The 52,641-nt window shown below is 50.9% G+C and carries 43 protein-coding genes, 2 other RNA genes and 2 pseudogenes; 23 read left to right on the top strand and 24 right to left on the bottom strand.

Annotated features, from left to right (window positions below; translation table 11 throughout):
- Positions 1 to 79: 79 nt before the first annotated feature.
- Positions 80 to 1,612 (bottom strand): SpoVR family protein, encoded by a 1,533-nt coding sequence (locus FQ015_RS07000; protein ID WP_000190855.1) that lies wholly within the window; start codon positions 1,610 to 1,612, stop codon positions 80 to 82.
- Between the two features lie 329 nt (positions 1,613 to 1,941).
- Here FQ015_RS07000 and dadA point away from each other — a divergent pair, with 329 nt between their 5' ends.
- Both dadA and dadX read left to right on the top strand, forming a co-directional pair.
- On the top strand, positions 1,942 to 3,240 hold the full coding sequence (dadA, locus tag FQ015_RS06995; protein WP_160523885.1) for a D-amino acid dehydrogenase: 1,299 nt from the start codon (positions 1,942 to 1,944) through the stop codon (positions 3,238 to 3,240).
- 9 nt (positions 3,241 to 3,249) lie between these two features.
- On the top strand, positions 3,250 to 4,320 hold the full coding sequence (gene dadX / locus FQ015_RS06990) for a catabolic alanine racemase DadX (RefSeq protein WP_160523884.1): 1,071 nt from the start codon (positions 3,250 to 3,252) through the stop codon (positions 4,318 to 4,320).
- 167 nt (positions 4,321 to 4,487) lie between these two features.
- On the opposite strand, the gene FQ015_RS06985 is transcribed toward dadX, so the two are convergent.
- On the bottom strand, positions 4,488 to 5,897 hold the full coding sequence (locus tag FQ015_RS06985) for a hypothetical protein (RefSeq protein ID WP_105271266.1): 1,410 nt from the start codon (positions 5,895 to 5,897) through the stop codon (positions 4,488 to 4,490).
- Between the two features lie 402 nt (positions 5,898 to 6,299).
- On the opposite strand from FQ015_RS06985, the gene FQ015_RS23955 reads away from it, so the two are divergent.
- Both FQ015_RS23955 and FQ015_RS24700 read left to right on the top strand, forming a co-directional pair.
- Complete coding sequence (locus FQ015_RS23955; protein ID WP_105278678.1) at positions 6,300 to 6,452, top strand: hypothetical protein; 153 nt, start codon at positions 6,300 to 6,302, stop codon at positions 6,450 to 6,452.
- A gap of 42 nt (positions 6,453 to 6,494) precedes the next feature.
- Entirely contained in the window at positions 6,495 to 6,683 is a 189-nt protein-coding gene (locus tag FQ015_RS24700; RefSeq protein WP_420106936.1) for a hypothetical protein, read from the top strand.
- On the opposite strand, the pseudogene FQ015_RS06980 reads toward FQ015_RS24700, so the two are convergent.
- Both FQ015_RS06980 and ldcA read right to left on the bottom strand, forming a co-directional pair.
- Positions 6,621 to 8,291 (bottom strand): annotated as a pseudogene (locus tag FQ015_RS06980) (potassium/proton antiporter); the annotation flags it as partial. The gene FQ015_RS24700 and the pseudogene FQ015_RS06980 overlap by 63 nt on opposite strands.
- A 94-nt stretch (positions 8,292 to 8,385) precedes the next feature.
- Positions 8,386 to 9,300: a muramoyltetrapeptide carboxypeptidase gene (gene ldcA / locus FQ015_RS06975; RefSeq protein WP_103253920.1), complete on the bottom strand. Its 915-nt coding sequence runs from the start codon at positions 9,298 to 9,300 to the stop codon at positions 8,386 to 8,388.
- Between the two features lie 99 nt (positions 9,301 to 9,399).
- Between ldcA and emtA the strand changes: the two genes are divergently transcribed.
- Positions 9,400 to 10,011, top strand: coding sequence for a membrane-bound lytic murein transglycosylase EmtA (emtA, locus tag FQ015_RS06970; protein WP_001295616.1), 612 nt, complete (start codon positions 9,400 to 9,402; stop codon positions 10,009 to 10,011).
- 1 nt (position 10,012) lies between these two features.
- Here emtA and ycgR read toward each other — a convergent pair whose 3' ends face one another.
- A complete protein-coding gene (gene ycgR / locus FQ015_RS06965; RefSeq protein ID WP_160523883.1) occupies positions 10,013 to 10,747 on the bottom strand; it encodes a flagellar brake protein YcgR in 735 nt (244 codons plus the stop codon).
- 200 nt (positions 10,748 to 10,947) lie between these two features.
- Here ycgR and FQ015_RS06960 point away from each other — a divergent pair, with 200 nt between their 5' ends.
- Both FQ015_RS06960 and ycgY read left to right on the top strand, forming a co-directional pair.
- Positions 10,948 to 11,202, top strand: a complete 255-nt coding sequence (locus FQ015_RS06960; protein WP_001353273.1) for a GlsB/YeaQ/YmgE family stress response membrane protein — start codon at positions 10,948 to 10,950, stop codon at positions 11,200 to 11,202.
- A gap of 176 nt (positions 11,203 to 11,378) precedes the next feature.
- Positions 11,379 to 11,820 (top strand): annotated as a pseudogene (ycgY, locus tag FQ015_RS06955) (protein YcgY).
- 78 nt (positions 11,821 to 11,898) lie between these two features.
- Here ycgY and treA read toward each other — a convergent pair.
- From treA to dhaK, 4 genes are all read right to left on the bottom strand, one after another.
- Positions 11,899 to 13,596, bottom strand: coding sequence for an alpha,alpha-trehalase (gene treA, locus FQ015_RS06950; RefSeq protein ID WP_160523882.1), 1,698 nt, complete (start codon positions 13,594 to 13,596; stop codon positions 11,899 to 11,901).
- A 320-nt stretch (positions 13,597 to 13,916) separates the two neighbouring features.
- The gene (gene dhaM, locus FQ015_RS06945; RefSeq protein WP_160523881.1) at positions 13,917 to 15,335 is read right to left on the bottom strand and encodes a dihydroxyacetone kinase phosphoryl donor subunit DhaM; all 1,419 of its coding nucleotides are present in this window, start codon (positions 15,333 to 15,335) and stop codon (positions 13,917 to 13,919) included.
- Positions 15,336 to 15,345: 10 nt separating this feature from the next.
- A complete protein-coding gene (dhaL, locus tag FQ015_RS06940; protein WP_039021481.1) occupies positions 15,346 to 15,978 on the bottom strand; it encodes a dihydroxyacetone kinase subunit DhaL in 633 nt (210 codons plus the stop codon).
- Positions 15,979 to 15,988: 10 nt separating this feature from the next.
- Positions 15,989 to 17,059, bottom strand: coding sequence for a dihydroxyacetone kinase subunit DhaK (dhaK, locus tag FQ015_RS06935; RefSeq protein WP_039021480.1), 1,071 nt, complete (start codon positions 17,057 to 17,059; stop codon positions 15,989 to 15,991).
- A gap of 227 nt (positions 17,060 to 17,286) precedes the next feature.
- Between dhaK and dhaR the strand changes: the two genes are divergently transcribed.
- Complete coding sequence (gene dhaR / locus FQ015_RS06930; protein WP_039021479.1) at positions 17,287 to 19,206, top strand: dihydroxyacetone kinase operon transcriptional regulator DhaR; 1,920 nt, start codon at positions 17,287 to 17,289, stop codon at positions 19,204 to 19,206.
- A gap of 99 nt (positions 19,207 to 19,305) precedes the next feature.
- Here dhaR and FQ015_RS06925 read toward each other — a convergent pair whose 3' ends face one another.
- The 3 genes from FQ015_RS06925 to pth form a co-directional block, all read right to left on the bottom strand.
- On the bottom strand, positions 19,306 to 22,173 hold the full coding sequence (locus tag FQ015_RS06925; protein ID WP_160523880.1) for an autotransporter outer membrane beta-barrel domain-containing protein: 2,868 nt from the start codon (positions 22,171 to 22,173) through the stop codon (positions 19,306 to 19,308).
- A gap of 844 nt (positions 22,174 to 23,017) precedes the next feature.
- Positions 23,018 to 24,109, bottom strand: a complete 1,092-nt coding sequence (gene ychF / locus FQ015_RS06920) for a redox-regulated ATPase YchF (protein ID WP_000505866.1) — start codon at positions 24,107 to 24,109, stop codon at positions 23,018 to 23,020.
- Between the two features lie 116 nt (positions 24,110 to 24,225).
- Positions 24,226 to 24,810 carry an aminoacyl-tRNA hydrolase gene (pth, locus tag FQ015_RS06915; protein ID WP_000152937.1) on the bottom strand — a complete coding sequence of 195 codons (585 nt, stop codon included), beginning with the start codon at positions 24,808 to 24,810 and terminating at the stop codon, positions 24,226 to 24,228.
- A 277-nt stretch (positions 24,811 to 25,087) separates the two neighbouring features.
- Between pth and ychH the strand changes: the two genes are divergently transcribed.
- Positions 25,088 to 25,366: a stress-induced protein YchH gene (gene ychH, locus FQ015_RS06910; protein ID WP_000823885.1), complete on the top strand. Its 279-nt coding sequence runs from the start codon at positions 25,088 to 25,090 to the stop codon at positions 25,364 to 25,366.
- A 54-nt stretch (positions 25,367 to 25,420) separates the two neighbouring features.
- On the opposite strand, the gene dauA is transcribed toward ychH, so the two are convergent.
- The 4 genes from dauA to lolB form a co-directional block, all read right to left on the bottom strand.
- Positions 25,421 to 27,100, bottom strand: a complete 1,680-nt coding sequence (gene dauA, locus FQ015_RS06905) for a C4-dicarboxylic acid transporter DauA (protein ID WP_024190050.1) — start codon at positions 27,098 to 27,100, stop codon at positions 25,421 to 25,423.
- 124 nt (positions 27,101 to 27,224) lie between these two features.
- The gene (gene prs / locus FQ015_RS06900; protein ID WP_001298109.1) at positions 27,225 to 28,172 is read right to left on the bottom strand and encodes a ribose-phosphate diphosphokinase; all 948 of its coding nucleotides are present in this window, start codon (positions 28,170 to 28,172) and stop codon (positions 27,225 to 27,227) included.
- A gap of 150 nt (positions 28,173 to 28,322) precedes the next feature.
- Positions 28,323 to 29,174: a 4-(cytidine 5'-diphospho)-2-C-methyl-D-erythritol kinase gene (ispE, locus tag FQ015_RS06895; protein WP_105278671.1), complete on the bottom strand. Its 852-nt coding sequence runs from the start codon at positions 29,172 to 29,174 to the stop codon at positions 28,323 to 28,325.
- On the bottom strand, positions 29,174 to 29,797 hold the full coding sequence (gene lolB / locus FQ015_RS06890) for a lipoprotein insertase outer membrane protein LolB (RefSeq protein WP_001130692.1): 624 nt from the start codon (positions 29,795 to 29,797) through the stop codon (positions 29,174 to 29,176). Before lolB ends, ispE begins: the two co-directional genes overlap by 1 nt.
- A gap of 213 nt (positions 29,798 to 30,010) precedes the next feature.
- Between lolB and hemA the strand changes: the two genes are divergently transcribed.
- Genes hemA through kdsA form a run of 6 tightly spaced genes read left to right on the top strand, consistent with a single transcriptional unit; the run spans position 30,011 to position 35,316 of the window.
- On the top strand, positions 30,011 to 31,267 hold the full coding sequence (gene hemA / locus FQ015_RS06885) for a glutamyl-tRNA reductase (protein ID WP_001353262.1): 1,257 nt from the start codon (positions 30,011 to 30,013) through the stop codon (positions 31,265 to 31,267).
- 41 nt (positions 31,268 to 31,308) lie between these two features.
- Positions 31,309 to 32,391 (top strand): peptide chain release factor 1, encoded by a 1,083-nt coding sequence (gene prfA / locus FQ015_RS06880; RefSeq protein ID WP_000804726.1) that lies wholly within the window; start codon positions 31,309 to 31,311, stop codon positions 32,389 to 32,391.
- Entirely contained in the window at positions 32,391 to 33,224 is an 834-nt protein-coding gene (gene prmC / locus FQ015_RS06875; protein WP_160523879.1) for a peptide chain release factor N(5)-glutamine methyltransferase, read from the top strand. The genes prfA and prmC overlap by 1 nt, the downstream gene beginning before the upstream one ends.
- On the top strand, positions 33,221 to 33,613 hold the full coding sequence (gene sirB2, locus FQ015_RS06870; RefSeq protein ID WP_000200378.1) for an invasion regulator SirB2: 393 nt from the start codon (positions 33,221 to 33,223) through the stop codon (positions 33,611 to 33,613). Before prmC ends, sirB2 begins: the two co-directional genes overlap by 4 nt.
- A 3-nt stretch (positions 33,614 to 33,616) precedes the next feature.
- The gene (gene sirB1 / locus FQ015_RS06865) at positions 33,617 to 34,426 is read left to right on the top strand and encodes an invasion regulator SirB1 (protein WP_001257044.1); all 810 of its coding nucleotides are present in this window, start codon (positions 33,617 to 33,619) and stop codon (positions 34,424 to 34,426) included.
- A 35-nt stretch (positions 34,427 to 34,461) separates the two neighbouring features.
- Positions 34,462 to 35,316: a 3-deoxy-8-phosphooctulonate synthase gene (gene kdsA, locus FQ015_RS06860; protein ID WP_000811058.1), complete on the top strand. Its 855-nt coding sequence runs from the start codon at positions 34,462 to 34,464 to the stop codon at positions 35,314 to 35,316.
- A 163-nt stretch (positions 35,317 to 35,479) separates the two neighbouring features.
- Here kdsA and FQ015_RS23950 read toward each other — a convergent pair whose 3' ends face one another.
- From FQ015_RS23950 to chaA, 3 genes are all read right to left on the bottom strand, one after another.
- Entirely contained in the window at positions 35,480 to 35,587 is a 108-nt protein-coding gene (locus tag FQ015_RS23950; RefSeq protein ID WP_000170965.1) for a type I toxin-antitoxin system toxin Ldr family protein, read from the bottom strand.
- Positions 35,588 to 36,014: 427 nt separating this feature from the next.
- Positions 36,015 to 36,122, bottom strand: coding sequence for a type I toxin-antitoxin system toxin Ldr family protein (locus FQ015_RS06850; RefSeq protein WP_000170965.1), 108 nt, complete (start codon positions 36,120 to 36,122; stop codon positions 36,015 to 36,017).
- A gap of 405 nt (positions 36,123 to 36,527) precedes the next feature.
- Positions 36,528 to 37,628 carry a sodium-potassium/proton antiporter ChaA gene (chaA, locus tag FQ015_RS06845; protein WP_160523878.1) on the bottom strand — a complete coding sequence of 367 codons (1,101 nt, stop codon included), beginning with the start codon at positions 37,626 to 37,628 and terminating at the stop codon, positions 36,528 to 36,530.
- Positions 37,629 to 37,897: 269 nt separating this feature from the next.
- On the opposite strand from chaA, the gene chaB reads away from it, so the two are divergent.
- Positions 37,898 to 38,128 (top strand): putative cation transport regulator ChaB, encoded by a 231-nt coding sequence (gene chaB, locus FQ015_RS06840; protein ID WP_001146444.1) that lies wholly within the window; start codon positions 37,898 to 37,900, stop codon positions 38,126 to 38,128.
- 157 nt (positions 38,129 to 38,285) lie between these two features.
- Entirely contained in the window at positions 38,286 to 38,981 is a 696-nt protein-coding gene (gene chaC, locus FQ015_RS06835) for a glutathione-specific gamma-glutamylcyclotransferase (protein ID WP_001295621.1), read from the top strand.
- Positions 38,982 to 39,023: 42 nt separating this feature from the next.
- Here the strand turns inward: chaC and ychN are convergent, their stop codons facing one another.
- Positions 39,024 to 39,377 (bottom strand): DsrE/F sulfur relay family protein YchN, encoded by a 354-nt coding sequence (gene ychN / locus FQ015_RS06830; protein ID WP_001169659.1) that lies wholly within the window; start codon positions 39,375 to 39,377, stop codon positions 39,024 to 39,026.
- A 185-nt stretch (positions 39,378 to 39,562) separates the two neighbouring features.
- Here ychN and ychO point away from each other — a divergent pair, with 185 nt between their 5' ends.
- Complete coding sequence (gene ychO, locus FQ015_RS06825) at positions 39,563 to 40,957, top strand: inverse autotransporter invasin YchO (RefSeq protein ID WP_160523886.1); 1,395 nt, start codon at positions 39,563 to 39,565, stop codon at positions 40,955 to 40,957.
- Here ychO and narL read toward each other — a convergent pair whose 3' ends face one another.
- Both narL and narX read right to left on the bottom strand, forming a co-directional pair.
- Positions 40,958 to 41,608 carry a two-component system response regulator NarL gene (gene narL, locus FQ015_RS06820; protein WP_000070491.1) on the bottom strand — a complete coding sequence of 217 codons (651 nt, stop codon included), beginning with the start codon at positions 41,606 to 41,608 and terminating at the stop codon, positions 40,958 to 40,960.
- Positions 41,601 to 43,397, bottom strand: a complete 1,797-nt coding sequence (gene narX / locus FQ015_RS06815) for a nitrate/nitrite two-component system sensor histidine kinase NarX (RefSeq protein WP_160523877.1) — start codon at positions 43,395 to 43,397, stop codon at positions 41,601 to 41,603. Before narX ends, narL begins: the two co-directional genes overlap by 8 nt.
- Positions 43,398 to 43,735: 338 nt before the next feature.
- On the opposite strand from narX, the gene narK reads away from it, so the two are divergent.
- The 5 genes from narK to narI all read left to right on the top strand — a co-directional run bounded on the left by narK (position 43,736) and on the right by narI (position 52,182).
- The gene (gene narK, locus FQ015_RS06810; RefSeq protein WP_000019836.1) at positions 43,736 to 45,127 is read left to right on the top strand and encodes a nitrate transporter NarK; all 1,392 of its coding nucleotides are present in this window, start codon (positions 43,736 to 43,738) and stop codon (positions 45,125 to 45,127) included.
- Positions 45,128 to 45,519: 392 nt separating this feature from the next.
- A complete protein-coding gene (locus tag FQ015_RS06805; protein WP_000032974.1) occupies positions 45,520 to 49,263 on the top strand; it encodes a nitrate reductase subunit alpha in 3,744 nt (1,247 codons plus the stop codon).
- Positions 49,260 to 50,798, top strand: a complete 1,539-nt coding sequence (narH, locus tag FQ015_RS06800; protein ID WP_000702650.1) for a nitrate reductase subunit beta — start codon at positions 49,260 to 49,262, stop codon at positions 50,796 to 50,798. The genes FQ015_RS06805 and narH overlap by 4 nt, the downstream gene beginning before the upstream one ends.
- Positions 50,795 to 51,505, top strand: a complete 711-nt coding sequence (gene narJ, locus FQ015_RS06795) for a nitrate reductase molybdenum cofactor assembly chaperone (protein WP_000571676.1) — start codon at positions 50,795 to 50,797, stop codon at positions 51,503 to 51,505. Before narH ends, narJ begins: the two co-directional genes overlap by 4 nt.
- Positions 51,505 to 52,182: a respiratory nitrate reductase subunit gamma gene (gene narI, locus FQ015_RS06790; protein ID WP_160523876.1), complete on the top strand. Its 678-nt coding sequence runs from the start codon at positions 51,505 to 51,507 to the stop codon at positions 52,180 to 52,182. The genes narJ and narI overlap by 1 nt, the downstream gene beginning before the upstream one ends.
- A gap of 168 nt (positions 52,183 to 52,350) precedes the next feature.
- Here narI and FQ015_RS06785 read toward each other — a convergent pair.
- Both FQ015_RS06785 and FQ015_RS06780 read right to left on the bottom strand, forming a co-directional pair.
- Positions 52,351 to 52,482: non-coding RNA, RtT sRNA (locus FQ015_RS06785), on the bottom strand.
- A gap of 46 nt (positions 52,483 to 52,528) precedes the next feature.
- Positions 52,529 to 52,641, bottom strand: a non-coding RNA gene (locus FQ015_RS06780) — RtT sRNA; the annotation flags it as partial.

Raw genomic sequence — 52,641 nt, 5'->3', positions numbered from 1 at the left:
TGTTAGGGCGCGGCTGGTAACAGAGCCTTACAGGCGCATTTGAAAAACCTCCGGCTATGCCGGAGGATATTTATTGTTTTTACAGATTTCCCATTCTCGGCGGGCAGCGTTCCAGCAACTCGACGCTGCCGTCTTCGTTTTGCTGTTCCAGCATCACATCAAATCCCCACAGGCGATGCACATGCTTCAGCACTTCTTTGCGCCCCCGATCCAGCGGTGCGCGATTATGTGGAATGTAACGCAGCGTCAGCGAACGGTCGCCGCGCAAATCCACGTTCCAGATCTGAATATTCGGCTCCAGATTACTTAAATTATATTGCGACGATAACCGGTTACGGATCTCCCGATAACCTTCTTCATTATGAATAGCGGAAATCTCCAGATAATTATGCCGATCGTCATCCAGCACGGTGAAGAAGCGGAAATCACGCATCACTTTCGGTGACAGGAACTGGCTGATAAAACTCTCATCTTTGAAATCACGCATCGCAAAATGCAATGTTTCCAGCCAGTCAGAACCGGCGATATCCGGGAACCAGTATTTGTCTTCTTCCGTCGGCGACTGACAAATCCGTTTAATATCCTGGAACATGGCGAAACCAAGCGCATACGGGTTTATTCCGCTGTACCACGGGCTGTTATAGGGCGGCTGGAAAACCACATTGGTGTGGCTGTGCAAAAACTCCAGCATAAAACGTTCCGTCACTTTCCCTTCATCATACAGATGATTAAGGATGGTGTAGTGCCAGAAGGTCGCCCAGCCTTCGTTCATTACCTGAGTCTGTTTTTGCGGATAAAAATACTGGCTCACCTTACGCACAATACGCAGAATTTCACGCTGCCATGATTCCAGCAGGGGTGCATTTTTCTCCATAAAATAGAGCAGGTTTTCTTGTGGCTCGGACGGATAGCGGCGCGCTTCAGCAACCGTTTTCTCTTCCTCGCGCTTCGGCAGGGTACGCCAGAGCATATTAACCTGACTTTGCAGATATTCTTCGCGACTTTTCTGCCGGGCTTTCTCTTCTTGCAACGAGATTTTTTGCGGGCGTTTGTAGCGGTCCACGCCGTAGTTCATTAGCGCATGACAGGAGTCAAGAAGCCGTTCTACTTCATCAACGCCATAACGTTCTTCGCACTCGGTAATATATTTACGGGCAAAAATCAGATAATCGACAATCGAACTGGCGTCGGTCCAGCTACGGAATAAGTAATTGTTTTTGAAGAAAGAGTTATGCCCATAGCAGGCGTGGGCCATCACAAGTGCCTGCATGGTGATAGTGTTCTCTTCCATCAGGTAAGCGATACACGGGTTAGAGTTAATGACGATTTCATAGGCCAGTCCTTGCTGACCGTGCTTATACAGCCGTTCAGTCTCGATAAACTTTTTACCGAATGACCAGTGTGGATAGTTAATTGGCATGCCGACGCTGGAGTAGGCATCCATCATCTGTTCTGAGGTGATCACTTCAATCTGGTGCGGGTAGGTATCCAGCCGATAGAGTTTCGCTACCCGGTCTATCTCTGCCAGATAAACATCCAGCAGGTCAAACGTCCAGTCGGGTCCATCGCTCAAACGTGTGGTGTCCTTATTCATAGAATCGATCGTCGCCATACGCGCACCTCATTGTTGTCGGTGCTCTCTGTGTGGAACACCTCATTTCAAGCATAGAACACCTGTTAAAAACCGCGTCGCCGAAGAATTTTTTTCTTTGCGATTTCTTATTATCAGAGTGCCAGTAATTCGCTTATGAGCGGAATTTTATGCTGGTTAAAAAGGGTGTTCAGCAGGAGATACTAAAGATGCCATATTGCTGCAGAGTCAGGGAGATGTGAGCCAGCTCACCATAAAAAAGCCGTATGTTGAATAATATTTTCAACTGAGTTATCAAGATGTAATTAGATTATTATTCTTTTACTGTATCTACCGTTATCGGAGTGGCTATGCGAGTTGTCATACTGGGAAGTGGTGTGGTAGGCGTTGCCAGCGCCTGGTACTTAAATCAGGCAGGACATGAGGTCACCGTCATTGATCGGGAGCCAGGGGCCGCCCTGGAAACCAGTGCAGCGAATGCCGGGCAAATTTCTCCCGGCTATGCTGCGCCGTGGGCAGCGCCAGGTGTACCTTTAAAAGCGATTAAATGGATGTTCCAGCGCCATGCGCCGCTGGCGGTTCGTCTCGACGGTACGCAGTTCCAGTTGAAATGGATGTGGCAAATGTTACGTAACTGTGACACCAGCCACTACATGGAAAACAAAGGGCGGATGGTGCGTCTGGCGGAATACAGCCGTGATTGCCTGAAAGCATTGCGCGCCGAAACTCATATTCAGTATGAAGGGCGGCAGGGCGGGACGCTGCAACTGTTCCGTACAGAACAACAATATGAAAACGCCACTCGCGATATCGCCGTGCTGGAGGATGCAGGCGTACCGTATCAACTGCTGGAATCCAGCCGCCTGGCGGAAGTGGAACCTGCGTTGGCGGAAGTGGCGCACAAACTGACGGGCGGCCTGCAGTTACCCAATGACGAAACCGGAGACTGCCAGCTGTTTACCCAGAATCTGGCGCGGATGGCAGAGCAGGCGGGGGTTAAATTCCGCTTTAATACGCCTGTTGACCAACTGCTTTGCGACGGCGAGCAGATCTATGGCGTGAAGTGTGGTGATGAAGTGATTAAGGCCGATGCGTATGTGATGGCGTTTGGTTCTTACTCGACGGCGATGCTTAAAGGCATTGTTGATATTCCGGTCTATCCGCTGAAAGGCTACTCGCTGACCATTCCGATTGCGCAAGAAGATGGCGCGCCGGTGTCCACCATTCTTGATGAAACCTATAAAATCGCCATTACTCGTTTCGATAACCGCATTCGCGTTGGTGGAATGGCGGAAATTGTTGGCTTTAACACCGAGCTGTTGCAGCCACGTCGTGAAACGCTGGAAATGGTGGTTCGCGATCTCTATCCACGCGGCGGTCATGTCGAGCAGGCCACATTCTGGACGGGTCTGCGCCCGATGACGCCAGACGGCACGCCGGTTGTGGGGCGTACACGCTTTAAAAATCTGTGGCTGAATACCGGTCACGGTACGCTCGGCTGGACGATGGCTTGCGGTTCCGGTCAGTTGTTAAGCGATCTGCTCTCTGGCCGTACGCCAGCGATCCCGTATGAGGATTTAAGCGTAGCACGCTACAGCCGTGGATTTACGCCATCACGCCCGGGCCATTTACATGGCGCGCACAGCTAAGGAAACGAGATGACCCGTCCGATACAGGCCAGCCTCGATCTGCAGGCATTAAAACAGAATCTTTCCATTGTCCGGCAGGCCGCGCCGCACGCGCGTGTCTGGTCGGTGGTAAAAGCGAATGCTTACGGGCACGGTATTGAGCGTATCTGGAGCGCGCTAGGGGCCACCGATGGCTTTGCATTACTTAATCTGGAAGAGGCAATAACGTTACGTGAGCGCGGCTGGAAAGGACCGATCCTGATGCTGGAGGGTTTTTTCCATGCACAGGATCTGGAGATTTATGACCAGTACCGCCTGACCACCTGCGTCCACAGCAACTGGCAGCTCAAAGCACTGCAAAATGCGCGGCTAAAAGCGCCGTTGGATATTTATCTTAAAGTGAACAGTGGGATGAATCGGTTGGGCTTCCAGCCCGATCGTGTGCTTACCGTCTGGCAGCAGCTGCGGGCGATGGCGAATGTTGGCGAAATGACTCTGATGTCGCATTTTGCCGAGGCGGAGCATCCTGATGGGATTGCCGGCGCAATGGCGCGTATTGAGCAGGCGGCGGAAGGGCTGGAATGTCGGCGTTCATTGTCCAATTCGGCGGCGACTCTGTGGCATCCGGAAGCGCATTTTGACTGGGTTCGGCCTGGCATTATTTTGTATGGTGCTTCGCCGTCGGGTCAGTGGTGCGATATCGCCAATACCGGATTACGTCCGGTAATGACGCTAAGCAGTGAGATTATTGGTGTCCAGACGCTAAAAGCGGGTGAGCGTGTGGGCTATGGCGGTCGCTATACTGCGCGCGATGAGCAACGAATCGGCATTGTTGCCGCAGGATACGCCGACGGTTATCCGCGCCACGCGCCTACCGGTACACCTGTTTTAGTCGACGGCGTGCGTACCATGACGGTGGGGACAGTCTCGATGGATATGCTGGCGGTCGATTTAACGCCTTGCCCGCAGGCGGGTATTGGTACACCGGTTGAGCTGTGGGGCAAGGAGATCAAAATTGATGATGTTGCCGCCGCTGCCGGAACCGTGGGTTATGAGTTGATGTGCGCGCTGGCGTTACGGGTCCCGGTTGTGACGGTGTAACTTGTTGTAAGCCGGATCGGAGGCAGTGTCTTCTGGTTGCAAAAAAATCATCCATCCGGCTGGTCAGCAACTTTCGCTGTTAATGTGACAGAGCCATTTTCCATGATAGTGCCCATTAAAATGATGGACACTATTTCCCCGGAACCTGAGCTCACCGCACAGGCGTTCTACATAAAACGCTTACGCTTCATTGTTGACTCGAACTCGACTTCAGATAAATCACGCTTTACCCTTAATGCAGATTCGGGTTCATGTTCAGAATGTTGATTAACAGGCTGCGAGTCCTGTTGTCTTTCCAGACTCAACAGGCCCAACTGCTGATCCAGGAGCTCCAGGTCCTCCTGTACCTTCACGCGCTCCAGGAGTACCGGATCCTCCAGGTGCTCCAGAGCCATCAGGTCCTCCAGGTCCTCCAGCTCCTCGAGTCCCTCCAGGTCAAACTGGCCTTCCTTGCGCAAAAAGTCTAAAAGGTCCACCAGGCCCTCCTGGTTTTTCAGGCCCTCGACGGCTTTGAGCAGCGTCGGTAAATTGTCTTTGTCCCAAGGGTTACTGTTACAGTCAAACAACTTCAGGCTATGGGGCTGCGGCACCGATATCGTTTTAAACTGGTTGTGACCACAGTAGTATATTATTAGCTTGGGCGGCAGCCGTGGTGCAGAGATCAAATCGTTACTAGAACAGTCAAATACTTTCAGGCGAGTCAAGTTCTCCAGCATCTCATCAGGTATTGAGTTAATATTGTTGCCGGCACAGGATAGTTTATACAGGTACTGGGGCATCGACGGCGGTAAAAATTGCAAGAAGTTTTCAGAACAGTTAATCACTCTCAGGTTAGTCGACAGCTCAGGTAGCCAGATAATATAGTTTTCACAGCACTTCAGTATCATCAGTTTCGGGGGCTGCACCTTTGGTAACAAGATCAAAACGTTATCCATACACTCAAGCACCCTCAGTTCCTTCGGCAACATCTTCGGTAACGCGGACAACACGTTATTATTGCAGTAAAATTTCATCAGAAGTGGAGGCAAATTTTCAGGGAGTGAGGTCAATCCAAGATCGCTAAGATTGAGCATAATTTGTCTATTTATGAGACATTCCTTCATTCTGCGCAATGCCTCTGCCCGGTTTTCAGTTCGGATTGCTGGCAGGTTTTCTTCCAGGATATTTTTCAGGATTTCTTTCACGTCTTCTTGTGATATTTCTGGCACTTTTTTTTGCAGGATTTCTTGCTGGGTTTCTTTCAGAGTTTCTTGCAGGTTTTCTTGCAGACCATCTTGCTGTATAGCCCATGTGCACCATTCGGCGACCAACCTGAACTCGTTATATTGCGGATCCGGAGGGGCCTCCAACGTGATGGTAATATTGTTTTCCATCTGTATTTTCACTTTGTCCGCGTTACTGAGGTCAATGATCCTCTGGGGGGCATCACCCCAGCGAAATTTTTGCGGGCCGAGATACTGCATGTTCCGCAAAAGATGATTCTTGAATTCCACCGTCAGTAAGCGCCGCCCTGACGGGTGTACGCCTGTGTTATAGGAAGATGGGGCGAATAGGCGTATGTCTTTAATGCTGGCCATAATGCTACGTATCCTTGAAATAAATATCCTCTGGCAGCGCCGGAGACGTGAATGTGGTCACCGCAAAGGTGCCACAGGACGTCATTTGCGCTGATATAACGACTCATCGTTGACTTTTTCCCTGGTCAGAAATGCCGTGTCGGGTCTGGTACATGCGTAACAGACCTGAATCAGTTTTATTACGGCCCAGGCAGCTCTGACGTATTAGTGAAAATACGAAAGCGAACGACCCGGAAATAATCGTTATTAAGCAAAGTAATAACTATAAGAAATCGCTCATGCATCCGGTGCTACAGGCGGATGAAACGCCACTGCAGATACAGGGCAGCCTGAAACGCGTATTCTGTGGGCTGCAGGTTGCGTGGGGGAATATGTTCGGGCGATGTCAGGCAGGGGCCCCTGATGGTTGACGGGTATACCGGTAATGCGGGGCTGGTTATTCTTCACCTGTTGCAGTCAGAAGAAGCCCTTACGCTGACTTTCTTGAGCCGGTGTTTTGAATTTATTAGCCAGAGCCTGCAATGGTTTGTCATCCATAATTTAACCTTCTTCTGATGTTGGTATGAGCATATCAAAATCAGGAAATGACAAGTTTATATGCAGGCTCAGGCTGCGTTGTGCAAAGCATCGCATCCGGGGATAGATGCTGCATTAAATTTAAGATTCAGCTTCCTCTTCAGCCACCCGTACGCCAATCTTCAACACTTCATTATCTTCTTTCTCGGCCACCGTCCAGATCATCCCGGCAAACTCTACCTGGTCACCGACAACCGGTGCCGCGCCTAACAACTGCTGGACAATTTCACCCAGCGTTTGCTGCTTATCGCGATATTCTCGCCCATCTTCCAGGCCATATATCAGCGCCACATCAGCATATTTGGCACTGGCTTCGAGAATGAAGTCACCAAAGAAGCGTTGATCCAACGCGACCGGCGGCGACTGGCTAAACAGTTTACCGAGTGCCGGGAGATCGCGTTCCCGACCAATTACACACAACACATCACCTTCGCGTAGTCGGGTGCTGCCGGTGGGATGAAGCAATTGATTATCACGAAACAGTGCCGCAATACGTGTCTCTTTTGGCATATGTAGATCGCGCAGTGCCGCACCTACACACCATTTATCGGCACTCAACTGATAAACAAACTGCTCCCACGGATTTTCCGGGTGAATATCCAGGCCAACGCGCGACACCGGACGTCCGACGGGCGGAACCACCACTTTGGCCTTTTTCGCCGCCCACGAGAGTGATGTTCCCTGCAATAGCAGTGAAACCAGAACCACAAAGAAGGCGACATTAAAGAACAGTCGCGCATTCTCCAGCCCTGCCATCATCGGGAAAACGGCCAGGATGATTGGCACCGCGCCGCGTAATCCCACCCAACTGATAAACACGCGCTCACGTAGATTAAAACCGCGGAACGGTAGCAATCCGGCAAATACCGAAAGAGGACGAGCGAAGAAAATCATCCATGCGGACAAAATGAGCGCCGGAATGGCAATAGGCAGTAGATCGCTTGGGTTAACCAACAGCCCCAGCACCAGGAACATGGCAATTTGTGCCAGCCAGGCGAGGCCGTCGAAATTTTGCAGAATGCCGTAGCGGTTGCGAATTGGCCGATTACCCAGCAGAAAACCGCACAGATAAACAGCCAGAATACCGCTGCCTTCCAGCGCCGTGGTTAAAGCAAAAATTAAAATACCGCCGCTTAATGCCAGCAGTGGATATAAACCTGCGGGCAGGGCGATGCGATTAATCATTTGCAGCAGTAAATAACCACCGCCAAGACCGATGACAATCCCGAGGCCAAATTGCTGCAGAATATCGACCACGAACATCCAGCTGACACTGCTTTCATGCTGCTGGATCATCGCAATCAGGGTAATCGTCAGAAAGACCGCCATTGGGTCATTACTGCCGGACTCTATCTCCAGCGTCGAGCCAACACGTTCATTAAGCCCCTTACCACCCAGTAAAGAAAAGACCGCCGCAGCATCGGTGGAGCCGACGATAGCGCCGATTAATAAACCTTCGATCAAATCAAGATTAAACAGCCACGCCGCCATCATGCCGGTTAAACCAGAGGTGATAAGCACGCCCAGCGTCGCCAGTGACAGCGCCGGTCCTAGCGCGACGCGAAAGGAGCTGGCCTGAGTGCGCATCCCGCCGTCGAGCAAAATAATCGCCAGCGCCAGGTTACTTACCATGTAGGCGAAGGGGTAATTATCAAACGGGATACCGCCGACGCCATCGACTCCCGCCAGCATGCCGATCGCTAGGAAAATAACCAGAATAGGAATGCCAAGACGGGAAGAAAATGAACTAAGTAAAATACTGCTGGTGACAAGGATGGATCCTAAGATGAAAAGGCTAATTATTGTTGTGGCATCCAACGGTCGGTTACTCCTGATTACGCTGTCTCTTATATAAACCCTACCATATTAGCGGCAGAGACAGCGTTTTACTTAGCCCTGAAGCGTGATTTTTTTACATTTTAAGAACAGGATGACCGCTAATCGTCAACTGAGTGCCTTCCTGGGTGTTATTAAGAATGGCATGTGCGCCCAACGGCAGCGTAACCGTACGTTGTTCATGACCAAAATCGAGGCCGGTAATGAGTGGAATCGACAGGCGGGAACGCAAAAACGCGTACACTGACTCCAGGTTGTAACCTGCGTCATAATCATTGGGCGTGCTCCCGCTAAAGCTACCGAGAATAATCGCCTTCTGACGTGGCAAAATTCCAGCATGATAGAGCTGCAACAGCATACGTTCGACGCGGAAAGGATGCTCGTTAATATCTTCCAGCACCAGAATACCGTTTTCGATTTGCGGCATCCACGGTGTACCAATCAGTGAAATCAGCATCGCGAGATTGCCTCCCCATAACGTGCCTTCGGTCTGACATGTCGGGCCTTCCCCTTGCCATTCAATGGTGAAGGTTTCATTGCGTAACGCCAGCCAGAAATGGTGCTCGGTAAAGGCGTTTAGTTCATCCGCGCCAAAGTTTGCTACCAGCATGGGGCCGCTAAAAGTGATGACATTGCCTTGCGCCAGAAGACCGCACTGAATGGCGGTAAAATCGCTATGTCCGCAAATGAGCAACGGGTCATGTTGTTGGCGAGCCACCAGTGCCTGCCAGTCAATATCCGCCAGTAAACGACTGGCACCGTAACCACCGCGTACAGCCAGCACGATAGTGTTGGGGGTAGTCAGTCTGGCAAGGGAATTGAGATCTTCCAGACGCTCCGTTTCCGTACCCGCAAAACGCTCACAACGACGGGCAATAACCTCGACGTTATTGACCTGATGCCCCGCGTCGGTAAGGCGCTGGATACCACGCAGCGCATCGTGTTGTTTTATGCAGTAACCCGATGGGGCAATTAAGTGAAACAGAGACATGGCAATTCCTTGCTGACAACAGAAACGAAATGTATATCATGCCGCTTAGGTGTGCCGTTGTCACCTCAACGGCGATTCCAGGCTATAAGGATAGAAGAAGTGAAATTAAGATGGTTTGCCTTTTTGATTGTGTTATTAGCGGGTTGTTCATCAAAGCATGACTACACGAACCCGCCGTGGAACGCGAAAGTTCCGGTGCAACGTGCGATGCAGTGGATGCCAATAAGCCAGAAAGCCGGTGCAGCCTGGGGCGTCGATCCACAATTGATCACGGCGATTATCGCTATCGAATCGGGTGGTAATCCGAACGCGGTGAGTAAATCGAATGCCATTGGTTTGATGCAGTTAAAAGCTTCAACCTCCGGACGTGATGTTTATCGCCGTATGGGCTGGAGCGGTGAGCCGACGACCAGCGAGCTGAAAAATCCAGAACGTAATATTTCAATGGGCGCGGCTTACCTGAATATTCTGGAAACCGGCCCGCTGGCAGGCATTGAAGATCCGAAGGTACTGCAATATGCGCTGGTGGTGTCATACGCTAACGGGGCAGGTGCGCTGCTACGGACTTTCTCGTCAGATCGGAAAAAGGCGATCAGCAAAATCAACGATCTGGATGCTGACGAGTTCCTCGATCACGTAGCGCGAAATCATCCTGCGCCGCAGGCTCCGCGCTATATCTACAAACTTGAGCAGGCACTGGACGCGATGTAAATCAGTCGCGCACTTTGGCCGCTTTCTCCCGGGCTTCCCGCTCGAGAGAGAAAATAATCCGCTGTAATTGCCGCTCCACCGTCGGGCTGACGTTAAGAAAACGGAAGCTCAGACGGGGAGTGGTGATGGTTTCATTCTTGCCATCAATCACTTTGCGCTTGCTGATTGAGATTAACTGGGCGTCAAAGTGAAAAACACCCCATTGCCCCATGTTGACTTCAATCTGAGCGAAGCGCATGCCTTCGTGCAATCCGGCAGGCTTTGCCGTTTCCAGTAATGCGCCCATGCCGCCTAACGACAAATCATACAGGCGGAAACGTAACGTACTGTTATCCGCCAGTTTGGTCTGGCAAAAATAAGGCGGATGGAGTGGGGCGGAGATGCGGAAATATCGGCGTCGTTGTACAAACCACAAGGTGGGAGGCGGTACGGTAATAAATGCCGGAAGCTGCAAGTATTCACTCTGCTGTAGTTGTTCAACAGTAAATTCGACTTTCGCGCCCTGGGTTTCGGCGGTAATGGTAATGTGCTGCGCCTTTAACACAGCGTTGTTATCTTCGGCTTGACTGCCGAAATCCAGCACCAGTTTATCCGGGGTTATTGCCAGTATTTTGCTGATCAGCTGCCCGCCATTCCAACTGATACGCAAAGGAATTGCGGCTTTGTGCAAATCGCGTAACACGCCCAGGACGGCTAACGGATTTTGTTTCAGGAACTGCTCATGGTAATGACTCACGCGGAAAAACTCCTGACTGACAAACTGTCTTTGGTTTATCGGTCACAGTTAACAAAACTTAATACAAATGCGTGAATATTTTTTACATGTTGTTCTTAAATCAGCCGACAAACGCCCAGCATCGATCCCGCCCTTGCCTATACTTAGAGCGTTGACGTAAGCATTTCTTGCGTCCGATTCATCGAAACGAGGGCCTGAACATGGGAATTATTGCCTGGATTATTTTTGGCCTGATAGCCGGCATTATCGCCAAGCTAATCATGCCGGGGCGTGATGGTGGTGGATTTTTCCTGACCTGTATTCTCGGGATAATCGGTGCGGTGGTCGGCGGCTGGCTGGCGACCATGTTTGGCATTGGCGGCTCCATCAGTGGTTTTAATCTGCACAGCTTCCTGGTGGCGGTAGTGGGCGCTATCCTGGTGCTGGGCGTATTCCGCCTCCTGCGAAGAGAATAAGATTTTCATAAGGCGGATAGCGATACAGATGCCGCTATCCGCTTTCACATCAGAACGTATATTCGACACCTGCTTTACGGGTGAAAAAAATCAATATAGCACTTAGATGTCCGATAAAGTCGGTTCCCGGTAACAACAACAGAATATTTTTTTATTATTGTTTCGTTGTTTTTGGTGTGATTCAGAAAATAAATATTTTAGACAGTAGCCAGTCAGGCGTTAAAAAGGGGGGCGGATAGTGAGGCGGCTCTGGCTGCACTTATTGAACATTTAGAATTGATCAATCCTTCAGGCAGATTAAGCCCAAATACCCGTTTGGCAATGCTTCAGTTAAGCGAGGAGGAATGGTCTGAATTCTTTTTTTGGTTGCTAAATTCTCTGGAGTGCCTGGATTATGTGATCATTAATTTAACTCCAGAAAGCAAAAAAACGTTGATGAGCGAACACCGTAACAATATTCAGGTAGCAATTGATGCTTTATATAGCCAACGTCGGCGTAAATCGCCGGGTGATGATAGTGAAATGCTTACCCGTAGAAATGACGCTATCTTCGGCAACCACGTATGGCAAACATTTGCGCAATACTTCCCGCCAGGACTTGAAAAACCGTCTGTGTAGCAAAATCCATAGATATGGTGTTATCTGCCGACAACGCCATCCGGAGAAGTCGAATGACGTTGTCGGAGTAAGCGCTGGTTAAGGTGTGGGTTGTGCCTCTTTGGTTGAGGGTTGCGCCGTTGTTGACTTAACGGTCGGACGCGTCGCCGGAACATTGTCACACGGTTGCTCTTTCGGGCAGATCAAATCCAGCATTTTCAGCGTCACGCCATTGGTCCAGCCAAAGCCATCCTGTAATGGATATTCGCCACCGCCGCCCCCCGTTCCGGTGGTGCTGACATCATATTTTTCCACCAGCTTTTTCTCCCGGTCATAGGTGTGCTGAACATTGGTCAGGAAGTGCCAGCTAATGTCCATCGCTACCTCTTTTTGCCCGTAGTTTTGTAATCCCTCTGTCGCGACCCACTGCAACGGTGCCCAGCCATTTGGCGCATCCCATTGTTGCCCACTTTTCACCGACGTGGTGTTCAGGCCGCCGGGTTGCAGCAGATGTGTTTTCGTCGCCGTCGCCATTTTGCTGGCGCGATCTTTCGCTGCCGCATTGACGTACAGCGGGAACAGGGCGGCCGCGGTTAACTGATTGCGCACTTTATGACTTTTCAGGTCGTAATCGGCATACCAGCCTTGTTGATCGTTCCACAGATATTTTTCGATCCCTTTTTGACGGGCATTCGCCAGCGTTTCGTACTGGTTTGCCATCGCGTTATCTCCGGCAGCTTTGCTGGCGCGGGCGAGGATTTTTTCCATTTTAAACATCAGGCTGTTCAGATCGACCGGTACGATGCTGGTGGTGCGTAAGGTATTTAACTGCTGCGGATTGTCCATCCAGCGCGAGCTGAAATCCCAGCCAGACGCAGCGGCAGAGCGCAGGTCGCGGTAAATTTCAGTGGCAGGTCGATTCGGATTGCTTTTGGCGGTGGCAATATCTTCCACCCATGACTCTGGTCGTGGCGTATCGCGATCGTCCCAGTAGCGGTTGAGAAGGGTACCATCCTGAAGTTTTACAACGCGTTTTTCCTGTTGTCCGGCTTGCAGGTTTTCAACACCGTCCATCCAGTAAGCATATTCTTTTTGCATTTGCGGCAGGTATTGCTTCAACGCGGCATCGCCTTCATGCTGCGCCAGTAACTCTACCATCAGGGCAAAGAAGGGCGGTTGCGAGCGGCTTAAATAGTAACTGCGGTTGCCGTTGGGAATATGACCGTAAGTGTCTATTTCATGAGCAAAATTGGCCACCATATCCGCAACTTTATCCCAGTGACCGCTTTCGGCAAGTCCTAACATGGTGAAGTAGCTGTCCCAGTAATATACCTCGCGAAAACGTCCGCCCGGCACGACATAAGGTTCCGGCAGCGGTAACAGAGAATCCCATTTTTCGGTGTTTTCGGTAGAACGCGTTAATACCGGCCAAAGTCCGTCAATATGTTCGCGCAGCGACTGCCCTTCTGGCGGAACATATTTCTCTCCCTCTTTCGGCAGAGTGAAATTGACGTTAACGAAATGGCGCAGATCAAAGCCGCTCTGGTTTTGCTGCATTCGATAATCTGCAAGGATCATTAGCGGATCGCTGTTCGGCACGGCATCAGCAAAGGTCTTTTGGTCCGGAAAAAGTTTGGCGTTTTGCACATCGTTAAACAGCGGCCCTAACAAAATATCAGGCGGCTGTGGCGTTACTGGCGTTTCTTCTGCCTGCACCGCTAGCGCAGCGAAACACAACAAAACGCAGGCGGGAATTAACGCTATTTTTTGCGGGCGAGGAGGGGCGGTGGCTTTCATCAATCATTCTCCTTGGGCGAAACCGAACAAAACGGTATTCAAGTATCAGAAAACCTTAGTTCAGGATCGCACTAACTGCATGATCGAAATCTCATTCTGCGAACTGTCAGGCATTTTGGAAAAGGAGATTAAAGGGATAAATAAGGGTGAAATAGAGTAATTAAATAAAGTCTGTTTATTAGCCAGCCAGCGACGTTTGGTTTGCGATTAGCGCAGAAAAAATCATCATGATTTGGTAAAAAATATAACAGGTAGTTAAAAAATATCAGAGCAGAGTAAATTGCCGGATGGCATCAGAACGATGCCATCCGAACGGTGGTTTATCCCTGATGGCTGAAACGTTGCGTTTTAACGTCCAGCGTTAACGTTTCTTCAGGTTGTATCGCATACAGTTTCTCACCCTGCTGGCAAATCCAGCCAATCCCCAGTTCGTGGGCGATTAGGGCGCTGTGGGATACCGGACTTCCGGCGCTAAGGCAGATCCCTTTTACAACCGCCGGATCCAGTTGCAGAACCGTGGACGGATAAATGTTCTCCGCCAGTAAAATGGTTGGCGAGTTAAATTGCGGGAGTTCTTCTTTCGTTTGCGTCAGGTGGATTAGGGTGCGATGTAGAAGATCGTCCACATCGATATAGCGAGCCTGTAAATATTCATCATCCAGTTGTTGGTATTGCTGGCTTAGTTCTTTAAGAACGTGCTGCCAGGCATATTCTGCTGTGCAATGCTCATGCTGAAGAAATTCGTTTGCCGCCGCCAGCAGTTCTGGATCATCTAACAGTGTATGGTGACCAGAAAAGATTGCGGCAATATCGTCAAGCCCGCTCGCTTCTGCTTTCGCTGTTAACGTCATCAGATCTAATAACGTGAAGTCAATTGCCTGGCGTAATCGTTCTTGTTCTTCTTCCACGGTCAGAGTTGATTTTGCCTGTACCGTACATAAAACTGGTTGATAATAAAAGGCTTTACCCGAAACAGGCGGAATGGGCCGCTGAGTAGGCGGAGCAACTTCGTCCGTTTCACCAAAGTTATCTTCAGCCAGCTGACGGAAAGCAACCAGCGCCTCTTCAGCTTCTGGCCCTTTCGCAATCAGGCGCAGCGTATCGTTATAGCGGACTTGTAGTAGCGCGATCTGGTTAATACTCTCCGGTGTGACGCATTTGCCGTTTTTCTCCAGCAACATATCGGCATTAAATGTCGATAAGGTATAAACCAGCCGGGAGGCCGGACGTACATGAAGGCCGTTACGGTTTTTAATGACCACGGCCAGAGAACGGGCTTCTTCATCGTACGGAGGACATGTGTCAGAGATTTCAGCGTCGGAGGACGGTAAACCCAGTTGTTCACGTTTGGCTTCCAGCGCATGCATGGCGTCAAAGATCACTTTGTCGATATCCGCCCCCGAGGCCGCGCTGACCGTTGCTGCCAGTGTACCTTCGACTAACGGTGCCGCACACAAACGTACTTTTGCGGCGATCTCGGGAGCTAGCAATTCCAGCGCAGTTTCAGCACTCAATAATGCGCTACCCATATCCATCATCACCAGCACATGGTCGGCATCGGCAACGGACTCGATGGCCTCCATCACTTTGACGGCATCGGTACCAATGGGATTTTGGGGATCGTCAATTCCCGCGGCAATGGCGATTTTACAGCTATCACTCATTAACATCTGACGGGCTAATTCACCGACACCTTCTCCCAGTCGGGCGCTATGTGAAACTATGACCAGGTTTACCATCACCATTTCCTTACTCTTTTGCGGCTAACGCCAGCATTTGCATCATAAACATCACGGAGGTCGCGCCGGGATCCTGGTGACCAATACTGCGTTCACCGAGATAACTGGCGCGGCCTTTGCGGGCTTGCATCGTAATCGTACTTTGTGCAGAGGATTCAGCGACGCTACTGGCGGCTTCGAGCGCCACCGGAACAGAGAGATTTTGCTCGCTGGACTGACGTAACGATTCCACCACCGGCACCCAGACATCACACATAGTTTTATCGCCAGGTTCGGCTTTCCCGCGACTGATTACGCCGTCTACACCATCGCGGAACATCTGATACAGTTCTTCCAGCGTCAGGCTTTGCCGTGCCTGTGTCGCCTGTGCGGCGCGGATAAAGAAAGTACCGAACAGCGGACCACTGGCACCACCGACGCTGGAAAGCAGCGTCATGCCGGTATTCTTGAGAATGAAACCGATATCTTTATCTGCGATAGCAGGGAGTTTTTCTACCACCTTGCTAAAGCCACGGTTCATATTTAGCCCGTGGTCAGCGTCGCCAATTTCGCGATCCAGTCCGGTAAGATACTCGCTCTCTTTGCTGAAAATTTCTCCACAGCGAGTGAGCCAGTTAACAATTTGAGTTCTGCTCAGTGACATGGTTATCTCCTTATTTACCCCAGTTAAGCGCCGGGGTGTGGACCGGGGCGTCCCATAACGCCAGCGTTTCGTCATCAACTTTCAGTAAGGTGATGGAAAAACCGGTCATGTCCAGTGAGGTACAATACGCGCCGATTAAATTGCGCTCGATAGTCAAGCCCGCTTGCTGGCAACGCGTGGCCAGGCGGTTATAGACGCCATACAGTTCAGAAAGCGGAGTTGCACCAAGATTGTTGACGAGTGCAATTACTCGATCGCCAGACTGAAGCGGTTGTTTAGTTTGCGTCTCTTCCTGCCAGCTACCTTGTCGATAATCCCAGAAGCGGAGCGTGCGGTGGTATGTGCCATTTTCCAGCAGGGTGTCGAACATTTGATCAACTGTTTGGTCAAGGGAGGAGAAGGGGCGGCGGTCAATACCCGGCTCACCATGAATGCCGACGCCAAACTCCATCTCATTATCTGCCAGGGTAAAAGAAGGTTTTCCCGCGGCAGGAACGGTACAGGCATTGAGGGCGATACCAATAGAATGGCCCTGATTGTTCAACTTACGCCCCAGTTGTGCACAAGCCTCCAGCGAGTCGCCACGTTCTGCCGCTGCGCCTACGAGTTTTTCGATTAATACGGTGTTGGCAACGCCGCGCCGCCCAGCGGTATAAAGACTGTCTTTTACTGCAACGTCGTCATCAATGACCACGGTGGTCACTTTTACGCCGCTATCGTGCAGTAATTCTGTTGCTGTTTCAAAGTTAAGAATATCGCCGGTGTAATTTTTGATAATCAGCAGTACACCTTCGCCGCCATCAACTTGCATGGCGCATTCAAAAATTTTATCGGGCGTCGGTGAGGTGAATATTTCGCCCGGACAGGCCCCCGAAAGCATCCCCTGACCGATATAACCGCAGTGCATCGGTTCGTGTCCGCTGCCGCCGCCCGACAGCAGGGCGACTTTTCCTGCAACGGGGGCATCAGCTCGGGTGACATACACCGGATCCTGATGCAGTGTCAGCGATGAATGTGCTTTCGCCAGACCCGCCAGTTGTTCGTCCAGAACGTCTTGCACATCATTGATCAATTTTTTCATTATCTTGCTCCAGCAATTACGGTAGGGCATGGATGATGTTCAACGACACGGCGACCACTGACTGCCGATAAATCCATTGTGCATCAGGTAAGGGAAAAGAAAATTAGCCCAAATTATGTTTCATGGTGAAACATATGTTTTAATGAATGTTCCATATTGAAACTTTTACGCGTTTTAATACTAAAAATTGCGAGCCGGAACACCTTTTGTCACAAAGGATGCGGGATATGAGTGGCGCTTTTAACAACGATGAACGGGGCATATCTCCCTTAATTGCAGCCTCCTGGGAGCGATGCAATAAACTGATGAAACGGGAGACATGGCGCGTACCGCACCAGGCCCAGGGCGTGACATTTGCTTCTATCTATCGGCGTAAGAAAGCGATGCTGACGCTCGGGCAGGCTGCGCTGGAAGATGCCTGGGAATATATGGAATCGCGGGCGTGCGGACTGTTCATCCTTGATGAAACCGCCTGCATCCTTAGTCGTTTTGGTGATCCACAAACGCTGCACCAGCTTAGTGTCCTGGGATTCAATGACGGCACGTATTGCGCAGAGGGAATTATTGGTACCTGTGCGCTATCGTTAGCGGCTATTTCTGGTCAGGCAGTGAAAACGATGGCCGATCAACATTTCAAACAGGCACTCTGGAACTGGGCCTTTTGTGCAACACCGTTGTTTGACAGCAAGGGCCGATTGACGGGAACAATAGCGCTGGCGTGTCCGGTTGAGCAAACTACCGCAGCTGATTTGCCGTTGACGTTGGCAATCGCACGCGAGGTCGGAAATTTACTGCTGACGGACAGTTTGCTCGCTGAAACTAACCGTCATTTAAATCAACTTAATGCCCTGTTAGAAAGTATGGATGATGGCGTGATTAGCTGGGACGAGCAGGGTAATTTGCAATTTATCAATGCCCAGGCGGCGCGAGTCTTGCGCCTTGACGCGACGGCAAGTCAGGGAAGGGCGATCACTGAACTCTTAACGTTACCCGCTGTATTGCAACAAGCAATAAAACAGGCACATCCGCTCAAACACGTAGAAGCAACCTTTGAAAGTCAGCACCAGTTTATTGATGCGGTGATAACCCTTAAACCGATAATAGAAACGCAGGGAACCAGCTTTATTTTGTTGCTCCATCCCGTGGAACAGATGCGGCAGTTGATGACCAGTCAATTGGGAAAAGTCAGCCATACCTTCGCTCATATGCCACAGGACGATCCGCAAACTCGCCGCTTGATTCATTTTGGCCGCCAGGCGGCGCGTAGTAGCTTTCCTGTTTTGCTTTGTGGCGAAGAGGGCGTAGGCAAGGCACTGCTAAGTCAGGCAATTCATAATGAAAGTGAGCGTGCAGCGGGGCCTTATATCGCCGTCAATTGTGAGTTATATGGTGATGCGGCGCTGGCGGAAGAATTTATTGGCGGCGATCGCACGGACAATGAAAATGGTCGTCTGAGTCGACTGGAACTGGCGCACGGCGGCACGCTGTTTCTTGAAAAGATTGAATATCTGGCGGTGGAGTTACAGTCTGCTTTGCTTCAGGTTATCAAGCAGGGTGTTATCACGCGACTGGATGCGCGGCGTTTAATACCAATTGATGTCAAAGTGATTGCCACAACGACCGCGGACCTGGCAATGCTGGTGGAACAAAATCGCTTTAGTCGCCAGCTGTATTACGCGCTGCATGCATTTGAAATTACCATCCCGCCTCTGCGTATGCGGCGTGGCAGCATTCCGGCGCTGGTGAATAACAAATTACGCAGTCTTGAAAAACGCTTCTCTACGCGTCTGAAAATTGATGACGATGCCCTCGCTCGCCTGGTTTCTTGTGCATGGCCAGGCAACGATTTTGAACTTTACAGCGTCATCGAGAATCTTGCTCTGAGTAGTGATAACGGGCGCATTCGCGTCAGTGATTTGCCTGAACATCTGTTTACCGAGCAGGCGACAGATGATGTCAGCGCCACTCGCCTTTCCACCAGTCTGTCATTTGCGGAAGTTGAAAAAGAGGCAATTATTAACGCAGCCCAGGTCACAGGCGGTCGCATTCAGGAAATGTCGGCTTTACTTGGAATCGGCCGCACTACGCTGTGGCGGAAAATGAAGCAACATGGCATTGATGCAGGGCAGTTTAAGCGCCGGGTATGAAAGACAGAGACGATTTCTGATACATCTGAGTGATCTGTATTTCATTCCGGCGCACGCTAACAATTTTCAGCATCGTTTAAGGGCTTGTCTATCCCGCACTTAAAAGCTGAAGCGATATCCTCCGTTGACTTGCTTCTGATCAAAGAGGTTACCCTGCGTGTAATCCGCTTCGAGATAGAATGTGTGCTGTTTGTTATACTGTGCACTGACTCCCACGCCGTTATTCCAGCCATTACCTTTGAAACTGTACTTCTCCCGGGAGTTGTTCAACAGATATTCGGTATCCCCTGAAAACTCGCGGATAGCGCCAGTCTTCACATAGACATTCAGCTGGCTGTTGCCTGCGGTGATGTCATATCCCAGTATCATGCTGGCACGCCCCAGCAGCGATTCGTAGTGATTCAGATGTATATTGAGACCATTACTCGCCTTCATAGCCATCCCATTCTGGTGGCTGTATGTGAGCTGGGTTTGCGGCTCTATATAGAACCCATAACCAGTAGGGGTCAGGTTGAACCTCTGCCCGGCTTCCAGGGAGATGCTCAATCCATTCGCAGTGCCGTTGGCGTTAACGCCGTTGTTCTGACTGTCCAGTACGTGGAAACTATTTTTCTGGTGCGATGCTTTTACAACGAGATCGCTGTAAAAACCGTTGTGTGCCATGTAACTGGCGTACATTCCCATGTAGTCTGAACGTGCGGTACCGTCGCCTCCGCTATAGTCCGGCGATGCATGTGTTGAGCCAATATACAGACCGACATACAACGGCATTTCATCAGAGAGACGTTTATCCCCACCAAACTGGATACCGCTGTAACCCATGTCAAAGCCGCTCAGTTTGCCACTGGCAAAGGAGTCCAGGCTTCCCCCATAACTGCGCAACCAGATATTACCGTCTTTACCCTGATTTCGCAGGTCACCCATCCGTTGCATCAGCGTACGGTTTTCAACATAGTTCAATAAGTAACCGACATTGAGATAATTGCCGCCAGCATCTGCGGTCGTGGTGGGTTTAGGCGTGGGAGCGGGGGCAGGCGTAGGATCTGGGTTGACTATGGGGGGCTGAGCGGGAGCTGGTGTGGGCTCTGGATTAGGAGTCGGCTCCGGAATTGTCCCGGAAGCATAAAGCTCCCAGTTAGTGCCATTTTTACGCACATCATACAGATATCCCCCCAACTCAACCTGAGAAGACGCGCTGAACGAGGCCGCGCCGTCAGTGGTTTTTACCACTGTCAGAACTTCATTTCCCGTTGTGGCCTCGCTGCCCTGGTTACGGATAGCCAATACGTGATTACCAGCACTACTCCCGCAGATATTCAATAAATCTCCTTTATTATTAACGCCATTACCCTCGCCAACAACATCAGCACGCATAATAAAGGTACTGTTACCGCTAAGGTTCTCTACGTTTAATGTGGTAAATGTGCCGGCAGTTGACGCGTGGCTGGCAAAATCGACAGTTGAATGGCTCAGCGCCAGCGTGTCGAGATTAGAATTACTTGTTACGTTCCAGACGCTGTTATTCATTGCAACGTCCAGTTTCCCGCCATTGACATTATCGCTGAGGGAAGAACCTGTCCAAACCGACCCAGGGTGCATATCCAGATTGATTAGCCCACCTTTAGAAAGAACGCTACCGTTGATAAGCATACGACCCGAAGCGTTGATGCGGCTGGCGGCATAACCATCGTCATGTTGCGTTGCGATGGCCATCTGGTCGGGTGTACTCATATCAATGACCAGATCGCTCGTGAGATCGATCTGGCTGTTGGTCATGGCATAAATCCCCCTGGCTCCTGCCGCGCCGGTGATAGCCAAACTGTCTCCGGTTATTCTACCGCCGCTGAGCGCCCACAAACCCAGCGCCAGACTGCCATTACGATCAACCGTAATATCGGTATTTTGCATGTTGATAACAGCCGTTGCCGTCTGGGCTGAGGCACCATAAGAACCGCTGGAAAAGATGCTGTTTCGTTGCGCTGCCGTGCCAGAAAAATTGATTGTCGCGTCTGAACCACTGGTTACGAGGCCACCGCCCTGCGCGGAAGAAATATGGCTATCAGCACCGATAGTGGTTGTACCACCACGAACTTCGACGCCATTGGCAGCGGCTCCAGTTACATCAACAGTGAGTGCATTCGCGCTCACCTGGCCAAAGCTCCAGAGGCCGTGTGCATTATCGCCATTGGTTTTAATGGTACTGTTTGTTCCGAGATCGACAACAGAGTTTTTCTGTACGTTTATTCCCATGGCGCTGTAGCCCTGAACATCGATTGTCAGGTCTGTCGCCGTAAAACGCGCAGCACCGTTGGCGTTATTGCCGTTGAGACCACCGATATAAACACCTATACTTCCATCGGTCTTGATTTTACTACCGCTTCCAAGATCGACACTGGTGCCATAGTCATTGATGGTTAGGCCTATACCGTTCGAGTTTTCAATGGTGAATTGAGAGGCTGTTAGTGTTGAGCTATGCCCAATAATGATGCCGTCATCGTTACTCTTAATGGTGCTGCCTGTGCCTAAGTCAGCATGTGTATAGTCACCAATTAAATTAATGCCGATGGCAGAGGTTTGACCAACAACATCTACTGTAAGTCGGTTAGCTGTCAGAGAGCTGTTCTTGCCCTGAATAATGATTCCCTTTGCATATCCAGAGGCGTCGTTGACATTGACGGTGACATCATCACCCAGGTTGATATTGCCAGGCGTGTTTCCTGCTGGGGTCATTACACCATAGAGGTTTCCTGATGGATCGGCGGTATCTCCTGTAATTCTGTCACCATCATTAATAGTAATATTGGTGCCATTTTGACTTCCTAAATCAGCAGCTATCAGCAGGGGGGAAAAGATAATTGCATTCAAACCAATAGCGCCATATTTTATCAGTTGAATGGAGGGCGAACGGATTTTTAATTCAGCGAGACGATCGGCTTTGGTATTCCCATTGTGTTGTTTGATGCCCATACCACTCCTATATAGTACCCAAGCTATGGGTCTATGGATTTTGTCATTTTGTTTAAGTCAATGAATAATATCCTCTTATCATCATGATATTTGTATGGTGCAATCATGATGAGCTGCTCTGAGAATAATTCTCTATTACCGGGCAAAATCAGGAACACAGGAATTAATATATATTTAACATCCCCCTTACAAAGGTGAGTTTAGATCGAGTTATTCCCTAAGTTGTCGTTACTTATTCCAATTCGTTACTATGAATATGACAAAAACATTACAACAAACAGCGGTTAAATAATTTGGTGAATATTTTTTGTAATAATCCTAATTAGTTATGGGATTTTCGCTTGATGTATCTGCATAACAAAAACAATATGAGCCATTTTTGCATTACTAATAAGAAAAAGCAAAAAACATCGATATTCATTTTTGATCAATGGATTTTCTGGCATATCGTTATTATCGTGATACTGGTTATCATTTTCATCTTGCCAGGATCGCACGTAATCACGTTATTCGGGGGCTTTATCTGCTGGATATTGCCCTTCAGGCAAGTCCTTTTCTCGCCAGCATATTGGAGCGTGATCAATATTGATCAGCTGTAAAAGGTGTCTGATGTGCAGTGGAACACAAACTTACGTGATCTCATTGCTAATGAGATATCCCTCATCTGAACACTTATGTCTTTAATTATTCTCGTGGTTCACTATAGGCAATAAGCACAAAAGTGTAGGATGTTATAAGAATGGTTAGGACTCGGTGAAATGAAAAATCCACGCAATTGCGTGGATTTTATATACTTTTGCGCTCTTCATGAGATTTAGCGAAACCTCATGAGACAACAAATTAATTAGACATTGAACAGGAAGTTCATTACATCGCCATCTTTAACGATGTAATCTTTACCTTCTGCACGCATTTTGCCCGCTTCTTTCGCGCCTTGTTCACCTTTGTAAGTGATGAAATCTTCGAACGAAATAGTTTGTGCGCGGATAAAGCCTTTTTCAAAATCAGTATGGATTTTGCCAGCGGCCTGCGGCGCGGTTGCACCAACCGGAATGGTCCATGCACGCACTTCTTTCACCCCAGCGGTGAAGTAAGTTTGCAGGTTCAGCAGCTTATAACCGGCACGGATCACGCGGTTCAGGCCCGGCTCTTCCAGCCCAAGCTCCTGCATAAACTCGTCACGTTCTTCGTCGTCCAGTTCGGCAATGTCTGCTTCAACAGCAGCACAAACCGGAACCACAACAGAACCTTCTTTCGCCGCGATTTCACGCACCTGGTCAAGATACGGGTTGTTTTCAAAACCGTCTTCGTTGACGTTGGCGATGTACATTGTTGGTTTCAGCGTCAGGAAGCTCAGGTAACGAATAGCCGCTTTCTCTTCAGCGCTTAAATCCAGCGCGCGCAGCATACCTGCGTTTTCCAGCTGTGGCAGGCATTTTTCCAGTACCGCCAGCTCGGCTTTCGCGTCTTTATCGCCGCCTTTGGCTTTCTTCTGTACGCGATGAATCGCACGTTCGCAGGTGTCGAGGTCTGCCAGCGCCAGTTCTGTGTTGATAACTTCAATATCATCCGCCGGGTTAACTTTGCCGGAAACGTGAATGATGTTGTCGTTTTCAAAGCAGCGAACAACGTGACCGATCGCTTCGGTTTCACGGATGTTGGTCAGGAACTGGTTACCCAGACCTTCGCCTTTCGATGCGCCTTTTACCAGACCGGCGATATCGACAAATTCCATGGTCGTGGGAAGCGTACGCTGCGGTTTTACGATTTCAGCCAGTTGATCCAGGCGAGGGTCAGGCATTGGTACGACGCCTGTGTTCGGCTCGATGGTGCAGAATGGAAAGTTGGCCGCTTCAATACCGGCTTTGGTCAGCGCGTTGAACAGGGTAGATTTCCCGACGTTGGGCAAACCGACGATACCGCATTTGAATCCCATGATTTAAATCACCTTAATATCTTAATAATCAACCTGTTATTGCTAACAGATTGCAGAAATGGAAATAACTTTGCCTATTATACACGGCACTCGGCAAAAATGCCGCAGACAACGACTTATTGCGCTTTAAAGGCGTGCAATCGGTTCGTTGCTTTGGTCAAGCCCTCTGTAAACCACATTTCAGTACAACGTGCCGCTTCGTCGATGGCTTCATCAATTAACTTCTGTTCACTAACAGGCGGTTTGCCTAACACAAAACCGACAACTTTATTTTTATCGCCCGGATGACCGATTCCGATGCGTAAACGGTGAAAGTTAGGGTTATTACCCAATTTACTGATGATGTCTTTCAGTCCATTGTGACCACCATGGCCACCGCCCAACTTAAATTTGGCGACGCCAGGTGGCAGATCCAGTTCGTCGTGGGCAACCAGAATTTCGTCCGGATTAATGCGGAAAAAACTGGCCATCGCCGCAACGGCTTTGCCGCTGAGATTCATAAATGTAGTCGGGACTAACAGGCGGACATCTTCGCCTCCAAGGGTGACTCGCGAAGTATAACCAAAGAATTTAGCCTCTTCGCGCAGCGGAGCGCGCAAACGCTCAGCCAGTAAGTCAACGAACCAGGCGCCAGCATTATGTCGCGTTGCGGCGTATTCAGCGCCGGGGTTCGCCAGACCGACAATCAATTTAATCGTCACGTTTTTTTGTCCTGAGTGTGTACATAACTGGCGCGTAGTTTACTGGTTGCGGCCCCGCTTGACAAAAAACTGCGTATCAAATGCAGATAACGCAATAATTGCCTAAGTGGACTATTAGAAAGTCAAGGTGTTCAGGCATTTATTTGTAAAGTTTTGTTGAAATAAGGGTTGTAATTGTGATCACGCCCGCACATAACCCACAGGGTGTTGTCTATACTTTACACATAAGGAAGAGGGGTATTCCCTGTTACAACCCAGAAAGTTCCGGAGGTGACATATGAAACGCAAAAACGCTTCGTTACTCGGTAACGTGCTCATGGGGTTGGGTCTGGTGGTAATGGTGGTCGGCGTGGGGTATTCAATCCTCAACCAGTTACCACAGTTTAATATGCCCCAGTATTTCGCACATGGTGCAGTGCTAAGTATTTTCGTCGGTGCCATTCTCTGGCTGGCGGGTGCCCGTGTTGGCGGGCATGAACAGGTGTGCGACCGTTACTGGTGGGTTCGCCACTATGACAAACGTTGCCGCCGTAGCGATAATCGCCGTCATAGCTAACAAATAATGCCGTTTGCTGACCAGTCAGTTTGCGCTGACTGGTCAATTTCGTACTTATAAATCCGCCATCGCCGCGCGACGATTCGGGAAGAACGCCAGGCGTCCCGGGATCGGTTGAATCCCTGCGCGAGCCATAGTGCGCAGCGGCTGGAATTCCACGTTACACACGCGCAGTTCACATCCTTCGGGCAGACGCTTCACAAAACGCTGGAACGCATCAAGGCCACCAGCATCAAGCACCGGAACGGCATCCCACTTCAGAATGACAATCCGCTTGCCTTCAAGACGTGACTCCAGGTCCGTGAACAAGCCTTCAGCGGCAGCAAAGAACAGCGGGCCAATAACGCGCAGAACCAGGACATCGTCTGGAACGTCTACGACTACTGGGGCCAGGCGAGTCATACGCGCGATACGACGCATAAACAGCAGCGATGCCAACACGATCCCCACACTGATGGCAATAACCATATCAAACAGCACGGTCAGCGACATGCACAGCAGCATGACGATGATGTCATCTTTCGGCGCATGACGCAGCAAGTCGACCACTTTGTGCGCTTCACTCATGTTCCACGCCACCATCAACAGCAGGGCAGCCATGGCGGAAAGCGGCAGCCAGGAGAGCAGCGGTGCCAGTACCAGCAGGGCAAGAATAACCAGAATAGAGTGGATCACCGCCGAGATAGGGGAAGTTGCCCCGGCACGGACGTTAGCGGCAGAACGCGCGATGGCAGCTGTAGCGGTAATACCACCAAAGAACGGGGCGATGATATTCCCCAGTCCCTGTCCAACCAGTTCGCTGTTCGCTTTGTGTTTCGTTCCGGTCATACCATCCAGTACCACGGCGCAGAGCAGAGATTCGATTGCGCCGAGCATTGCCATTGAGAATGCCGCAGGCAGCAGTGTGCGAATAGAATCCCAGGTTAGCGTGAATTCTGAATCAGGTAGATCCCACGGCAGCACCAGTTGTGGCAGCAATTGCGGAATACCGTTACCCTGAGAACCATCGGCCAGAACGTAGTGGAATTGCGAACCGATGGTAGCAACATGTCCGCCGAGCAGGTTAACAATCCCCATCACCGCGCAACCAGCCAGCAAGGCCGGAAGGTGACCAGGCAAACGAATGCCCAGACGCGGCCAGAAAACCAGAATGCCAAGCGTCACAATGCCAATGGCAGCATCACCCACATTAATGGTCGGCAACGCCATAAATAATGCGCCGACTTTTTGTAGATAATGCTCCGGGACATGGGCCATTTGCAGACCGAGAAAATCTTTAATCTGCATGGTACCGATGGTGATCCCGATACCCGAGGTGAAACCTAAGGTCACGGAAACCGGAATATATTCAATCAAGCGTCCAAAACGTGCCAGCCCCATCAGGATCAAAAAGACACCTGACATGAGTGTCGCGACCAGCAGTCCTGCCAGTCCAAACTGTTGCGAAACGGGATAGAGAATTACCACAAATGCCGCAGTCGGACCGGAAACGCTAAAGCGTGACCCACCCGTCAGAGCAATGACAATCCCCGCAACAGCTGCGGTATATAAACCGTACTGGGGTGCCACACCACTACCAATAGCCAACGCCATCGCCAGCGGGATAGCAATAATCCCGACGGTTATCCCGGCAATCAGGTCACGGGTAAACCGTGCGGCAGTATATTTTTCTTTCCAGCAAGCGTCGATCAGAGCGCGGAAAGGCATCACATGTGAGGAAAATATTTTGTTCACAATAATGTTTCATCCGTGAGCGCATCATCTGTCAACTAAATGGCAGGTGAAGGAGGCATAGGTCATACAAATGGATATTACAGACAAAAAAACCCGCCGCAGCGGGTCTTTGAGCCGGGTTCGATTAGTGTTCGAACATGGCGGAGATCGATTCTTCGTTGCTGATACGACGAATCGCTTCGGCCAGCATACCTGACAGGGTCAGAGTACGCACGTTCGGCAGTGATTTGATTTCATCGCTCAGCGGAATGGTATCGCAGACAACGACTTCATCAATTACAGAGTTACGCAGGTTGTTCGCCGCGTTGCCGGAGAAGATCGGGTGAGTCGCGTACGCAAATACACGTTTAGCACCACGTTCTTTCAGCGCTTCAGCAGCTTTACACAGCGTACCGCCAGTGTCGATCATATCATCGACCAGTACGCAGTCACGACCTGCAACGTCACCGATGATATGCATCACCTGGGAAACGTTCGCACGCGGACGACGTTTGTCGATGATTGCCATATCGGTATCGTTCAGCAGCTTAGCGATAGCGCGGGCACGCACAACGCCGCCGATGTCCGGAGAAACCACAATTGGGTTATCCAGATTCAGCTGCAGCATGTCTTCCAGCAGGATCGGGCTACCAAATACGTTATCAACCGGAACGTCGAAGAAACCCTGAATCTGTTCAGCGTGCAGATCCACTGTCAGCACACGGTCAACACCGACGCTGGAGAGGAAGTCTGCAACCACTTTCGCAGTGATTGGTACACGAGCGGAACGGACGCGACGGTCCTGGCGCGCATAGCCAAAGTAGGGGATAACAGCGGTGATACGACCTGCGGAAGCACGACGCAGGGCATCAACCATAACGACTAATTCCATCAGGTTGTCGTTAGTAGGGGCACAAGTGGACTGGATGATGAAAATATCACCACCGCGTACATTTTCGTTAATTTGTACGCTGACTTCGCCGTCGCTAAAGCGACCTACAGCGGCGTCGCCGAGTGAAGTGTACAGGCGGTTGGCAATACGTTGTGCTAGTTCCGGGGTGGCGTTACCAGCAAAAAGCTTCATATCAGGCACGAGAAGAACCTCAGGCATGCGTCCATTGGTGGAAAGAATCTGCCGAAAACTGTGCGGGCCAGGCATGATTCTTTCCAGGCGGTGTATTAAAGAGCGCGATGCAACGTCTGGAACAAGGTGACGTTGTCACCGAAACTCAGCTTGCCCGGCTTAAAGCATGGCTCTGTGCAATGGGGAAAGATTAACGCCTTTCGCCACAAAGCCATTGAGCCATTCCGGGGCTTGCTCTAGCACCTGGCGGGCTTCAGACTCTGTATCAAATTCAGCAAAGACACAGGCCCCTGTCCCAGTCAGGCGCGACGGGGCGTATTCTAACAGCCAGGAAAGCACCGCATCAACCTCGCGAAAACGTTTTCTTGCGATAACCTCGCAATCATTGCTGAATTCACATTTTAGCAACGTTTCTATTGACCTTTTTGGCGTATTGCGCGGGAGTTCAGGATCTTTAAAAATCACCGGTGTCGGAATACTTACACCAGGGTGCACCACCAGGTACCACTTCTCTGGCGGATCCACCGGCGTTAGTATTTCACCAACGCCTTCGGCAAACGCGGCATGACCCCGAACAAAGACAGGAACATCTGCGCCCAGCGTCAGCCCCATTTCCGCCAGCTCATCAATGCTTAGCCCGCATTGCCAGAGATGGTTTAATGCCACCAGCACCGTCGCGGCATTGGATGAACCACCACCCAGACCGCCGCCCATCGGCAAAAGCTTGTCAATACTGATTTCTGCACCGCTTCCCGTAGGAAGACGCCCGCTGGCGGCTGCTGTTTTCATCAGCAACCGTGCTGCGCGAACGATCAGGTTATCTTCATGTTCCACGCCTTCAACGGGTGTTAACAGACGAATATCCCCATCGTCACGAAGCTCAATGCTGATGGTGTCGCCGTAATCCAGGAACTGAAACAGCGTTTGCAGCGTGTGGTAACCGTCCGCACGCTGACCGGTAATGTATAAAAACAGATTAAGTTTTGCCGGAGAGGGCCACTGTGTCCGCATTATTTCACTATCCAGTTATCCATTTTTAACTTGATGCGCTGACCACCATCGGTGAGTTCCATATTGGCTGGCATCGCAGGTTGCGTTTTGGTGTCATAACCACCGTAAACAACTTTCCAGTTTTTGCCGTTTTGGCTGTAGGTGATTTCGCTGAGGCGATATTGATCGTCCAGTTTGTAGTCGGTTGCATCACCCGGTAAACCTAAAATCCACTGACGCAAACTGTTGAGCGGAATCGGCATTCCGGTCAATTTGCCAATCATCTCTTCGGCGTCATCGGCGGTGTAACGCTGCCCTTTATTGTCGACTAACTGCACGTTACCCGGCTGAGCATTCAGCTCCAGTTCGGTGCTGCCCAATGGGTTAGTCAGTAGCAGACGATAGCGATCCTGGCCGGTTTGTTGCCAGAAAAAGCGGGCGTAGACTTTTTGTTGATCAGAAATATAAGCGAATGCACCGCGAGTCTGATACTGATTAAGATTACGCACGTCTTGCTGATGCTGACGCCATTGTGGCGAATCCGGGCTTTTGCCAGGACCTTTCGGCGTGGTAACGGAACAGGCAGTAAGCACGAGAGCAGCCAGTGGTAGCAGACGGATAAGACGAAAATCGGGCAGGGGCATAATGATGACAAGTCCTTGAGATACGTTGCAGTTATAACCCTTAATGCTAGCGTTACCGTCCGCTATCGTCTATGTTCAAGTTGTCTTAATTGCCAGAATCTAACGGCTTTCGGCAATTACTCCAAAAGGGGGCTCTCTCTTTTATTGATCTCGCGCATCCTGTATGATGCGAGCAGACTAACCCTATCAACGTTGGTATTATTTCCCGCAGACATGACCCTTTTAGCACTCGGTATCAACCATAAAACGGCACCTGTATCGCTGCGAGAACGTGTATCGTTTTCGCCGGATAAGCTCGATCAGGCGCTTGACAGCCTGCTTGCGCAGCCGATGGTGCAGGGCGGCGTGGTGCTGTCGACGTGCAATCGCACGGAACTTTATCTTAGCGTTGAAGAGCAGGATAACCTGCAAGAGGCGTTAATCCGCTGGCTTTGCGATTACCATAATCTCAATGAAGACGATCTGCGTAAAAGCCTCTACTGGCATCAGGATAACGATGCAGTTAGCCATTTAATGCGTGTTGCCAGCGGCCTGGATTCACTGGTTCTGGGGGAACCGCAGATCCTTGGTCAGGTTAAAAAGGCGTTTGCCGATTCGCAAAAAGGCCATATGAAGGCCAGCGAACTGGAACGCATGTTCCAGAAATCTTTCTCTGTCGCAAAACGTGTTCGCACTGAAACCGATATCGGTGCCAGCGCTGTGTCTGTCGCTTTTGCGGCTTGTACGCTGGCGCGGCAGATCTTTGAATCGCTCTCTACGGTGACGGTACTGCTGGTTGGCGCGGGTGAGACTATCGAGCTGGTGGCGCGTCATCTACGTGAACACAAAGTACAGAAGATGATTATCGCCAACCGTACTCGCGAACGCGCCCAAATTCTGGCAGATGAAGTCGGCGCAGAAGTGATTGCCTTGAGCGATATTGACGAACGTCTGCGCGAAGCCGATATCATCATTAGTTCTACCGCCAGTCCGTTGCCGATTATCGGTAAAGGCATGGTGGAGCGCGCATTAAAAAGCCGTCGCAACCAACCGATGCTGTTGGTAGATATTGCCGTTCCGCGCGATGTTGAGCCGGAAGTTGGCAAACTGGCGAATGCTTACCTTTATAGTGTTGACGATCTACAAAGCATTATTTCGCACAACCTGGCGCAACGTAAAGCTGCCGCAGTTGAGGCGGAGACTATCGTCGCTCAGGAAACCAGCGAATTTATGGCCTGGCTGCGTGCACAAAGTGCCAGCGAAACCATTCGCGAGTATCGCAGCCAGGCAGAGCAAGTTCGCGATGAGTTAACCGCCAAAGCGTTAGCAGCCCTTGAGCAGGGCGGCGACGCGCAAGCCATTATGCAGGATCTGGCATGGAAACTGACTAACCGCCTGATCCATGCGCCAACGAAATCACTTCAACAGGCTGCCCGTGACGGGGATAACGAACGCCTGAATATTCTGCGCGACAGCCTCGGGCTGGAGTAGCAGTACATCATTTTCTTTTTTTACAGGGTGCATTTACGCCTATGAAGCCTTCTATCGTTGCCAAACTGGAAGCCCTGCATGAACGCCATGAAGAAGTTCAGGCATTGCTGGGTGACGCGCAAACTATCGCCGACCAGGAACGTTTTCGCGCATTATCACGCGAATATGCGCAGTTAAGTGATGTTTCGCGCTGTTTTACCGACTGGCAACAGGTTCAGGAAGATATCGAAACCGCACAGATGATGCTCGACGATCCTGAAATGCGTGAGATGGCGCAGGATGAACTGCGCGAAGCTAAAGAAAAAAGCGAGCAACTGGAACAGCAATTACAGGTTCTGTTACTACCAAAAGATCCTGATGACGAACGTAACGCCTTCCTCGAAGTCCGTGCCGGAACCGGCGGCGACGAAGCGGCGCTCTTCGCTGGCGATCTGTTCCGTATGTACAGCCGTTACGCCGAAGCCCGCCGCTGGCGTGTAGAAATCATGAGCGCCAGCGAGGGTGAACATGGTGGCTATAAAGAGATCATCGCCAAAATTAGCGGTGATGGTGTATATGGTCGTTTGAAATTCGAATCTGGCGGTCATCGCGTGCAGCGTGTGCCTGCTACGGAATCGCAGGGTCGAATTCATACTTCTGCTTGTACCGTTGCGGTAATGCCAGAACTGCCTGACGCAGAACTGCCGGACATCAACCCAGCAGATTTGCGCATTGATACTTTCCGCTCGTCAGGGGCGGGTGGTCAGCACGTTAACACCACCGATTCGGCAATTCGTATTACTCACTTGCCGACCGGGATTGTTGTTGAATGTCAGGACGAACGTTCACAACATAAAAACAAAGCTAAAGCACTTTCTGTACTTGGTGCTCGCATCCACGCTGCAGAAATGGCAAAACGGCAACAGGCCGAAGCGTCTACCCGTCGTAACCTGCTGGGGAGTGGCGATCGCAGCGACCGTAACCGTACTTACAATTTCCCGCAGGGGCGCGTTACCGATCACCGCATCAACCTGACGCTCTACCGTCTGGATGAAGTGATGGAAGGTAAGCTGGATATGCTGATTGAACCGATTATCCAGGAACATCAGGCCGACCAACTGGCGGCGTTGTCCGAGCAGGAATAATGGAATATCAACACTGGTTACGTGAAGCAATAAGCCAACTTCAGGCGAGCGAAAGCCCGCGGCGTGATGCTGAAATCCTGCTGGAGCATGTTACCGGCAAAGGGCGTACTTTTATTCTCGCCTTTGGTGAAACGCAACTGACTGACGAACAATGTCAGCAACTTGATGCGCTACTGACGCGTCGTCGCGATGGTGAACCTATTGCTCATTTAACCGGGGTGCGAGAATTCTGGTCGCTGCCGTTATTTGTTTCGCCAGTGACCTTAATTCCGCGCCCGGATACGGAGTGTCTGGTGGAGCAGGCACTGGCGCGGTTGCCTGAACAACCTTGCCGTATTCTCGATCTCGGGACGGGTACCGGGGCGATTGCGCTGGCGCTGGCTAGCGAGCGCCCGGACTGCGAAATTACCGCTGTAGATCGCATGCCCGATGCTGTCGAGCTGGCACAACGTAATGCCCAGCACCTGGCGATCAAAAATATCCATATTTTGCAAAGCGATTGGTTTAACGCGCTAGCCGGGCAGCAGTTTGCGATGATTGTCAGTAATCCGCCGTATATTGACGAGCAGGACCCACATCTTCAACAAGGCGATGTCCGCTTTGAGCCGCTCACTGCGCTGGTTGCGGCAGACAGTGGAATGGCAGACATCGTGCATATCATCGAACAGTCGCGTAACGCGCTGGTATCCGGCGGCTTTCTGCTTCTGGAACATGGCTGGCAGCAGGGCGAAGCGGTGCGACAGGCATTTATCCACGCGGGATATCATGACGTCGAAACCTGTCGGGACTATGGTGATAACGAGCGCGTAACGCTCGGCCGCTATTATCAATGACAAGTTTTTCTACACTGCTTAGCGTTCATCTCATTAGCATTGCGCTTTCTGTAGGGCTATTAACCTTACGTTTCTGGCTACGTTATCAGAAGCATCCACAGGCATTTGCTCGTTGGACGCGCATTGTGCCGCCGGTTGTCGATACGGTGTTATTGTTAAGCGGCATTGCGTTGATGGCTAAAGCGCACATCCTGCCATTTTCCGGGCAGGCACAGTGGCTGACTGAAAAGCTGTTTGGAGTTATCATTTATATCGTTTTGGGTTTTATTGCACTCGATTATCGTCGTATGCACAGTCAGCAGGCGCGCATTATTGCCTTCCCGCTGGCGTTGGTGGTGCTGTACATCATCATTAAACTCGCCACCACAAAAGTACCGTTACTGGGGTAAGTCATGAGATCGTTAGCTGATTTCGAATTTAATAAAGCGCCATTGTGCGAAGGCATGATCCTGGCTTGCGAAGCAATCCGCCGCGATTTTCCCTCGCAAGATGTTTACGACGAACTGGAGCGTCTCGTTAGTCTGGCGAAGGAAGAAATCAGCCAGCTTCTGCCTTTAGAAGAGCAGCTGGAAAAACTGATCGCGCTGTTTTACGGCGACTGGGGATTTAAAGCCTCACGCGGCGTTTATCGTCTTTCCGATGCATTATGGCTGGACCAGGTGTTAAAGAATCGACAGGGCAGTGCCGTATCATTAGGTGCCGTTTTATTATGGGTCGCGAATCGTCTCGATTTGCCGCTGCTGCCGGTGATTTTCCCTACGCAGCTGATACTGCGCATTGAATGTCCGGATGGCGAAATTTGGCTGATTAATCCTTTTAACGGTGAATCGTTAAGCGAACATATGCTGGACGTATGGTTAAAGGGAAATATCAGCCCGTCGGCGGAACTGTTTTATGAAGACCTTGATGAAGCTGATAACATTGAGGTAATCCGCAAATTGCTGGATACACTCAAAGCTTCGTTGATGGAAGAAAATCAGATGGAGCTGGCGCTACGTACCAGCGAAGCATTATTACAATTCAACCCGGAAGATCCCTATGAAATTCGCGATCGCGGGTTGATTTATGCGCAACTGGATTGCGAACACGTTGCGTTGAACGATTTAAGTTATTTCGTTGAACAGTGTCCGGAAGACCCGATCAGCGAAATGATCCGTGCGCAAATAAATAACATCGCGCATAAACATATTGTGCTGCATTAATTAATCGACATTTTACTCAAGATTAAGGCGATCCTATGAAACAAAAAGTGGTTAGCATTGGCGACATCAACGTAGCAAATGATCTGCCGTTCGTGCTGTTTGGCGGTATGAACGTGCTGGAATCTCGCGATCTGGCGATGCGCATTTGCGAGCACTACGTAACCGTGACCCAGAAACTGGGTATCCCTTACGTGTTCAAAGCCTCTTTTGACAAAGCCAACCGCTCCTCCATCCACTCTTATCGTGGACCAGGTCTGGAAGAAGGGATGAAAATCTTCCAGGAACTGAAACAGACATTTGGCGTAAAAATTATCACTGACGTTCACGAGCCAAGCCAGGCACAGCCCGTTGCTGATGTCGTGGATGTGATTCAGTTGCCAGCGTTTCTTGCTCGCCAGACTGACCTGGTGGAGGCAATGGCGAAAACCGGTGCGGTAATTAACGTCAAGAAACCACAGTTCGTCAGCCCAGGCCAAATGGGTAATATCGTTGATAAATTCAAAGAAGGCGGCAACGATAAAGTGATTCTTTGTGACCGTGGCGCTAACTTCGGTTACGACAATCTGGTCGTTGATATGCTGGGCTTCAGTATAATGAAGAAAGTCTCTGGTAACTCGCCGGTGATTTTCGACGTTACCCACGCACTGCAATGCCGCGATCCGTTTGGTGCAGCTTCTGGTGGTCGTCGTGCTCAGGTGGCTGAGCTGGCACGGGCCGGTATGGCGGTAGGTCTGGCTGGGCTGTTTATTGAAGCGCATCCGGATCCGGAACATGCGAAATGTGATGGTCCATCCGCGCTGCCGCTGGCTAAACTGGAACCGTTCCTCAAGCAGATGAAAGCGATTGATGATCTGGTGAAAGGTTTCGAAGAACTGGATACCAGCAAGTAATCTTTTTTTGTTTGAAAACAAAAGCCTTAGCGTTATGGGTCAGTCCATTCTGCGTTAAGGCTTTTTTCATGGGGCCGGATACAAAAAAGGCCGCAGGCTGTTACCCCTGCGGCCGGTTTCGGGCGCATATTGCCATCACGGCAGCCTGACGCCCGTTTTCACCTTACTTCCGGTTACGCCACCAGCTGACAATCGCTGCGGTAATAATTCCCGCCAGGATCGGTGCTGCCAGGTCGTGCCAGAATGTCATGGCAAACTGCGCGAGCGTCATATAGCCGCCTTGTTGTAATGACAACATTTTGCGGCTATTCTTGAAGTGTCTGGTTTCAAGATTAGCCCCCGTTCTGTTGTCAGGTTGTACCTCTCAACGTGCGGGGGTTTTCTCTTTCCAGCAACCAATGCCACCAGGGATAGAGCCCCCGCAACATTGCGCCTCACCGGATAACTCCGGCTTGGTGTGGATACTACGTCTCAATTCATCTTCACTTCATCCCTGAAATGTTTGCAATGAAGAGTGCATTCCGGTTTTTCAACAGTTGTTACAGTCGTTTCATGAGTGCTCTGGATGATGCTTCCAGCTCGGGTTGCCAATATTTACTTGCAGAAGAGATAAAGACAAAAAGGGCCGCAGGCTGTTACCCCTGCGGCCGGTTTCGGGCGCATATTGCCATCACGGCAGCCTGACGCCCGTTTTCACCTTACTTCCGGTTACGCCACCAGCTGACAATCGCTGCGGTAATAATTCCCGCCAGGATCGGTGCTGCCAGGTCGTGCCAGAATGTCATGGCAAACTGCGCGAGCGTCATATAGCCGCCTTGTTGTAATGACAACATTTTGCGGCTATTCTTGAATTGTTGATGGTTCAAGATTAGCCCCCGTTCTGTTGTCAGGTTTTACCTCTCAACGTGCGGGGGTTTTCTCTTTCCAGCAACCAATGCCACCAGGGATAAAGCCCCCGCAACATTGCGCCTCACCGGATAACGCCGGCTTGGTGTGGATATTACGTCTCAATTCATCTTCACTTCATCCCTGAAATGTTTGCAATAATGAGTACATTCCGGCTTTTCAACAGCTGTTGCAGTGGTTTCGTGCAGGTTGTGGTACAGGCTCGCAATTCTGATTAACGACCTGTTCAGGTAGTATGAAGAAATACAATAAGCAGGAATTTATATTATCTCCCCCGATTTCTGTCATCGGAGGAGATATAACTGTCAGGCAAATATCGTCATCAAATAGGCGGCAAACAGTGCCAGATGCGCTGCGCCATTGAGCACGTTAGTACGTCCGGTGGAGAAGGAGATATGGCACAGCACTAAAGAGGCCACCATCACCACCATTTCTGGCGCACCAAGTGCAAACTGCAATTCGTTACCCGTCATAAAGGCAATTAGCGTGACGACAGGTACGGTAAGCGAAATGGTTGCTAACACTGAACCAAAGAACAGATTCATCGCGCGCTGGACCTGGTTGTTCAACACTGCTTTTAACGCACCTAAACCTTCCGGCGACAGAATCAACAGAGCCACCAGGAAGCCAGTAAAGGCGACAGGGGCATTCATGCTGTTGAGCAATGTCTCCAGCGGGCTGGCGTTCATTTTGGTGACTGCAATAACGGCAATCAGATGGACAATCAACCAGATAGCATGCCACAGGCTGCTATGGGCAGACGGTTTACCGTGGTGCGGGTCGTCATCATCACTGTCATCTTCGTGCTCGTAGACAAATAAACTTTGATGCGTTTTGGTCTGGATCAGCAAAAATACGCCATACATTGCCGCAGAAATTAATGCTACCAGTAACGCCTGACCGGTTGAAAAATTCGCCACAGGCAGAGCCATTGGAAATACCAGTACGATTATCGCCAGGGGGAACAGCGCAATTAAATACTGCTTGATACCAAACAGATTCATATATTGGGTGGCAAACTTGCGTCCGCCCAACAATAATGAAAAGCCAACTAGCCCACCGGTAACAATCATAATGATTGAATAGAGCGTATCACGCATTAGCGTTGGCGCGGCGTCGCCGGTTGCCATTAAAGCTGAAATCAAACTGACTTCAAGAATAACCACTGAAAGGCTAAGAATAAGCGAACCGTAAGGTTCTCCCAGGCGATGGGCTAATACGTCCGCATGACGGACAACACTAAAGGCGCTACTTAAAATACCAATAAGAGCAAGAAGGTTGATGGCAATGACCACTGGTAGTGTCTGGCTGCTTCCCCACAGGAACAGCACTACCAGCGCCAGAACCGGGAAAATAAGCGAAGTCTCCTTGTGGCGGGTTTTTACCGCCTCTTGAGCATTTGACATTATGGTTATCCCTTTGCAGATGAATTTATCGAAAATGTAAAAAATAGGTAGGAAAAATAACAGAAAGTGTCTGGATATCGGTAACATTTTACGAATTTTTACCCCGCTGTCGATTTTTTACTCATCGGGCCATAAAAATAAGCAATGCGTTTAGACAATGTTTGTTTTAGCGTTTCTTAAGAAGAGTCTGACATGAAAATTCTTATGTTTTGGCAAGAGTGGATATTGTTGACCACACTTAATGTTCAACTTTGTAAAAGGAGTCAACGATGCCGTATAAAACGAAAAGCGATCTGCCGGAAAGCGTAAAGCACGTGCTACCGTCTCATGCTCAGGATATCTATAAAGAAGCGTTCAACAGCGCATGGGATCAATATAAAGATAAAGAAGATCGGCGTGATGACGCCAGTCGCGAAGAAACCGCGCATAAAGTGGCCTGGGCTGCTGTGAAGCATGAATATGCCAAAGGGGATGATGATAAATGGCATAAAAAATCGTAAAACTGGTAGCTTAGTTAAAGCTATTCGTGCGGTGTTGCCTTGCAAGTGGTCCGTGGATTGCATATTGTCCCGTTAATGGTTTCAAAATGAGCAGTAAAAATGTCCGGAAGACACCAAAAAGTTGTCGCAGGGAAGTATGCAGTGGCGGAGGTGTAAGGTGATAACGCGTGATTTCTTGATGAATGCCGATTGTAAAACGGCATTTGGTGCCATTGAAGAATCACTCTTATGGTCAGCAGAGCAACGGGCGGCTTCGCTGGCGGCGACGCTGGCTTGTCGACCTGATGAGGGACCGGTGTGGATCTTCGGTTATGGATCGTTGATGTGGAATCCAGCACTGGAGTTTACCGAGTCGTGCACCGGTACACTGGTTGGATGGCATCGCGCGTTTTGCCTGCGCCTGACCGCCGGGCGCGGGACTGCGCACCAGCCGGGACGGATGCTTGCACTGAAAGAGGGCGGACGCACCACAGGCGTCGCCTATCGACTGCCAGAAGAGACGCTGGAGCAGGAACTAACACTGTTGTGGAAGCGCGAGATGATTACCGGCTGTTATCTGCCAACCTGGTGTCAGCTTGATCTTGATGATGGACGCACAGTAAACGCCATTGTGTTTATTATGGACCCGCGACATCCAGAATATGAATCAGACACTCGCGCTCAGGTCATCGCGCCGTTGATTGCGGCGGCGAGCGGTCCACTGGGAACCAACGCACAATACCTGTTTTCACTGGAACAGGAGCTTATCAAACTGGGAATGCAGGACGATGGGCTGAATGATTTGCTGGTATCGGTAAAAAAACTGCTGGCGGAGAATTATCCGGATGGTGTGTTACGGCCGGGATTCGCCTGAGTAAACTTCCCTCTAGTGGGGCGTCAGACGCCCCCTCAAACATTAAAATGTGAGCACTTTATCGGCTGACAGCGTCCATTGCGCCAGTTCCACAAGAGTACCGATTTCCACCCCATCAATCAGAGGAAGTGTACTAATCCCGCGCCCGTCGGTACAGGTTTTGCACAATTTCACCGGTACATTCTGAGCGGTAAGGATCTCCAGCATTTGCTGAATGTTGTAGCCTTCCCCTGGTTTTTGCCCGCGCAACCCGGCTGTGACCGCATCAGACATCAGGAACAGACGCAGATCCAGATTGTTCTCCTGCTCTCGTAACGCAATGGCCAGCCGCAAGCTGTTAAACAAGGATTCGCTCCCGTAAGGTGCGCCATTGGCAACGATCACGATTTTTTGCATTATTTACTCCTGTATTCAGGGAATTAGACACTGATCTTCTATCTTACTGCTTCTGCAGCGTCTGACCAATCGGTCACATTTTTAAGGATTTTCCTGAAAGCGCGAGAAAATACGACAAAAGTTGCCAGTAATCGTTATTCTTTAAGGCTATGGTTTTTCATTTTTTACCGGAAGTTACCGACGTTTTGAGCCGTTTCGTTCCTCGCATTATTCCGTTTTATTTACTCTTGCTGGCGGCAGGCGGTACAGCTAACGCACAATCTACCTTCGAGCAAAAAGCGGCAAATCCCTTTGATAATAACAATGATGGTCTGCCGGATTTAGGCATGGCTCCCGAAAATCATGATGGGGAAAAACACTTTGCTGAAATTGTGAAAGATTTCGGCGAAACCAGTATGAATGATAACGGGCTGGATACTGGCGAGCAGGCAAAAGCTTTCGCATTGGGAAAAGTCCGCGACGCGCTTAGTCAACAGGTTAATCAGCACGTAGAGTCCTGGCTATCACCGTGGGGAAATGCCAGTGTTGACGTCAAAGTGGATAACGAAGGACATCTCACAGGCAGTCGCGGAAGCTGGTTTGTGCCGTTACAGGATAATGATCGTTATCTCACCTGGAGCCAGCTGGGTCTTACTCAGCAGGATGATGGGCTGGTGAGCAATCTTGGAGTTGGGCAACGCTGGGCGCGCGGCAACTGGCTGGTGGGGTATAACACCTTTTATGACAACTTGCTGGACGAAAATCTTCAGCGAGCAGGCCTTGGCGCCGAAGCGTGGGGCGAATATTTGCGGCTATCAGCAAACTATTATCAGCCGTTTGCTACATGGCATGAACAGACAGCCATACAAGAACAAAGGATGGCGCGCGGGTACGATCTGACGGCCCGGATGCGCATGCCGTTCTATCAACACCTCAATACCAGCGTCAGCGTAGAACAGTATTTTGGTGATCGCGTTGATTTATTTAACTCTGGTACGGGTTATCACAATCCCGTCGCATTGAGTCTGGGATTAAATTACACCCCTGTGCCCTTAGTCACGGTGACGGCCCAGCATAAACAGGGTGAAAGCGGCGAGAATCAAAATAACCTCGGGCTGAATCTTAACTACCGTTTTGGTGTACCACTCAAAAAACAACTTTCTGCGGGCGAGGTTGCCGAAAGTCAGTCGTTACGTGGTAGTCGCTATGATAATCCGCAGCGAAATAATCTACCGACTCTTGAGTACCGACAGCGAAAAACGTTAACGGTGTTTCTGGCGACACCGCCGTGGGATCTAAAACCTGGCGAAACAGTGCCGCTGAAATTACAAATCCGCAGTCGTTATGGTATTCGGCAACTGATTTGGCAGGGCGATACGCAGATATTAAGTTTGACGCCGGGCGCACAAGCCAACAGCGCGGAGGGCTGGACGCTGATCATGCCTGACTGGCAAAACGGGGAAGGGGCAAGCAATCACTGGCGATTGTCGGTGGTGGTGGAAGATAACCAGGGGCAGCGTGTCTCCTCCAATGAGATCACGCTAACGCTTGTCGAACCGTTCGACGCATTGTCAAACGACGAACTGCGCTGGGAACCGTAATCAGAAAATGCGCTCCTGATGCACCCATACTGCTGCTTCCACGCGAGACTTGAGCTTCATTTTCTTCAGCATGTGCTTGACGTGCACTTTTACTGTGCTTTCGGTGATGTCCAGGCGGCGGGCAATCATCTTGTTCGGCAAACCCTGGGCAATCAGCTTGAGAATATCGCGCTCGCGTGGAGTTAACTGGTTAACATCGCGTTCAGTAGTGGCACGGTTAGCGCGCAAGCTGGCGGCCAGAACAGGCGTTAATGCTTCGCTTAATACCATTTCGCCAGCAGCAGCCTGATGCAATGCTTTCAGCAGATCTTCCGGTTCCATATCTTTTAACAGATAGCCATCCGCGCCGCGTTTCAGTGCGGTGACCACATCTTCTTCATGGTTAGAGACGCTGAATACCACAATGCGCCCGGAGAGGGACTTTTCGCGCAGTTTATCCAGCGTTTCCAGACCGTTCATGCCGGGCATATTGAGATCTAACAAGATCAAATCGGGATCAAGAGACTCCGCCAGTTCAATACCCTGTTCGCCATTACTCGCTTCGCCAACCACGGTGATATCTGGTGCCATACTGATAAGCTGTTTTACGCCAGTTCGCAGCATCGGGTGATCGTCAATCAGCAGGATAGTAGCCGGTTCCTGATTACTCATGGGTATCTCCTTGGACGTCTGTGAAAGTTTTTTCGGGAATAAAGGTGACCACCACTTCGGTGCCACCTGATTCACGACGGCGGACGCGGCAATCGCCCCGTAAACTTTGCGCACGGTCGCGCATTATTATCATGCCGTAGTGATTGCTGCGGATGGCATTTTCAGGCACGCCGCAGCCGTTATCCTGGACGGTCAGTTTGACCTGATTATCGTTTTGCGCCACTGTCACCACGACCTCACTCGCTTGCGAATGTTTGAGGGCGTTACTTAATGCCTCACGGGCAATTTGCAACAGATGGATTGCCTGATGCGAAGGCACCAGACGAGGCGGCAATTGATAATCCAGCTTCACCGGGAAGCCAAACCTGGCGCTGTACTCTTCGCAACTCGCCTCCAGCGCCGGACGTAATCCAGGCTCGGTGAGCTGCAAGCGGAATGTGGTGAGCAATTCACGCAACTGCGCCCAGGATGCATTCAGTTCGTTACGGATCTGACTTAACAGTTCGCGGCTGCTTTCTGGCAGCGCATCGCCCTGCATCTGTAAACAACTCACCTGCATCTTCATGCAAGAGAGAGATTGGGCAATAGAATCATGCAGTTCGCGCGCAATGGTGGCACGCTCTTCCATCACGATCAACTGTTGCTGACGTTCCTGATGGCGATCCAGCGCCAGCGTGGCGGTGAGTTGTTCAACCAGGGTATCCACCAGTTGCTGTTGATCATGACTAAGATGACGCCCCTGCGGCAGGGTTGCCAGTAAAATACCGTACTGCGTATGAGAGTCAGCCAGCCGCCACTTCAGGGTTGTGCCGCGATCGCCAACGGGGAGTACACCGCGCGGGCAGAGCTGACAGCCTTTATCATCGCAGGTCATATCTGGCTGGCAGGTAAACTCCTGATGATTCTCTTCATCATCAGTGTCATACACCCGCAGTTCGATATCACGTAGCAGGGTTAAATTCTGTAAGCCGTTGAGTACAGGTGACAGGCGTTCACACAGCGGGGCGCGGGAATGCAAACGGCGGTTGGCCTGCCATAAAAAAGAGAGGATCTGATTTTTATGTTCCAGCCCGGCGGTTTTCTCCTGAACCCGCTGCTCAAGTACGGCGTAACTTTCCGCCAGTTCTGCAGACATATTGTTCAATGCAGTTCCAAGCATAGCCATTTCGTTGCGCCCGCTGATGTTCGCGCGTTGGGTAAAATCGCGATGGCTGACGGCACTCGCCATTGCCAACAACTGCCGCCACGGTTGTAGCAGTCGCGCCCGCAACCAGATAATAGTGAACACCAGTAAAAGTGCCATAAATACCGCCATTACCCGATGGACCAGCACCACTGTCTCAATGCGCATTTCCGTGGTGCGGTCAAAACCAGATACCAGTTGATCAAGCCCGGCAACAAACTGGCTGACATCCGCTGACACCGTTTCGCGGTTTTGTGCACGCACCAGCGCAGGGATCAGTTCATCACGCCAGTAATCTTGTAAACCCTGTAGTTGCGCCAGTTGTCCGTCTCGTTCTGCTGCTCGAGTTAACTCGGCGCTAAATGCCGTTTGTTCCATCTCTTTAATTAAGGGCTTGTCTTTCTCGCTTAATGGCACTGCTGCCAACAGACGGTAACTTTGCATGCGCAGCGATCCCGCTTTGTTGATCGCATGGGCGCTGCCCTGAACGCCTTGTACCAGCCAGCCAGAAACCGCCATCCCCGCCAGTCCAATAGCAGTAGAAAGCAACACAATAAGCGCAACCTGATTAACCAGGGTGAGCGGAGAGAGACAACGTTTAAGCATGTAAACCTCTTCCTTCAGGCTTTAAATGAGCAATAACCTTAATGAATGTGACGATACATTCTGGAATGGCAGTATTCTCGGCTATTGGCTGAGGTATACCCATACCCGGAAAGAGTTACTCCTTATTTGCCGTGTGGTTAGTCGCTTTACATCGGTAAGGGTAGGGATTTTACAGCACCGTGAAAAATCTCATAATTTTTATGAAATCCCTGTACTCACTATGGGTAATGATAAATATCAATGATAGATAAAGTTATCTTATCGTTTGATTTACATCAAATTGCCTTTAGCTACAGACACTAAGGTGGCAGACATCGAAACGAGTATCAGAGGTGTCTATGAGTCACTCATCCGCCCCCGAAAGGGCTACTGGAGCTGTCATTACAGATTGGCGACCGGAAGATCCTGCGTTCTGGCAACAACGCGGTCAACGTATTGCCAGCCGCAACCTGTGGATTTCCGTTCCCTGTCTGCTGCTGGCGTTTTGCGTATGGATGTTATTCAGTGCTGTTGCGGTGAACTTACCGAAAGTCGGTTTTAATTTTACGACCGATCAGCTATTTATGTTGACGGCGCTGCCTTCGGTTTCTGGCGCGTTATTACGTGTTCCATACTCCTTTATGGTTCCTATCTTCGGTGGTCGTCGCTGGACGGCGTTCAGCACTGGTATTCTGATTATTCCTTGCGTCTGGCTGGGTTTTGCCGTGCAGGATACCTCCACGCCTTATAGCGTCTTCATCATCATCTCTCTGCTGTGCGGCTTTGCTGGCGCGAACTTCGCATCCAGTATGGCAAACATCAGCTTCTTCTTTCCGAAACAGAAGCAGGGTGGCGCGCTGGGTCTGAATGGTGGTCTGGGCAACATGGGCGTCAGCGTCATGCAGTTGGTTGCTCCGCTGGTGGTATCACTGTCGATTTTCGCAGTATTTGGTAGCCAGGGTGTCAAACAGCCGGATGGGACTGAGCTGTATCTGGCGAATGCGTCCTGGGTATGGGTGCCGTTCCTTGCCATCTTCACCATTGCGGCGTGGTTTGGCATGAACGATCTTGCTACCTCGAAAGCCTCCATCAAGGAGCAGTTGCCGGTACTCAAACGGGGTCATCTGTGGATTATGAGCCTGCTGTATCTGGCAACCTTCGGCTCCTTCATCGGCTTCTCCGCGGGCTTTGCGATGCTGTCAAAAACGCAGTTCCCGGATGTTCAGATTCTGCAATACGCTTTCTTCGGGCCGTTTATTGGTGCGCTGGCGCGTTCTGCAGGTGGTGCATTATCTGACCGTCTGGGCGGAACTCGTGTCACACTGGTGAACTTTATCCTGATGGCGATTTTCAGCGGCCTGCTGTTCCTGACCTTACCGACTGACGGACAGGGCGGAAGCTTCATGGCGTTCTTCGCAGTCTTCCTGGCGCTGTTCCTGACAGCTGGGCTGGGTAGTGGTTCCACTTTCCAGATGATTTCCGTGATCTTCCGTAAACTGACAATGGATCGCGTGAAAGCAGAAGGGGGTTCTGACGAACGTGCGATGCGTGAAGCGGCAACCGACACGGCGGCGGCGCTGGGTTTCATCTCTGCGATTGGCGCGATTGGTGGCTTCTTTATCCCGAAAGCGTTCGGTAGCTCGCTGGCATTAACGGGTTCGCCAGTCGGCGCAATGAAAGTATTTTTGATTTTCTATATCGCCTGCGTAGTGATTACCTGGGCGGTATATGGTCGGCATTCTAAAAAATAAATCTTAATATTTGATTATCCTTTGCGCGGCATGATGTCGCGCTTTTTTTATGCATCATTTAGTTACAACATACTAATGTTATATGGCTTATTTCGCCGGATTTCATTAAGAGCCATTAATATGTTACCCATGGGGAATACTCCTTAATACCCATCTGCATAAAATTCTTAATAGTTTAAATAACTACAGGTATAAAATGCCTTAATTTACAGTCTTTTATGCTGTAACTGTTAATTATCCTAAAGGGGTATCTTAGGAATTTACTTTATTTTTCATCCCCATCACTCTTGATCGTTATCAATTCCCACGCTGTTTCAGAGCGTTACCTTGCCCTTAAACATTAGCAATGTCGATTTATCAGAGGGCCGACAGGCTCCCACAGGAGAAAACCGATGAGTAAATTCCTGGACCGGTTTCGCTACTTCAAACAGAAGGGTGAAACCTTTGCCGATGGGCATGGCCAGCTTCTGAATACCAACCGTGACTGGGAGGATGGATATCGTCAGCGTTGGCAGCATGACAAAATCGTCCGCTCTACCCACGGGGTAAACTGCACCGGCTCCTGCAGCTGGAAAATCTACGTTAAAAACGGTCTGGTCACCTGGGAAACCCAGCAGACTGACTATCCGCGTACTCGCCCGGACCTGCCAAACCATGAACCTCGCGGCTGCCCGCGCGGTGCCAGCTACTCCTGGTATCTTTACAGCGCCAACCGTCTGAAATACCCGATGATGCGCAAACGCCTGATGAAAATGTGGCGTGAAGCGAAGGCGCTGCATAGCGATCCGGTTGAGGCATGGGCTTCTATCATTGAAGACGCCGATAAAGCGAAAAGCTTTAAGCAGGCGCGTGGACGCGGTGGTTTTGTTCGTTCTTCCTGGCAGGAAGTGAACGAACTGATCGCCGCATCTAACGTTTACACCATCAAAAACTACGGCCCGGACCGTGTCGCTGGCTTCTCGCCAATTCCGGCAATGTCGATGGTTTCTTACGCGTCGGGTGCGCGTTATCTCTCGCTGCTTGGCGGTACTTGCTTAAGCTTCTACGACTGGTACTGCGATCTGCCTCCTGCGTCTCCACAAACCTGGGGCGAGCAAACTGACGTACCGGAATCTGCTGACTGGTACAACTCCAGCTACATCATCGCCTGGGGGTCAAACGTGCCGCAGACGCGTACTCCGGATGCTCACTTCTTTACTGAAGTGCGTTACAAAGGCACCAAAACTGTTGCCGTCACACCGGACTATGCTGAAATCGCCAAACTGTGCGATCTGTGGCTGGCACCGAAACAGGGCACCGATGCGGCAATGGCGCTGGCGATGGGCCACGTAATGCTGCGTGAATTCCACCTCGACAACCCAAGCCAGTATTTCACCGACTATGTGCGTCGCTACACCGACATGCCGATGCTGGTGATGCTGGAAGAACGCGACGGTTACTACGCCGCAGGTCGTATGCTGCGCGCTGCTGATCTGGTTGATGCGCTGGGCCAGGAAAACAATCCGGAATGGAAAACTGTCGCCTTTAATACCAATGGAGAAATGGTTGCGCCGAACGGTTCTATTGGCTTCCGCTGGGGCGAGAAGGGCAAATGGAATCTTGAGCAGCGCGACGGCAAAACTGGCGAAGAAACCGAGCTGCAACTGAGCCTGCTGGGTAGCCAGGATGAGATCGCTGAGGTGGGCTTCCCATACTTTGGTGGCGACGGCACGGAACACTTCAACAAAGTGGAACTGGAAAACGTGCTGCTGCACAAGCTGCCGGTGAAACGCTTGCAACTGGCTGATGGCAGCACCGCACTGGTGACCACCGTTTATGATCTGACGCTGGCAAACTATGGTCTGGAGCGTGGCCTGAACGACGTTAACTGTGCAACCAGCTATGACGATGTGAAAGCTTACACCCCTGCGTGGGCCGAGCAGATTACCGGCGTTTCTCGCAGCCAGATTATTCGCATCGCCCGTGAATTTGCCGATAACGCTGATAAGACCCACGGTCGTTCAATGATCATCGTTGGTGCAGGTCTGAACCACTGGTATCACCTTGATATGAACTATCGCGGTCTGATCAACATGCTGATTTTCTGCGGCTGCGTCGGTCAGAGCGGTGGTGGCTGGGCGCACTATGTAGGTCAGGAAAAACTGCGTCCGCAAACCGGCTGGCAGCCGCTGGCGTTTGCTCTTGACTGGCAGCGTCCGGCGCGTCACATGAACAGCACCTCTTATTTCTATAACCACTCCAGCCAGTGGCGTTATGAAACCGTGACCGCAGAAGAGTTGTTGTCGCCGATGGCGGATAAATCCCGTTATACCGGACATCTGATCGACTTTAACGTCCGTGCAGAACGTATGGGCTGGCTGCCGTCTGCGCCGCAGTTAGGCACTAACCCGCTAACTATCGCTCGCGAAGCGGAAAAAGCGGGCATGAATCCGGTGGATTACACCGTGAAATCCCTGAAAGAGGGTTCTATCCGTTTTGCGGCAGAACAACCAGAAAACGGTAAAAACCACCCGCGTAACCTGTTCATCTGGCGTTCTAACCTGCTCGGTTCTTCCGGTAAAGGTCATGAGTTTATGCTCAAGTACCTGCTGGGGACGGAGCACGGTATCCAGGGTAAAGACCTGGGTCAGCAGGGCGGCGTGAAGCCGGAAGAAGTGGACTGGCAGGACAACGGTCTGGAAGGCAAGCTGGATCTGGTGGTGACGCTGGACTTCCGTCTGTCGAGCACCTGTCTCTATTCCGACATCATTTTGCCGACGGCGACCTGGTACGAAAAAGACGACATGAATACTTCGGATATGCATCCGTTTATTCACCCGCTGTCTGCTGCGGTCGATCCGGCCTGGGAAGCGAAAAGCGACTGGGAAATCTACAAAGCCATCGCGAAGAAATTCTCCGAAGTGTGCGTTGGTCATCTGGGCAAAGAAACCGACATCGTTACGCTGCCGATCCAGCACGACTCTGCCGCTGAACTGGCGCAGCCGCTGGATGTGAAAGACTGGAAAAAAGGCGAATGCGACCTGATCCCAGGTAAAACTGCACCGCACATTATGGTCGTAGAGCGCGATTATCCGGCAACTTACGAACGCTTTACCTCTATCGGTCCGCTGATGGAGAAAATCGGTAACGGCGGTAAAGGGATTGCCTGGAACACCCAGAGCGAGATGGATCTGCTGCGTAAGCTCAACTACACCAAAGCGGAAGGTCCGGCAAAAGGCCAGCCGATGCTGAACACCGCAATTGATGCGGCAGAGATGATCCTGACGCTGGCACCGGAAACCAATGGTCAGGTAGCCGTGAAAGCCTGGGCTGCCCTGAGCGAGTTTACCGGTCGTGACCATACGCATCTGGCGCTGAATAAAGAAGACGAGAAGATCCGCTTCCGCGATATCCAGGCACAGCCGCGCAAAATCATCTCCAGCCCGACCTGGTCTGGCCTTGAAGATGAACACGTTTCTTACAACGCCGGTTACACCAACGTTCACGAGCTGATCCCGTGGCGTACGCTCTCTGGCCGTCAGCAGCTGTATCAGGATCATCAGTGGATGCGTGATTTCGGTGAAAGCCTGCTGGTTTATCGTCCGCCGATCGATACCCGTTCGGTGAAAGAAGTGATGGGTCAGAAATCTAACGGTAATCCGGAAAAAGCGCTCAACTTCCTGACACCGCACCAGAAATGGGGTATCCACTCCACCTACAGCGACAACCTGCTGATGCTGACTTTAGGTCGCGGTGGTCCGGTGGTTTGGTTGAGTGAAGCCGATGCCAAAGAGCTGGGTATCGCCGATAACGACTGGATTGAAGTCTTCAACAGCAACGGTGCACTGACTGCTCGTGCGGTTGTCAGCCAGCGTGTTCCGGCAGGGATGACCATGATGTACCACGCGCAGGAACGTATCGTTAACCTGCCTGGTTCAGAAATCACCAGTCAGCGCGGCGGTATTCATAACTCGGTCACCCGTATCACGCCGAAACCGACGCATATGATCGGCGGCTATGCCCATCTGGCATACGGCTTTAACTACTACGGCACTGTAGGTTCTAACCGCGATGAATTTGTTGTAGTGCGTAAGATGAAGAACATTGACTGGTTAGATGGCGAAGGCAATGACCAGGTACAGGAGAGCGTAAAATGAAAATTCGTTCACAAGTCGGCATGGTGCTGAATCTGGATAAGTGCATCGGTTGCCACACCTGTTCAGTGACCTGTAAAAACGTCTGGACCAGCCGTGAAGGCGTGGAATACGCGTGGTTCAACAACGTGGAAACCAAGCCGGGCCAGGGCTTCCCGACCGACTGGGAAAACCAGGAAAAATACAAAGGCGGCTGGATCCGAAAAATCAACGGCAAACTTCAGCCGCGTATGGGTAACCGCGCCATGCTGCTGGGTAAAATTTTCGCTAACCCGCATCTGCCGGGGATCGACGATTATTACGAGCCGTTCGATTTTGACTATCAGAACCTGCATACCGCGCCGGAAGGCAGCAAATCGCAGCCGATTGCCCGTCCACGTTCGCTGATTACCGGCGAACGGATGGCGAAAATCGAAAAAGGGCCAAACTGGGAAGATGACCTGGGCGGTGAGTTTGACAAACTGGCGAAAGACAAGAACTTCGACAACATCCAGAAGGCGATGTATAGCCAGTTCGAAAACACCTTCATGATGTATTTGCCACGCCTGTGCGAACACTGCCTGAACCCGGCATGTGTGGCGACCTGCCCGAGCGGTGCGATTTACAAGCGTGAAGAAGATGGCATCGTCCTGATCGACCAGGACAAATGCCGCGGCTGGCGTATGTGCATCACCGGATGCCCGTACAAAAAAATCTACTTCAACTGGAAGAGCGGTAAGTCTGAGAAGTGCATCTTCTGCTATCCGCGTATTGAAGCGGGTCAGCCGACGGTGTGCTCTGAAACCTGTGTCGGTCGTATCCGTTATCTTGGCGTGCTGCTGTACGATGCCGACGCGATTGAACGTGCAGCAAGCACCGAGAACGAGAAAGATCTCTACCAGCGTCAGCTGGACGTGTTCCTCGATCCGAACGATCCGAAAGTCATCGAGCAGGCGATTAAGGACGGTATTCCGCTGAGCGTTATTGAAGCCGCACAGCAGTCGCCGGTTTATAAAATGGCGATGGAATGGAAACTGGCGCTGCCGCTGCATCCGGAATATCGCACACTGCCGATGGTCTGGTACGTGCCGCCTCTGTCGCCGATTCAGTCTGCGGCAGATGCGGGCGAGCTGGGCAGCAACGGTATTTTGCCAGACGTCGAAAGCCTGCGTATCCCGGTACAGTATCTGGCGAATCTGCTGACCGCCGGTGATACCAAACCGGTACTGCGCGCGCTGAAACGTATGCTGGCGATGCGTCATTACAAACGTGCTGAAACCGTTGACGGTAAAGTTGATACCCGTGCGCTGGAAGAGGTCGGTCTGACCGAAGCTCAGGCACAGGAAATGTACCGTTATCTGGCAATTGCCAACTACGAAGATCGCTTTGTGGTGCCGAGCAGTCACCGTGAACTGGCGCGGGAAGCCTTCCCGGAGAAAAATGGCTGCGGCTTTACCTTTGGTGACGGCTGCCACGGTTCAGATACCAAATTCAATCTGTTCAACAGCCGCCGTATCGATGCCATCGACGTGACCAGTAAAACGGAGCCGCACCCATGATCGAACTCGTGATTGTATCGCGTCTCCTTGAATATCCGGATGCTGCCTTATGGCAGCATCAACAAGAGATGTTTGAGGCGATTGCTGCGTCGGAAAATCTGTCGAAAGAGGATGCCCATGCGCTGGGCATTTTCCTGCGCGATTTAACAGCGCTGGATCCGCTGGATGCTCAGGCCCAGTACAGCGAACTGTTCGACCGTGGTCGCGCCACGTCGTTGCTGCTGTTTGAGCATGTTCACGGTGAATCCCGCGATCGCGGCCAGGCAATGGTTGACTTGTTGGCACAGTATGAGCAGCACGGTTTGCAATTGAACAGTCGTGAATTACCGGATCATCTGCCGCTGTATCTGGAGTATCTGGCGCAGCTGCCGCAAAGCGAAGCCGTGGAAGGTTTGAAAGATATCGCGCCGATTCTGGCGTTGCTGAGCGCGCGTCTGCAACAACGTGAAAGCCGTTATGCCGTGCTGTTTGATCTGCTGCTGAAACTGGCGAATACCGCTATCGACAGCGACAAAGTGGCGGAAAAAATTGCTGATGAAGCGCGCGACGATACGCCACAGGCGCTGGATGCCGTCTGGGAAGAAGAGCAGGTTAAATTCTTTGCTGACAAAGGCTGCGGTGATTCAGCAATCACTGCTCATCAGCGTCGCTTTGCCGGTGCCGTCGCGCCGCAATATCTGAATATCACCACCGGAGGACAGCACTAATGCAATTCCTGAATATGTTCTTCTTTGATATCTACCCGTACATAGCCGGGGCCGTCTTCCTGATTGGTAGCTGGCTGCGCTATGACTACGGGCAGTACACCTGGCGCGCGGCATCCAGCCAGATGCTGGATCGCAAAGGGATGAACCTGGCGTCGAACCTGTTCCATATCGGAATTTTGGGGATTTTTGTCGGCCACTTCTTCGGTATGCTGACGCCGCACTGGATGTATGAAGCGTGGTTGCCAATTGAAGTGAAACAGAAAATGGCGATGTTTGCTGGTGGTGCCAGCGGCGTGCTGTGCCTGATTGGCGGCGTGCTGTTGCTGAAGCGTCGTTTGACCAGCCCACGCGTACGAGCAACGACTACTGGGGCGGACATCCTGATCCTGTCGCTACTCGTTATCCAGTGCGCACTGGGCCTACTGACCATTCCGTTCTCCGCCCAGCATATGGACGGTAGCGAGATGATGAAACTGGTTGGCTGGGCGCAGTCGGTGGTGACCTTCCATGGTGGCGCTTCTCAACATCTTGATGGTGTGGCGTTTATCTTCCGTCTGCACCTGGTGCTGGGGATGACGTTATTCCTGCTGTTCCCGTTCTCGCGTCTGGTGCACATCTGGAGCGTACCGGTGGAGTATCTGACACGTAAGTATCAGCTGGTGCGCGCTCGCCACTAAGTGAATTTTAGTTCACACAGACCCTGCTTCGGCGGGGTTTTTTTATGGGTACGCTGCGGAGTGATTCGCTTATCTGACCTATAGGGGAGGATATTGTAGGTCCGGTAAACGCGGTGCCACGGGGCAAATTAGCTTGAAGTAACAGGTTTTGAGTATTTAAGGGTGTGATGGTGGTGGGGGAAGGATTACTCAGCGCTGCGCGCTTCGCCCTACGGGTCGTTGCCTGCGGCAACGCTCTCTCGCTGGCGCTCGAGTCGAACCTTAGTCGAAGCTTCTCATCCTTCCCCGCATGGGCAGAATATTTAATTGTGGATTTGTTGGGGATTTCAGGAACTTTTGAAAGTGATGGTGGTGGGGGAAGGATTACTCAGCGCTGCGCGCTTCGCCCTACGGGTCGTTGCCTGCGGCAACGCTCTCTCGCTGGCGCTCGAGTCGAACCTTAGTCGAAGCTTCTCATCC

Source organism: Escherichia sp. HH26CH (assembly GCF_009820205.1).
In the GTDB taxonomy this organism is placed as follows: domain Bacteria; phylum Pseudomonadota; class Gammaproteobacteria; order Enterobacterales; family Enterobacteriaceae; genus Escherichia; species Escherichia coli_F.
This window is presented reverse-complemented; position numbering and strand designations above follow the sequence as displayed.

What these genes read in the sequence shown, in the direction of transcription:
- FQ015_RS06925 (WP_160523880.1), bottom strand. Translation starts at nt 22,173, where the DNA reads ATGGGCATCAAACAACACAATGGGAATACCAAAGCCGATCGTCTCGCT.
- FQ015_RS24700 (WP_420106936.1), top strand. Translation starts at nt 6,495, where the DNA reads ATGCAGGCTCAGGCTGCGTTGTGCAAAGCATCGCATCCGGGGATAGAT.
- FQ015_RS06850 (WP_000170965.1), bottom strand. Translation starts at nt 36,122, where the DNA reads ATGACGCTCGCGCAGTTTGCCATGACATTCTGGCACGACCTGGCAGCA.
- hemA (WP_001353262.1), top strand. Translation starts at nt 30,011, where the DNA reads ATGACCCTTTTAGCACTCGGTATCAACCATAAAACGGCACCTGTATCG.
- dhaL (WP_039021481.1), bottom strand. Translation starts at nt 15,978, where the DNA reads ATGTCACTGAGCAGAACTCAAATTGTTAACTGGCTCACTCGCTGTGGA.
- ychF (WP_000505866.1), bottom strand. Translation starts at nt 24,109, where the DNA reads ATGGGATTCAAATGCGGTATCGTCGGTTTGCCCAACGTCGGGAAATCT.
- sirB1 (WP_001257044.1), top strand. Translation starts at nt 33,617, where the DNA reads ATGAGATCGTTAGCTGATTTCGAATTTAATAAAGCGCCATTGTGCGAA.
- narK (WP_000019836.1), top strand. Translation starts at nt 43,736, where the DNA reads ATGAGTCACTCATCCGCCCCCGAAAGGGCTACTGGAGCTGTCATTACA.
- narI (WP_160523876.1), top strand. Translation starts at nt 51,505, where the DNA reads ATGCAATTCCTGAATATGTTCTTCTTTGATATCTACCCGTACATAGCC.
- narL (WP_000070491.1), bottom strand. Translation starts at nt 41,608, where the DNA reads ATGAGTAATCAGGAACCGGCTACTATCCTGCTGATTGACGATCACCCG.
- FQ015_RS06985 (WP_105271266.1), bottom strand. Translation starts at nt 5,897, where the DNA reads ATGGCCAGCATTAAAGACATACGCCTATTCGCCCCATCTTCCTATAAC.
- ychN (WP_001169659.1), bottom strand. Translation starts at nt 39,377, where the DNA reads ATGCAAAAAATCGTGATCGTTGCCAATGGCGCACCTTACGGGAGCGAA.
- dhaR (WP_039021479.1), top strand. Translation starts at nt 17,287, where the DNA reads ATGAGTGGCGCTTTTAACAACGATGAACGGGGCATATCTCCCTTAATT.
- prfA (WP_000804726.1), top strand. Translation starts at nt 31,309, where the DNA reads ATGAAGCCTTCTATCGTTGCCAAACTGGAAGCCCTGCATGAACGCCAT.
- dhaK (WP_039021480.1), bottom strand. Translation starts at nt 17,059, where the DNA reads ATGAAAAAATTGATCAATGATGTGCAAGACGTTCTGGACGAACAACTG.
- dadX (WP_160523884.1), top strand. Translation starts at nt 3,250, where the DNA reads ATGACCCGTCCGATACAGGCCAGCCTCGATCTGCAGGCATTAAAACAG.
- narX (WP_160523877.1), bottom strand. Translation starts at nt 43,397, where the DNA reads ATGCTTAAACGTTGTCTCTCTCCGCTCACCCTGGTTAATCAGGTTGCG.
- ldcA (WP_103253920.1), bottom strand. Translation starts at nt 9,300, where the DNA reads ATGTCTCTGTTTCACTTAATTGCCCCATCGGGTTACTGCATAAAACAA.
- FQ015_RS23950 (WP_000170965.1), bottom strand. Translation starts at nt 35,587, where the DNA reads ATGACGCTCGCGCAGTTTGCCATGACATTCTGGCACGACCTGGCAGCA.
- chaB (WP_001146444.1), top strand. Translation starts at nt 37,898, where the DNA reads ATGCCGTATAAAACGAAAAGCGATCTGCCGGAAAGCGTAAAGCACGTG.
- sirB2 (WP_000200378.1), top strand. Translation starts at nt 33,221, where the DNA reads ATGACAAGTTTTTCTACACTGCTTAGCGTTCATCTCATTAGCATTGCG.
- dadA (WP_160523885.1), top strand. Translation starts at nt 1,942, where the DNA reads ATGCGAGTTGTCATACTGGGAAGTGGTGTGGTAGGCGTTGCCAGCGCC.
- prmC (WP_160523879.1), top strand. Translation starts at nt 32,391, where the DNA reads ATGGAATATCAACACTGGTTACGTGAAGCAATAAGCCAACTTCAGGCG.
- treA (WP_160523882.1), bottom strand. Translation starts at nt 13,596, where the DNA reads ATGAAAGCCACCGCCCCTCCTCGCCCGCAAAAAATAGCGTTAATTCCC.
- ychH (WP_000823885.1), top strand. Translation starts at nt 25,088, where the DNA reads ATGAAACGCAAAAACGCTTCGTTACTCGGTAACGTGCTCATGGGGTTG.
- chaA (WP_160523878.1), bottom strand. Translation starts at nt 37,628, where the DNA reads ATGTCAAATGCTCAAGAGGCGGTAAAAACCCGCCACAAGGAGACTTCG.
- FQ015_RS07000 (WP_000190855.1), bottom strand. Translation starts at nt 1,612, where the DNA reads ATGGCGACGATCGATTCTATGAATAAGGACACCACACGTTTGAGCGAT.
- narJ (WP_000571676.1), top strand. Translation starts at nt 50,795, where the DNA reads ATGATCGAACTCGTGATTGTATCGCGTCTCCTTGAATATCCGGATGCT.
- dhaM (WP_160523881.1), bottom strand. Translation starts at nt 15,335, where the DNA reads ATGGTAAACCTGGTCATAGTTTCACATAGCGCCCGACTGGGAGAAGGT.
- narH (WP_000702650.1), top strand. Translation starts at nt 49,260, where the DNA reads ATGAAAATTCGTTCACAAGTCGGCATGGTGCTGAATCTGGATAAGTGC.
- FQ015_RS23955 (WP_105278678.1), top strand. Translation starts at nt 6,300, where the DNA reads ATGGTTGACGGGTATACCGGTAATGCGGGGCTGGTTATTCTTCACCTG.
- ispE (WP_105278671.1), bottom strand. Translation starts at nt 29,174, where the DNA reads ATGCGGACACAGTGGCCCTCTCCGGCAAAACTTAATCTGTTTTTATAC.
- lolB (WP_001130692.1), bottom strand. Translation starts at nt 29,797, where the DNA reads ATGCCCCTGCCCGATTTTCGTCTTATCCGTCTGCTACCACTGGCTGCT.
- FQ015_RS06805 (WP_000032974.1), top strand. Translation starts at nt 45,520, where the DNA reads ATGAGTAAATTCCTGGACCGGTTTCGCTACTTCAAACAGAAGGGTGAA.
- kdsA (WP_000811058.1), top strand. Translation starts at nt 34,462, where the DNA reads ATGAAACAAAAAGTGGTTAGCATTGGCGACATCAACGTAGCAAATGAT.
- FQ015_RS06960 (WP_001353273.1), top strand. Translation starts at nt 10,948, where the DNA reads ATGGGAATTATTGCCTGGATTATTTTTGGCCTGATAGCCGGCATTATC.